The organism is Kitasatospora sp. MMS16-BH015 (assembly GCF_002943525.1).
In the GTDB taxonomy this organism is placed as follows: domain Bacteria; phylum Actinomycetota; class Actinomycetes; order Streptomycetales; family Streptomycetaceae; genus Kitasatospora.
On record NZ_CP025394.1, the window covers coordinates 8,201,236 to 8,258,340 of the forward strand.

The 57,105-nt window shown below is 74.6% G+C and carries 48 protein-coding genes and 3 pseudogenes (2 of these 51 cut by a window edge); 27 read left to right on the forward strand and 24 right to left on the reverse strand.

The window, feature by feature from the left end:
* The 3 genes and pseudogenes from CFP65_RS35265 to CFP65_RS35275 all read right to left on the reverse strand — a co-directional run.
* Positions 1-570 carry the 5' portion of an HhH-GPD-type base excision DNA repair protein gene (locus CFP65_RS35265; RefSeq protein WP_217368216.1) on the reverse strand. 36 nt of this gene lie to the left of the window's left edge, so the window shows 570 of its 606 coding nt (coding positions 1-570); its start codon is at positions 568-570; its stop codon lies beyond the left edge, outside the window.
* 318 nt (positions 571-888) lie between these two features.
* Positions 889-2,177, reverse strand: a pseudogene (locus CFP65_RS35270) (beta-ketoacyl synthase).
* 30 nt (positions 2,178-2,207) lie between these two features.
* Positions 2,208-2,483, reverse strand: a complete 276-nt coding sequence (locus CFP65_RS35275) for an acyl carrier protein (protein ID WP_104819986.1) — start codon at positions 2,481-2,483, stop codon at positions 2,208-2,210.
* A gap of 467 nt (positions 2,484-2,950) precedes the next feature.
* Between CFP65_RS35275 and CFP65_RS35280 the strand changes: the two genes are divergently transcribed.
* The 5 genes from CFP65_RS35280 (at position 2,951) to CFP65_RS35305 (ending at position 9,038) form a co-directional block, all read left to right on the forward strand.
* Positions 2,951-3,823, forward strand: coding sequence for an alpha/beta fold hydrolase (locus CFP65_RS35280; RefSeq protein WP_217368217.1), 873 nt, complete (start codon positions 2,951-2,953; stop codon positions 3,821-3,823).
* Positions 3,820-4,827, forward strand: coding sequence for a 3-oxoacyl-ACP synthase III family protein (locus CFP65_RS35285; protein ID WP_104819988.1), 1,008 nt, complete (start codon positions 3,820-3,822; stop codon positions 4,825-4,827). Before CFP65_RS35280 ends, CFP65_RS35285 begins: the two co-directional genes overlap by 4 nt.
* Positions 4,824-6,476, forward strand: coding sequence for a fatty acid CoA ligase family protein (locus CFP65_RS35290; RefSeq protein WP_158702526.1), 1,653 nt, complete (start codon positions 4,824-4,826; stop codon positions 6,474-6,476). The genes CFP65_RS35285 and CFP65_RS35290 overlap by 4 nt, the downstream gene beginning before the upstream one ends.
* Positions 6,473-7,471: an NAD-dependent epimerase/dehydratase family protein gene (locus tag CFP65_RS35295; RefSeq protein WP_104819990.1), complete on the forward strand. Its 999-nt coding sequence runs from the start codon at positions 6,473-6,475 to the stop codon at positions 7,469-7,471. The genes CFP65_RS35290 and CFP65_RS35295 overlap by 4 nt, the downstream gene beginning before the upstream one ends.
* Positions 7,472-8,654: 1,183 nt before the next feature.
* A complete protein-coding gene (locus CFP65_RS35305; protein WP_104819992.1) occupies positions 8,655-9,038 on the forward strand; it encodes a PRC-barrel domain-containing protein in 384 nt (127 codons plus the stop codon).
* A gap of 124 nt (positions 9,039-9,162) precedes the next feature.
* Here CFP65_RS35305 and CFP65_RS39470 read toward each other — a convergent pair whose 3' ends face one another.
* Complete coding sequence (locus CFP65_RS39470) at positions 9,163-10,485, reverse strand: MFS transporter (RefSeq protein WP_158702527.1); 1,323 nt, start codon at positions 10,483-10,485, stop codon at positions 9,163-9,165.
* A gap of 33 nt (positions 10,486-10,518) precedes the next feature.
* Between CFP65_RS39470 and CFP65_RS35325 the strand changes: the two genes are divergently transcribed.
* Entirely contained in the window at positions 10,519-11,586 is a 1,068-nt protein-coding gene (locus tag CFP65_RS35325) for a LacI family DNA-binding transcriptional regulator (protein WP_217368218.1), read from the forward strand.
* A gap of 295 nt (positions 11,587-11,881) precedes the next feature.
* Here the strand turns inward: CFP65_RS35325 and CFP65_RS35330 are convergent.
* From CFP65_RS35330 to CFP65_RS35345, 5 genes and pseudogenes are all read right to left on the reverse strand, one after another.
* A pseudogene (locus tag CFP65_RS35330) lies at positions 11,882-12,334 on the reverse strand (transposase); the annotation flags it as partial.
* 69 nt (positions 12,335-12,403) lie between these two features.
* Positions 12,404-13,810, reverse strand: a complete 1,407-nt coding sequence (locus tag CFP65_RS35335; protein ID WP_158702528.1) for a threonine/serine exporter family protein — start codon at positions 13,808-13,810, stop codon at positions 12,404-12,406.
* A gap of 149 nt (positions 13,811-13,959) precedes the next feature.
* Positions 13,960-14,250: pseudogene (locus CFP65_RS35340) on the reverse strand (ATP-binding protein); the annotation flags it as partial.
* A gap of 16 nt (positions 14,251-14,266) precedes the next feature.
* Positions 14,267-14,401: a DUF6126 family protein gene (locus CFP65_RS41575; RefSeq protein ID WP_254552733.1), complete on the reverse strand. Its 135-nt coding sequence runs from the start codon at positions 14,399-14,401 to the stop codon at positions 14,267-14,269.
* Positions 14,402-14,430: 29 nt separating this feature from the next.
* Complete coding sequence (locus tag CFP65_RS35345; protein ID WP_104819998.1) at positions 14,431-16,176, reverse strand: SulP family inorganic anion transporter; 1,746 nt, start codon at positions 16,174-16,176, stop codon at positions 14,431-14,433.
* 296 nt (positions 16,177-16,472) lie between these two features.
* Here CFP65_RS35345 and CFP65_RS41930 point away from each other — a divergent pair, with 296 nt between their 5' ends.
* Positions 16,473-16,601, forward strand: a complete 129-nt coding sequence (locus CFP65_RS41930) for a hypothetical protein (RefSeq protein ID WP_256387293.1) — start codon at positions 16,473-16,475, stop codon at positions 16,599-16,601.
* A 12-nt stretch (positions 16,602-16,613) separates the two neighbouring features.
* Complete coding sequence (locus tag CFP65_RS35350; protein WP_217368219.1) at positions 16,614-17,231, forward strand: DUF4239 domain-containing protein; 618 nt, start codon at positions 16,614-16,616, stop codon at positions 17,229-17,231.
* A 62-nt stretch (positions 17,232-17,293) separates the two neighbouring features.
* On the opposite strand, the gene CFP65_RS35355 is transcribed toward CFP65_RS35350, so the two are convergent.
* A complete protein-coding gene (locus tag CFP65_RS35355; protein ID WP_104819999.1) occupies positions 17,294-18,001 on the reverse strand; it encodes an SDR family oxidoreductase in 708 nt (235 codons plus the stop codon).
* Positions 18,002-18,081: 80 nt separating this feature from the next.
* Here CFP65_RS35355 and CFP65_RS35360 point away from each other — a divergent pair, with 80 nt between their 5' ends.
* Positions 18,082-18,441 carry a helix-turn-helix domain-containing protein gene (locus tag CFP65_RS35360; RefSeq protein WP_104820000.1) on the forward strand — a complete coding sequence of 120 codons (360 nt, stop codon included), beginning with the start codon at positions 18,082-18,084 and terminating at the stop codon, positions 18,439-18,441.
* Positions 18,442-18,625: 184 nt separating this feature from the next.
* Positions 18,626-19,519, forward strand: a complete 894-nt coding sequence (locus tag CFP65_RS35365) for a 3-hydroxyacyl-CoA dehydrogenase family protein (RefSeq protein WP_158702529.1) — start codon at positions 18,626-18,628, stop codon at positions 19,517-19,519.
* 54 nt (positions 19,520-19,573) lie between these two features.
* On the opposite strand, the gene CFP65_RS35370 is transcribed toward CFP65_RS35365, so the two are convergent.
* On the reverse strand, positions 19,574-20,425 hold the full coding sequence (locus CFP65_RS35370; protein WP_104820002.1) for a helix-turn-helix transcriptional regulator: 852 nt from the start codon (positions 20,423-20,425) through the stop codon (positions 19,574-19,576).
* A 243-nt stretch (positions 20,426-20,668) separates the two neighbouring features.
* Here CFP65_RS35370 and CFP65_RS35375 point away from each other — a divergent pair, with 243 nt between their 5' ends.
* Positions 20,669-23,638, forward strand: coding sequence for an AAA family ATPase (locus CFP65_RS35375; RefSeq protein WP_158702530.1), 2,970 nt, complete (start codon positions 20,669-20,671; stop codon positions 23,636-23,638).
* Between the two features lie 39 nt (positions 23,639-23,677).
* On the opposite strand, the gene CFP65_RS35380 is transcribed toward CFP65_RS35375, so the two are convergent.
* The 8 genes from CFP65_RS35380 to CFP65_RS35415 all read right to left on the reverse strand — a co-directional run bounded on the left by CFP65_RS35380 (position 23,678) and on the right by CFP65_RS35415 (position 35,068).
* Positions 23,678-25,294, reverse strand: coding sequence for a hypothetical protein (locus CFP65_RS35380; RefSeq protein ID WP_104820004.1), 1,617 nt, complete (start codon positions 25,292-25,294; stop codon positions 23,678-23,680).
* A gap of 76 nt (positions 25,295-25,370) precedes the next feature.
* Complete coding sequence (locus CFP65_RS42275; RefSeq protein WP_104820005.1) at positions 25,371-27,239, reverse strand: hypothetical protein; 1,869 nt, start codon at positions 27,237-27,239, stop codon at positions 25,371-25,373.
* 2 nt (positions 27,240-27,241) lie between these two features.
* On the reverse strand, positions 27,242-29,524 hold the full coding sequence (locus CFP65_RS35390; protein ID WP_104820006.1) for a hypothetical protein: 2,283 nt from the start codon (positions 29,522-29,524) through the stop codon (positions 27,242-27,244).
* Complete coding sequence (locus tag CFP65_RS35395) at positions 29,521-30,615, reverse strand: LLM class flavin-dependent oxidoreductase (RefSeq protein ID WP_104820007.1); 1,095 nt, start codon at positions 30,613-30,615, stop codon at positions 29,521-29,523. The genes CFP65_RS35390 and CFP65_RS35395 overlap by 4 nt, the downstream gene beginning before the upstream one ends.
* Before the next feature lie 10 nt (positions 30,616-30,625).
* Positions 30,626-31,942, reverse strand: a complete 1,317-nt coding sequence (locus tag CFP65_RS35400; protein WP_104820008.1) for a pitrilysin family protein — start codon at positions 31,940-31,942, stop codon at positions 30,626-30,628.
* Positions 31,939-33,270, reverse strand: coding sequence for a pitrilysin family protein (locus CFP65_RS35405; RefSeq protein WP_104820009.1), 1,332 nt, complete (start codon positions 33,268-33,270; stop codon positions 31,939-31,941). Before CFP65_RS35405 ends, CFP65_RS35400 begins: the two co-directional genes overlap by 4 nt.
* Positions 33,267-34,025, reverse strand: a complete 759-nt coding sequence (locus CFP65_RS35410; RefSeq protein WP_104820010.1) for an ABC transporter permease — start codon at positions 34,023-34,025, stop codon at positions 33,267-33,269. The genes CFP65_RS35405 and CFP65_RS35410 overlap by 4 nt, the downstream gene beginning before the upstream one ends.
* Entirely contained in the window at positions 34,022-35,068 is a 1,047-nt protein-coding gene (locus CFP65_RS35415; protein ID WP_104820011.1) for an ATP-binding cassette domain-containing protein, read from the reverse strand. The genes CFP65_RS35410 and CFP65_RS35415 overlap by 4 nt, the downstream gene beginning before the upstream one ends.
* A 398-nt stretch (positions 35,069-35,466) precedes the next feature.
* Between CFP65_RS35415 and CFP65_RS35420 the strand changes: the two genes are divergently transcribed.
* The 11 genes from CFP65_RS35420 to CFP65_RS35470 all read left to right on the forward strand — a co-directional run bounded on the left by CFP65_RS35420 (position 35,467) and on the right by CFP65_RS35470 (position 48,551).
* Positions 35,467-35,664, forward strand: coding sequence for a thiopeptide-type bacteriocin (locus CFP65_RS35420; RefSeq protein ID WP_104820012.1), 198 nt, complete (start codon positions 35,467-35,469; stop codon positions 35,662-35,664).
* Between the two features lie 35 nt (positions 35,665-35,699).
* The gene (locus tag CFP65_RS35425) at positions 35,700-35,897 is read left to right on the forward strand and encodes a thiopeptide-type bacteriocin (RefSeq protein WP_104820012.1); all 198 of its coding nucleotides are present in this window, start codon (positions 35,700-35,702) and stop codon (positions 35,895-35,897) included.
* Between the two features lie 47 nt (positions 35,898-35,944).
* On the forward strand, positions 35,945-36,142 hold the full coding sequence (locus tag CFP65_RS35430; RefSeq protein ID WP_104820013.1) for a thiopeptide-type bacteriocin: 198 nt from the start codon (positions 35,945-35,947) through the stop codon (positions 36,140-36,142).
* 300 nt (positions 36,143-36,442) lie between these two features.
* A complete protein-coding gene (locus CFP65_RS35435; protein WP_158702531.1) occupies positions 36,443-37,351 on the forward strand; it encodes a hypothetical protein in 909 nt (302 codons plus the stop codon).
* Positions 37,352-37,353: 2 nt separating this feature from the next.
* Positions 37,354-39,936, forward strand: coding sequence for a lantibiotic dehydratase (locus CFP65_RS35440; RefSeq protein WP_104820015.1), 2,583 nt, complete (start codon positions 37,354-37,356; stop codon positions 39,934-39,936).
* On the forward strand, positions 39,933-41,993 hold the full coding sequence (locus tag CFP65_RS35445; protein WP_104820016.1) for a hypothetical protein: 2,061 nt from the start codon (positions 39,933-39,935) through the stop codon (positions 41,991-41,993). Before CFP65_RS35440 ends, CFP65_RS35445 begins: the two co-directional genes overlap by 4 nt.
* Entirely contained in the window at positions 41,990-44,266 is a 2,277-nt protein-coding gene (locus tag CFP65_RS35450; RefSeq protein WP_104820017.1) for a YcaO-like family protein, read from the forward strand. The genes CFP65_RS35445 and CFP65_RS35450 overlap by 4 nt, the downstream gene beginning before the upstream one ends.
* Entirely contained in the window at positions 44,263-45,789 is a 1,527-nt protein-coding gene (locus CFP65_RS35455) for a hypothetical protein (protein WP_104820018.1), read from the forward strand. Before CFP65_RS35450 ends, CFP65_RS35455 begins: the two co-directional genes overlap by 4 nt.
* Complete coding sequence (locus CFP65_RS35460) at positions 45,786-46,733, forward strand: thiopeptide-type bacteriocin biosynthesis protein (protein WP_104820019.1); 948 nt, start codon at positions 45,786-45,788, stop codon at positions 46,731-46,733. Before CFP65_RS35455 ends, CFP65_RS35460 begins: the two co-directional genes overlap by 4 nt.
* Positions 46,734-46,833: 100 nt before the next feature.
* The gene (locus CFP65_RS35465; RefSeq protein ID WP_104820020.1) at positions 46,834-47,775 is read left to right on the forward strand and encodes an ABC transporter ATP-binding protein; all 942 of its coding nucleotides are present in this window, start codon (positions 46,834-46,836) and stop codon (positions 47,773-47,775) included.
* Positions 47,772-48,551, forward strand: a complete 780-nt coding sequence (locus CFP65_RS35470; RefSeq protein WP_104820021.1) for an ABC transporter permease — start codon at positions 47,772-47,774, stop codon at positions 48,549-48,551. The genes CFP65_RS35465 and CFP65_RS35470 overlap by 4 nt, the downstream gene beginning before the upstream one ends.
* Before the next feature lie 16 nt (positions 48,552-48,567).
* On the opposite strand, the gene CFP65_RS35475 is transcribed toward CFP65_RS35470, so the two are convergent.
* Together CFP65_RS35475 and CFP65_RS35480 are read right to left on the reverse strand one after the other, a co-directional pair.
* The gene (locus CFP65_RS35475; RefSeq protein WP_104820022.1) at positions 48,568-48,762 is read right to left on the reverse strand and encodes a DUF1918 domain-containing protein; all 195 of its coding nucleotides are present in this window, start codon (positions 48,760-48,762) and stop codon (positions 48,568-48,570) included.
* Between the two features lie 77 nt (positions 48,763-48,839).
* The gene (locus CFP65_RS35480) at positions 48,840-49,511 is read right to left on the reverse strand and encodes a TetR/AcrR family transcriptional regulator (RefSeq protein ID WP_104820023.1); all 672 of its coding nucleotides are present in this window, start codon (positions 49,509-49,511) and stop codon (positions 48,840-48,842) included.
* Positions 49,512-49,747: 236 nt separating this feature from the next.
* On the opposite strand from CFP65_RS35480, the gene CFP65_RS35485 reads away from it, so the two are divergent.
* Positions 49,748-50,113, forward strand: coding sequence for a hypothetical protein (locus CFP65_RS35485; protein WP_104820024.1), 366 nt, complete (start codon positions 49,748-49,750; stop codon positions 50,111-50,113).
* A 17-nt stretch (positions 50,114-50,130) separates the two neighbouring features.
* Here the strand turns inward: CFP65_RS35485 and CFP65_RS35490 are convergent, their stop codons facing one another.
* A complete protein-coding gene (locus CFP65_RS35490) occupies positions 50,131-51,246 on the reverse strand; it encodes an AI-2E family transporter (protein ID WP_104820025.1) in 1,116 nt (371 codons plus the stop codon).
* 239 nt (positions 51,247-51,485) lie between these two features.
* Between CFP65_RS35490 and CFP65_RS35495 the strand changes: the two genes are divergently transcribed.
* Together CFP65_RS35495 and CFP65_RS35500 are read left to right on the forward strand one after the other, a co-directional pair.
* A complete protein-coding gene (locus tag CFP65_RS35495) occupies positions 51,486-51,932 on the forward strand; it encodes an STAS domain-containing protein (RefSeq protein ID WP_104820026.1) in 447 nt (148 codons plus the stop codon).
* Complete coding sequence (locus CFP65_RS35500) at positions 51,929-52,342, forward strand: ATP-binding protein (RefSeq protein WP_104820027.1); 414 nt, start codon at positions 51,929-51,931, stop codon at positions 52,340-52,342. The genes CFP65_RS35495 and CFP65_RS35500 overlap by 4 nt, the downstream gene beginning before the upstream one ends.
* A gap of 11 nt (positions 52,343-52,353) precedes the next feature.
* Here the strand turns inward: CFP65_RS35500 and CFP65_RS39475 are convergent, their stop codons facing one another.
* Positions 52,354-52,509, reverse strand: coding sequence for a hypothetical protein (locus CFP65_RS39475; RefSeq protein ID WP_158702533.1), 156 nt, complete (start codon positions 52,507-52,509; stop codon positions 52,354-52,356).
* 116 nt (positions 52,510-52,625) lie between these two features.
* Here CFP65_RS39475 and CFP65_RS35505 point away from each other — a divergent pair, with 116 nt between their 5' ends.
* Both CFP65_RS35505 and CFP65_RS35510 read left to right on the forward strand, forming a co-directional pair.
* A complete protein-coding gene (locus tag CFP65_RS35505; protein ID WP_158702534.1) occupies positions 52,626-52,988 on the forward strand; it encodes an STAS domain-containing protein in 363 nt (120 codons plus the stop codon).
* Between the two features lie 130 nt (positions 52,989-53,118).
* Positions 53,119-56,664 (forward strand): HAMP domain-containing protein, encoded by a 3,546-nt coding sequence (locus CFP65_RS35510; protein WP_104820029.1) that lies wholly within the window; start codon positions 53,119-53,121, stop codon positions 56,662-56,664.
* Positions 56,665-56,871: 207 nt separating this feature from the next.
* Here CFP65_RS35510 and CFP65_RS35515 read toward each other — a convergent pair whose 3' ends face one another.
* Positions 56,872-57,105: the 3' end of a glycoside hydrolase family 15 protein gene (locus CFP65_RS35515; protein WP_104820030.1), read on the reverse strand. Its footprint extends 1,527 nt past the window's final position; 234 of the gene's 1,761 nt are visible here — the last part of the coding sequence; the start codon falls outside the window, past its right edge; it ends in the stop codon at positions 56,872-56,874.

Consider the following 57,105-nt stretch of genomic DNA (forward strand, 5'->3'; position numbering starts at 1 on the left):
TCGCGCGAGTTGCCGGTGGGCGTCGATGCGCTTCAGCGCGGCGGGGCCGGTGACGTCCGCGAGCGACAGGTGCGTGCCCTCCGTTCCGTAGGCGCCGGCCGCCTCCCGCCAGCCGTCGGGCTCGACGCCGAACCGCTTGCCGAGCACCGCGACGCACATCTGCGACTTCTGGCGGCCGAAGCCGGGCAGGAACATGAGCCGGCGCAGGAGGTCCGCGCCGGTGCCTGCCGTGCGCCACAGCGCTTCGGGTTCGCCGCCGTAGTTGGCCACCAGAGCTTTGCAGAGGTTCTGGACCCGCTTGGCCATGATGGCGCCGTGGCAGTGCACGGCGGGTGCCGCGGTGAACAGGGCCGCGAGTTCGGTGATGTCGTGGTCGGCGATCGTACGGGTGTCCAGCCGTGCCGTGCCCATGCGCCGGGCGATGGAGTGCGGTGCGGCCAGTGCGGCCCCGATCGGCACGTGTTCGTCGAGAAGCACACTGACGAGCACGGCCAGCGTCCCGGTGCGGGGCACCCGGCGGGCCCCGGCCGCTGGCCGGGGGGAGACAGGGGCATTCAGCAACGCCAGCACGGGCCCTCCTCGTCACTACCGGTCGGACAGCGACCAGTGTGACTGGTACCGGACAATCCAGACATCATCGACGCGCCGCCGGAGCACCGAGGCCACTCCGGGTGGGACCGGAGTGGCTACCGGCCGAGGCCACCTCCGGCGACGTGGCGGCGGCCGGGACGGCGAGCGCCTCCAGAGCTGTCCGCAGCGGCCGCATCGCCGGGTCCGGCACCACCGGCGCGTCGGCGGCCGTCTCGGCGGGCCGGCCCGTCTCGGTCGTGGTCGACTTCGCGGATCCGGGTTCTTGTCGCTGCGGGTGAACTGGCCGTAAGAGGTGGGTCAGGTCGCCGAGCCGGGTGGGCCGGGGAGGGTCCGCAGGACCAGGGCCACATTGTGGCCGCCGAAGCCGAAGCTGTTGCAGAGTGCGGCCGTGGGGCGTGGTGGCAGCGGGCGGGGTGAGCCGGTGACGACGTCGAGGCCGATCATCGGGTCGGGGTGGTCGAGGTTGCGGGTCGGCGGCACCAGGCGGTGGTGGAGTGCCAGTGCGGTGACGGCGGTCTCGATCGATCCGGCCGCGCCGAGCGCGTGCCCGAGGCCGGCCTTGGGGGCGAAGACGGGGATCTCGGCGGCGTGAGCCCCGAGGGCCCGGATGAGAGCCTGTGCCTCGGCGCGGTCTCCGAGCGGGGTCGAGGTCGCGTGGGCCTTGACCAGGCCGAGGCCGCTCGGGCGGATGGCGGAGTCGGCGAGGGCGGCGGTGATGGCGGCGGCCGCGCCGGTGGACCGCGGGTCGGGTTGGGCGATGTGGTGGCTGTCGTTGGTGATCCCGGCGCCGGCGAGCTCGCAGTACGCCCGCGCACCGCGCATCGTGGCGTGCTCGGCGGACTCCAGGACGGCCATGGCGGCGCCTTCGGCCATGACGAAGCCATCGCGTTCGAGGTCGAAGGGACGGCAGGCACGGTCCGGCTCGTCGTTGCGGCGGGACAGCGCGCCCATCCGTACGAAGCCGGCGACGATCAGGGGTGGATCGCCGCCTCGGTCCCGCCGGCCAGGACGACGTCCGCCATGCCGGTGCGGATCAGGGTGAGACCGTGGGCCAGCGCCTCCGCGCCGGACGCGCAGGCGCTGGAGAGGACCTGGACGCGCGAGCGGGCCCGGAGGAACAGGCCCACCTGCGCTGCCGCGTGGTTGGGGAGGATCATCGGGATCGATCGGGGCGGGACGCCGTCGTGGCCCTTGTCCAGCAGGGCGTCGTAGTGGGCGGTGAGGCTGAGGACGCTCCCGATCCCGACGCCGAGTACGGCGGCGACGCGTTCGGGCGGAGGGGACGCTCCGGCGCTCCCCGGTGCGGGGAGGCCCGCGTCGCGCCAGGCCTCCTGGGTGGCGATGAGCGCGAGCTGGGACGAGCGGTCGTTGCGCGCGAGCTGGGCGGGAGACAGCCGGGTGGCCGGGTCGGCTGCCACCGGGGCGGCGAGGCGGACGGGGAGCGGCTGTCCGCCCGGGGTGCCGAGGTCGCTGTGGCGGATGCCGGAGCGGCCCTCCAGCAGAGCCGTCCAGGTGGTCGGCAGGTCGCCGCCGAGAGACGTGGTGGCTCCCAGGCCGGTGATGACGACTGTTCGAGGCGAGGTCACGGCGGGTTCCGTGCTCCGTGCCGGCCGGCGTCAGCCGGTGGCGCCGGCGTCAGCACCGTCGCCGGTGGCCGCGGCCAGGTAGTCGATGGCCTGCTGGACGGTGGTCAGGCGTGCCCCGTCCTCCTCGGGGATCTTGATCTTCCAGCGCTCCTCGATGGCGACGAGGATTTCCAGTTTCGCGATCGAGTCGATGTCCAGGTCGTCCTTGAACGTGCAGTCCGGGCGGATGGAGGAGAGGTCCACCTCCTCCACCGTGCGGTCGATCAGGGCGGCCAGTTCCTCGAAGATCTGCTGCTTCGTCTGCATGGGGGCACCTCAGGTCCTGGGAACGGCGAGCGTGCCGGCGGACGCCGGCTGTCCGTGTCGTGCCGTGCCTCCGCACAGCGGGAATCGGCGGCGACCGGAGCATTGCCATCGATTAGTAGCACGCCCGGAAAGCTCCGAACAATGGCCGGTGGAAAACTTTCCGCATTATCATGAAGAATGGTCCGACAATATTCAATATGGACATCCCTTGGGTATGGCCGGGCATTGACACGTACGTGCATTCCGCGTAGAACGGGATGGGGGCGACTCGCTGACCTGCTGATTCCCGGGCTTCCTGACGAGCCACTGCGGCACGTGCCCTCGGAGTGTGTCGGCCGCAAGGGCGGCATGGCTGCCTTTGCCCCTTTTCTCTTCGGCTTTCCGACCGATATCGGAGGTCCGCCATGGGCCGAATGCCAACACCATGCGATTTCCCCTTCGCTTCCCATTGGCACGGCGAGCTGGGAATGCGACAGCATTATCTCGACGAGGGACGGGGAGCCCCGGTCCTGCTGCTGCACGGGAACCCCTCGTGGAGCTACCTCTGGCGCCGCCTGGTGGCGGACCTGCGCGCCGACCACCGCTGCATCGCCCCGGACCACATCGGCATGGGCTGGTCCGACCGGCCGCGGTCGAGCGCCTACCCCTACACCGCCCTGCGGCGGCTGGCCGACCTCGAAGACCTGATGGACCACCTGGTAGGGGACAAGGACGCGCCGAAGGACGGCTGGACCCTCGTGGCCCACGACTGGGGCGGAGCCATCGGCATGGCCTGGGCACGACGCCACCCCGGACGAGTCGCCCGCCTGGTCCTGCTCAACACCGCCGCCTTCCCCTGGCCCCCCGGCTACCGACTGCCCCCGGTGGTCGACCTGATCCGCCGCTCCCCGCTGGTGGCTGCCGCCGCCCACCGCGCCAACGCCTTCGTCCGGGCCTCGGTCCGCCTCGGCACCGTCCAGCCGATGCCCCGGTCCGTCCGCACCGCCTTCACCGCCCCTTACCGGGCGCTGCGCAACCGCGAAGCGATCGTGCGCTTCGTCCAGGACATCCCCCTCTCCCGCCAGGACCCCTCCTGGCCCCTGGTCTCATCCGCCGCCGCCGAGGAGACCGAGCACCTGCGGCACCTGCCGACCTTCATCGGCTGGGGCGACCAGGACCCCGTCTTCACCCCCGCCATCGCCCGCGAGTGGCAGCGCCGCCTGCCGCACGCGCACATCGAGCACTACCCCGACGCCGGCCACTACGTCCTCGAAGACGCCCACGAGCGGCTCGTCCCCGCCATCCGGACGTTCCTCACCGCCAACCCGCCTGCCCCCGGCCCCACCGGAAGGAAACCGTGACAAAGATCCACACCCGCGTCCGGGACGTGGCCGTCCACGTCCCCACCCAGCGCCAGACCACCGCCGAACTCGACACCATGATCCGGGCTGCCGCGGGCGACACCGAAGTCCCCGACACCCTCCTGGAACGGCTCTACGGCCTGGAGGAACGCACCGTCGCCCCACCGGACACCTACCCCTCCCACCTCGCCGCCCAAGCCGCCCGCGATCTCCTCCAACGCACCGGATGCGCCGCGCACAACGTCGACCTGATCATCTACGCCGCCGTGACCGGGGACGTGGAGGAACCCGCCACCGGACACATCGTGGCCGCGGCGCTCGGCGCACGCTGCGCGGTGTTCGACGTGAAGAACGCCTGCAACGCCGTCATCAGCGCAATGCAGATCGCCGAAGCGCTGATCGCCACCGGCACCTACCGGCGGGTGCTGATCGCCACCGGCGAGGTCCTCTCCCGCTTCACCCGCCGGCGCATCCACGACCGGGCCGACCTCCTCCTCGGCCTCGCCACCTTCACCTGCGGCGACATGGGCGCCGCCATGCTCCTGGAAGCCTCCCCACAGCCGGGCATCCTCGGCAGCCGCTTCGCGTGCGCCTCCGAGGGCTGGCCGGCCGCACTCGTCCACAACGCCTACGCCGGCCACCACGACGCACCTGCCCCCGAGGCCCGGGTCGACTCCGAGGCACTGGCGTCCGCGGCCACCGTCCCCATCGCACGGACCCGCGCCCTCTTCGCCGACCTCGCCCTGGACCCGGCGCGCGACCTCGCTCTCGCCTGCGTGCACCAGCCCTCGGTCGCGTTCCTGCGGACCCTGTGCGAGCGCTTCGGCATCCCCGTGGACCGCACCATCAGCACCTTCCCCCACCACGGCAACGTCGGCGCCGCATCCCTGCCCCTCCAACTCGTCCGCGCACGCGACGCCGGACGCCTCGCCCGTGGCGACCGCATCGCCCTGCTCGGCGCGGCCAGCGGCCTGAGCCTGGGCCTGGTGATCCTCCAGTGGTGAACCCCGCCCCCACACTGCCGGACCTCCTGCACCGGCACGCCACCACCACCCCGCACGCCCCCGCCCTCACCCACCTCCGCGCCACCCGCGCCGACACCCTGAACTTCGCCCAGGTCGCGGCCGAGGTCACCGCCACCGCCAACGCCCTGGCCGCCGCCGGGATCACCGTCGGTACCAGAACCGTCCTGATGACCAGGGGCGCGCGTGAGTTCGTCGTCACCTTCTACGCCCTCCTCACCCTCGGCGCCGTCACCGTCCTGATCGACCCCGGACTCGACCGCCGGGCGGTGCGCCGCTGCCTCGACGAGACCGCCCCCCACGCCCTGGTCGGCGAACCCGCGGCACACCTGGCTCAGCGTGTGCTGCGCTGGGCCAGCGCCAGCATCCGGATCAAGGTCAGCACCAGTCAGTCCCGGCTCGGCCCCTGGGAGACCGTCACGAGCCTGCGCGCCGCCGCGCCCCGCCCCGCCCCAGCGGCGTGCGCGGACCAGGCACCGGCGCTGATCGCCTTCACCTCCGGTTCCACCGGCATCCCCAAAGGGGTGGTGTACACCGGCCGGCAGCTGGTCCTGCAGAGCCGCCAGGTCGCCACGGCCTTCGGCATCCGGCAGAGCACCGCGGCGCTCTGCGCCTTCCTCCCCTTCACTCTCTACCTCCCGGCGCTGGGCGCCCACGCCGTCATACCGCCCTTCGACCCCCGCCGCCCGGCCGCCGCCGACCCAGCCCGCCTCCACGCGGCGATCACCCGGACCGGCGCCAGCGTCCTCTTCGGCGCCCCCGCGCTGCTCACCGTTCTCGCCCGGCACTGCACCCGGCGCGGGATCACCCTGCGCACCGTCACCGACGTGGCCAGCTTCGGCGCCCCGCTGCCCAGCGGACTGCTCACTCTCCTCGACCGCTGCCTCCCGGCCGACGCCCGGATCCGCAGCGTCTACGGCGCCACCGAATGCCTACCGGCCGCCATCGCCGAACGATCCGACCTCCGGCGGCGTGCGGCCGGCGACCCGGCCCTGCCCGGCCGCCTCATCGGAACGCCGATCGACCCGGTCCGGGTCCGGATCGTACCTGTCGACCTTCCCCCCACCGCGGAGTGGAACGAGGCGCTCGCGCTGCCGGCGCGCACCGTCGGCGAGATCACCGTCTGCGGCGAGCACGTCAGCCGCACCTACTACGGCCGGCCGGAGGCCATCACCGCCGCCAAGATCCGCCACGACGGATCCACCATCCACCGCACCGGCGACCTGGGCTGGATCGACGAGGACGGCGGGCTCTGGTACTGCGGCCGCAAGGCCCACACCGTCACCACGGCCGCCGGAGCCCTGTACACCGAGCACATCGAACCCCACTGCGACCGCCTGCCCGGCGTCCGCCGCTCCGCCCTCGTCGGCCTCGGCCCGCCCGGCCGCCAGGAAGCCGTCCTGTGCGTGCAACCGGACGACGCCCGTGCCGACCCCGCAGGCCTGCTCGCGGCCGTCCGGACCGGGCTCGACCAGCTGGCCGGCGGCCCGCTCGTCCGCCAAGTCCTCATCCATCCCCGGCTCCCCGTCGACATCCGCCACAACAGCAAGATCGACCGGGACCGGCTCGCCGCCTGGGCTGGCCGCCGACTTCCCGCACGGAACCACCGGCCACCGGGAGGAGAACGATGAAGGTGCTCGTCACCGGCGGCAGCGGCTTCCTGGGCACCGCCATCTGCCACCGGCTCCTCGCCGCCGGCCACCAGGTCCGCAGCCTCTCCCGCCGCCCCTCACCCACCCTCCCCGCCACCGTCGACCAACGCCCCGGTGACATCACCGACCCCGGCGCCCTCGACAGCGCCGTCCAGGGCTGCGACGCGGTCGTCCACACCGCCGCGCTCGCCGCGATCTGGGGCTCCCGCAGCGCATTCCACGACACCAACGTCCGGGGCACCGACCACGTCATCGCCGCCTGCCTGCGCCACCACGTCCCACGGCTCGTGCACACCTCCACCGCCAGTGTGGTCTTCGGCGCCACCGACCTCACCGGCGCGGACGAGAGCACCCCCTACCCCGCCCGCCACCTCGCCGCCTACCCCTGGTCCAAGGCCCTCGCCGAACGCGCCGTCCTGGCCGCCAACTGCCCCGCGTTGGCGACCGTCGCCCTGCGCGTGCACCTCGTCTGGGGCCCCGGCGACCCGCACTTCCTGCCCCGGCTGCTGCACTCCGCCCGGCGAGGCACACTCACCCTCGTCGGCGACGGCACCAGCACGGTCGACACCCTCCACATCGACAACGCGGCCCGCGCCCACCTCGACGCGCTGGACCGCCTCACCCCCGGCTCACCCGCCGCGGGCAACGCCTACTTCATCACCCAGGACGAACCCGTCCCCCTCGCCGACATGGCCCGCGCCCTCCTCGCCACCACCGGAAGGCCCGTCAGGATCCGCCACCTGCCCCTGCGAACGGCCATGCCGATCGCGTCGGCGGCCGAACAGCTCTGGAGGCTCGGCCGACTCCGGGGCGCACCCCCGCTCACCCGCTTCCTCGCCGCCGAACTCGCCGCCAGCCACTGGTTCGACATCACGGCAGCCCGCCGCGACCTCGGCTACCGCCCCGAGGTGACCACCGCCGCCGGCCTCGAACACCTTGCCCGCACCTTCGCCCACGGACCACCGGCGGCGTGAGCCCCGGACACCGCCCTGGGCGGACCATGGGCCTGGCGGCACCGAAGTAAAGATCCACAGCGATGAGGCGGGCTGTCCGCAGTGGACGGCCCCCAACGAGCGGCTCCCACCGGGGCCGCGCACCGTCCGGGACCCCCATGGCCTGGACACCGGCGGTCGGCCTGGCACAAGGCCCAGCTACGTCGTCGGGCTCCTGACGGGCCGCCCGGGTGCGCCTGGGGGCGAATCCACCCCGATGCCCCCGGGTGTCTCCCCGGGACTGTCTCCTGGTGCTGCCCCCAGGGGGATCTCCTCGCCGGAGTTTCGACTTCTCCCCGGGTCAGACCGAGGATCGGGCTGACCGAGCTTTGCCGGCAACCCTTTTCCTTCCCTGACCCGAGCTTGTTTGGTGCTGGTGGTTGGCGGCTGGATGGAGCGGTACGGTCTCGGGTTCGCTCTGGGGCCGACGGGCCCTGAGCCGCTCCAGGTCCGCTCTGCCCCTGTTGCCCTCGCGCGGCGGAGAGGCGGGGGTGGGGGTGGCCGGGCGGTGTCGGTGGTGTGAGGTGCTAGAGAAGCGAGACGATCACCACCACGGGGAAGCACCGTGAACGACCACGAGGGCCCCTGGGGGGCAGCCCGTCCCGGCCCGCTCCCCCCGGGTTCACTCCCGCCGGCCCGCCCGCAACCCCAACGGCTCGACCGCCCCGCTGCCCTCTGGGTTTGCCGTCCCTGCGACGCCACGCTGGCCACTGCCGTCTGACCCGGTGTCGGTGCGGGTCAGTCGCAGTCGTTGCAGATCGGCTGGTTGTACTTGAGGCGGGCGAGCTTTGGACGCGGCCGTCACCACAGCCGGCGCGCGGTTCGAGGTGTTGGAGGCGGTCAACATCGTCGTCCCCGACGGGTTGCTCATCCCGGACCTGGTCGTCGCCGACGCGGCAGCCGCCGCCGAGGCCGGCACCACCCTGAGCGCGCAGACATCTTCGTGGCCTTCTACGTCGACCGTCTCGTCCAGGTGGGCGAGACCACCGCAGTCACCGACCCGTTCCTCCTCGACTTCGACCCGGCGAGGCTGCACCGGTAGTCCACACGAACCTGATGGCCTACGCCGCCGGAACGCCCGTCCCGACCGCTCCCAGCACGACCGTGTGCAAAGACGCTCACGTCGTCCGTGCATAGGACCGCCGAACCGGGTCAGGAGAAAGCCATGTCCGGTTCTACGAAGGGTGATTCCGTGGAGAACATCATGTGGGAGTACCAGGAGAACTCCGGTCATTGGGCCGGTGCGGACCTGACGGGTTACAAGGTCGAAGCCAGCGACGGGCACATCGGCAAGGTCGACAAGCACTCCGAAGACGTGGACGCCCGCTACATCGTGGTGGACACCGGCCCGTGGATCTTCGGCAAGCACGTCCTGCTTCCCGCCGGCACCGTCGCCTCGATCGACACTGCCAACGAGACCATCCACGTCAGCCGCACCAAGGAAGAGATCAAGAACTCCCCGGAGTTCGACAAGGACAAGCACACCGGTGACGCCGACTACCACCAGCGGGTCGGCAGCTACTACAGCGATAGCCGAACCGGCTACTGACCGGCGCCCTCGCCGCGCGCGCCTTCCGACCCGTGAGGGCTGCGAGCCCGGTGGCCATGACTGACCGCTGCGGGCTCTCGATGCCCGCCTTCTCCGAGCCCTCCACCGATGCACCTCTGCCGGCTCAGTCCGGCGGGCGAAGGCTGCTGCCCGTTGAGCTCCCGGGGCCTGCTACCCAGGCGCTGATCGGCGCTGCTGCCAAGGTGAACACCACGCCGAGTGCAGCCACGCCGACCAGTGCGCCGCGAAGGCCGCTGCTGTCAGCCAGCAAGCCCACGTAGGCCGGGCCAAGCACGAAGCCCAGGTAAGCGGTCGTGGCGACCTTGGAGGTGGCCCGGCCGTACTGAGCGGGGTCGGTGCCGCCCAGGCTGCGGCTGAGCAACGTGGGGAACAGCGTCGCGCTACCCAGGGCGGTCAGCACCAGTCCGACCAGGGCCACCGCGATCGAGGGGGCGGTGGCCAGCGCCGTGCTGCCTGCGGTGGCCAGGGTGCCTCCACCGAGCAGCATCGGGGTGGGGTGGCTGCGTGAGAGCGGCGCCAGGCTCAGGCGCGCGAGCGCGGCGGTGGCGGCGAAGGTCGCCGGCGCCGCGGCCGCCGACTGGGGTGAGGCGGTGAAGACGTCGGTGAGCATCACCGCTCCCCAGCTCTGGTCGGCGTTCTCGATGGCGTAGGCGAGGGCAGCGACCAGCCCGACGACCAGCAGCGGCGAGGTTGGGCTGATCCGGCGCGGCGGTCCCGCCGAGACCCGGGCGCCGCGCGGCGCGGCCGCGCGGGAGTCTGCCGGTGCCCTCTGCTCCTCACGGGCGGCTCCGCGAGCATCCATGTGGGCACCAGCCTCCTGCTGGCGAGCTGGAATCTGCAGCGACGTGCCGGTCAGCTGCACTGCCGCTGCCAAGGCGAGCATCACCGCGGCGACCATGGCGAAGGCCGCCAGCAGTGACAGCCCCGCACCCAGCAGCGCTCCGGTGGACAGACTGGCGATGACCACGCCCAGGGAGAACAGCCCGTGGGAACGTGTGAGAAGAGGCTTGGCGGTGGCGTGCTCGGCGCGCCCGGCCAGGGTGTTGATGGCCACGTCCGCAGACCCGGAGGTGGCGCCGACCACGAGCATCCCGATGACCAGCAGCACCGCCCCGTCGGCGCAGGCAGTGATGAGAAGGCCCGCGCCGGCGAGGGCCGCCAGCAGCCATGCCACCACGCGGAGCCCGAAGCGGTCCACCGCGCGGCCGGTGAAGGCCATCGACGGCATCGCCCCCAGTCCGACGAAGAGAAGGGCGACACCCAGCCGGCCCTCGCTGACCCCGGCCTCGGTGCGCAGCGCGGGCAGGGCAGCTCCCCAGGCGCCCCAGAAGATCCCGAACGCAGCGAAAGCGGCGAAGGGCGCGTAGGCGGCGCGGGCCCCGAGGAGGGGAGGACTCGGCGCGGAAGAGACCGTGTCTGGAGTCATGAATCGTAACGTTACACAACGTATGCTGCCGACGTGTCCACACCTGAGCAGCGGCGTCCCACCGTCAAAGATGTCGCCGCTGAGGCGGGGGTTGCGCCAATGACGGTCTCCTATACCTTCAACCACCCCGCGCGGGTAGCCGAGGCCACCCGTGCGCGGGTGCTCGCGGCCGCGGCCCAGCTGGGCTACCGCCCCGACAGCACGGCTCGCGCTCTGCGCTCCGGGCGCACCAAGCAGCTGGGGGTGGTGGTCGGAGAGCACCTGTCCTATGTGTTCGACGACCCGCAGGCGGCGCAGTTCGTGGCCGGGATCGCCGACGTCTGCGTCAGCGAGGACCTGGGAGTGGTGCTGATCCCGACCCGAGGCGATGCCGGCGACGTCGACAGGGTGCTGGCAGCGGCGGTGGACGGCTACGTGCTGTGGACCACCGTCGCCGATGACCCGGTGCTGGCCGCCGTCGCCGGCAGCGGGCGACCCGCTGCCATCCAGGGCGGTCCTGCTCACCCGGGGCTGGTGTGCATCGGGCCTGATGATCGCGCAGCCGCGGCCGCGGTCGCGGCGGCCACGCCGCTGGCCGGGGCGACGCCCGTCATCATCAGCTTCCCCCTCGACCGGCGCCGCACCAGCGGTGTCCTCCGTGGGAGCGACCTGCCCCCTGACCTGATGGACCTGAAGGCGGTCCCCTTCCCCGTCACCGGGGCTCGTCTGGCCGGCTACCGCGATGCGCTGATCGAAGCCGGCCAGGACTGGGACGACGTGCGCATTGCAGTCGTCCAGCGCAACCAGCGCGAACGGGGTGAGGAGGCGGCCGCGGCGCTGCTGGGGACGGTGGAGGGCTCTGACCCTGTGGTGGTGCTGGCGATGAGCGATGAGCTGGCGCTGGGGGCGCGCCTAGCGGTGGCCCGCGCACAGCGGGAGGTGGTGCTCACCGGCTGGGACGGCTCGCGAGAGGCCACCGCCTCAGGAGTCTGGTCGGTGGCGGCACCGTTGCGAGAGCAGGGCCGTGCGTGCGCGCGAGCGGCCCTATCGGGCGAGGCCGACAGACCCCAAGTGCCGTGGGTCGTGGTCGGGCCCGAAAAACGGCCGGACACTGAGCGGTAGGTAGTTGAGGGTGTAGTTGGCGGCCAGTCACTCGGGCGGTGAAGGTGTAGTCGTTGGTGCCGTCCGGCGCAGACGCCCCAAACGGGCTGGTCCGGGCGCGCTGAGCAGCCCGGCCCCTGAGGCCGGTCAGCTCGATGCCGAGCAGCCAGCCGCCGCTGTAGTTGGTCGCGGCCGACAGAGCGGTGAGCAGGCGCAGAATGGCGCCGGAGGCTGTGATCCTTCTCAGTGCCAACCACGGTTCCACTGCTCCCGGGGTTGGTGCGGATCGTCGGGATGGTCTGATGCGCTGGTCAGCGGGGTTCTGGAGTGCGTTGAGCCGGGCGATCGCGTCGGTGATCAGGTGGGTCCAGGGCCATCGGTGATTGAAGAGCAGGTGGCGGGTGCGGGCGGTGGCCGCAAGGCGGGCCGCGGCGGAGAACGGTCGGAGGAGCATCTTCTTGGGCTCCCAGTGGCGGGCTTCGCCGTCGAGGGCGAGCATCGGCAGCCAGGCGAGCAGGTCCAGGGCGAGGGAGACGACCTCCAGCCAGACCTGGTTCTGGGCGGTGTCGTGCAGGGTGAGGTTGCGCAGTCCGGTGGCATGGGCGGCGCGGATGCGGCCCTCGGCGCGGGCCCTGCGGCGGTGGCGAAGTTCGAGGTCGGCGAGCTGGCCGCCGGTGGTGTTGGTGGCGAAGACGGTGAAGCGGTGGCCGTCGATGTCGGTGATCCGCAGCTGGGCGCCGGGGTGCGGGCGTTCCTTGCGGACGATCAGCCCCTCGGCGAGTCCGACCGGGAGCTCTGGCCAGAGGCCGGGCGGCGTCAGAAAGTACGCGCGGATCGGCTACCGACCGTCACTGCGGCGGGCTTGGCGCTGGGCCCGGAGTTGGTGGACAAACGCGGCCGCCTCACCGCTGAGGCTGACCCCGGCCGCGAGGGTGCCCCAGATGCCGATCGTCTGGATGATGTCGCCGACACCACGCGAGGTCTCGCCGACGGCCAGCTCACTCAAGGCGCGGTACAGGGCACTGCCGGGCAGGAACGGAGTGACCGCCGGGATCACCCACGGGAGGGTGGAGGCCCGGGCGCTGACCGCGAGTTGGCCCATCGCCCCGATCGCGGTGGCCACGATCCCGGTGGCCAGGAGGCGTGAGCAGCCGGCTTCGCGTAGCGCGATGTAGGCGATCAGGCCCCCGAGGCTGAGCAGCACCGCCGTGCCCCAGGCACGGGGCGGCACTTTCATCCGGTAGGCGACGGCCCAGGCGAGGAGAACAGTGCCCGCCAGGCGCCAGGAGAGGTAGCTCGGCGGGCTGGCGGGCGGCAGCAGCGGCAGGTGACGGCCGAGCTGCGCCGCGACGGTGAACGCGGCGCCGATGCCGGCGACCAGGGCGAGGAAGATCAGCACGGCGTCAAGGAGCCGCGCGTACGCGGTGAGGTAATGGCCTGTCAGGGAGTCCTGGACCGCCCCGATCACCGTCAAGGCCGGAAGCAGGGCCAGAATCCCACCCACCACGATCGCCGGACTGTCGCGGCCGTGTCCGAACTCGTTCATCACGATGGCTGCCAATGCCGCCGGCAAGGCGGCTGCGACCGAACGGTAGAACGTCAGGACTCCGTAGCCCTCGAGGAGTGAGAAGACGCGGTTGGCCACGGTCGCGGCCAGGAAGGAGGGCAGGACGACCCGCAGCCCGCCGCCGGCCACCAGACTTCCACCGGCCGCCACGGCTCCGCCGTGTGCGGCAGCCGTGCCCCATGAGGTCATCCGGCCTCGCCAAGCCACCCTGCGGCTGTCGAACCGGGGGAGCGCAGCGGGGGTCGGGCGCAGAGCGAGCGCCCGTCGGCGTGCTTCGGCCGCCGGCATCGCACCCTCACTGATCTCCTGGATCAGTTGCTCAGTCTCTCCGAGCGCGGTGAAGTCCGTGAAATGGCGGCGCATCACCCGCTGCTCGACCGTCGGCTTCGTGTCCGTCGGCATCCGCCCCGAGAGGGACAGAACCCAGAGGGTGGCGCTCGGCTCGCACCACAGGAGTCCGTAGGCCTCGGCGGTGACCAGCATCCCGGCGCAGGTCTCCTCGGCTGACGCCCCGTTGGCGAACAGTGACTCGCCGATCAACAAGGCCAGGGCGATCACGAACGCCGCGTCGGGAGCGGTGGGGTCGTCCGGCGGACTCAGCATCGGGTCTGGATCGTCCTCCAGGCCGCGCAGCCGCCCCAGGTTCTGCTGGAGCCATGGCAAGGGCCTGCTCGGCACTGCGGCACCTCCGACTACGGTGATTTCCTCTCCGCCCGGCCAAGGTGTCATGTCTCGCTCCTCCGGGCCCGTCGGCCTGGGCCGTCCGGCGCATCGCATCGGCATAGCCGGCAGCAGCCGCTGCCCGGCTAAGTGAGTGCGAAGGTGTTTCAGTCGTGTCGCCAGGCCGGTGCCGAGTCGCCGGAGGTCTGGACGAGGTGAGCGTGGTGCATGAGCCGATCGGTACCGGCTCCGGCGAGGGCCTTGGGCATGATCGGGTCAAACCCGGACGGGTGGATGTTGCCGGTCACCGCGATCGAGCGGCGCTCGTAGGCGGCGCCGGTGATTCGGGAGAACGCCTCGGCGACGTCCTCGCCGACCGGCAGTAGGTCAACATCACCAGCGACGATGAGGCCGGCCCGGCGGATCCGCGCGACGGTCCTGGCAGTCGACCCGTCGACCTTCGACTTGCGCGGTCTAGTGGCGGTGGCCGCCGACGTACAACAGCAGGATGACGAAGAACGCGAAGAAGTGGGTGCCGGCGATGTAGATCGCGGCCCGGGTCCAGGCCTGTTTGCGCTTGGCCTTCTCGTCCTTGACGGCGTTGCTCACGGTGGGCTCTTCCTTCGGTGGTCGGTGCGTCAGCCGGGTCGGCGGCGGCTGTGGGAGGTGTGGCCGGTCAGCAGCCCCGGGCGGTGCAGGTGGTGGTGGGCGTAGGAGATCGCCTCCGGGGCGCTCGGGAAGACCCGGCCCAGCCCGTGCAGGTGGTCCAGTACGCCGAGGGCGTCCAGGGTGCGGCGGTGTTCCGGCCGGACGCCGGAGACGAGGACCAGGACGCCCCGGTCGGCGAGTCGGTCGATCGCCTCGCCCAGTACCCGCGCCCCGGTGGCGTCCATCGCGCTGACCCGGGACAGCCGCAGGACGACGGCCTGGAACTCGGCGGTGTCGGCGAGCTCGAGCAGGAAGCGGTGCGCCGCGGCGAAGAACAGCGGGCCGTCCACCCGGTAGGCGACGATCGTCCCCCGGCCCTCGGCCGGGAGGTCCACCCCGGCCGGCGGCGGCCCTTCGTGCAGGTCCACCCGGGTCAGGGCCGCCGAACGGGCCACCTGGCGCAGCGCCAGTGCGCCGGCCACCAGGAGGCCGACGAGCACGGCGGTGACCAGGTCGAAGGCCAGGGTCGCGCCGGCGGTGAGCAGCATGATCGCGGCCTCGCCCCGCCCGGAGCGGGCCAGCGCCCGCAGCGAGCCGACCTCGACCATCCGTACGGCGGTGGCGATCAGCACCCCGGCCAGGGCGGCCAGCGGGATGCCCGCCACCAGCGGCGCGGCGGCGAAGACGACCACCGCGAGCAGGGCGGCGTGCACGAGGGCGGCGAGCCGGGAGACCGCGCCGGAGCGGACGTTGACGGCGGTGCGGGCGATCGCGCCGGTGGCCGCGACGCCCCCGAAGAGCGGGGCGACGAGGTTGGCGATGCCCTGGCCGAGGAGCTCGCGGTCGCTGTCGTGGCGCTCGCCGGCGCTCATCGCGTCGGCGGCGGTGGCCGACATCAGCGACTCCAGCGCGGCCAGCGCCGCCACGGCCAGGGCGGCGGTGGCCAGCTGCGGTACGGCACCGGGGTGGAGGAAGGAGAGCGAGGGCGCGGGCAGCCCCGAGGGCAGGTGCCCGATGGTGGCCGCGTCGAGACCGGCGAACCGCACGGCCAGGGTCGCGGCCACGACGGCGACCAGCGAGAACGGCAGGCCCGGCCGCAGCCGCGCACCGAGCAGCATCACCGCCGCCACCCCGGCGGCCAGCCCCAGCGCGGCCGGGTGCGGCGCCCGGGCGAAGCCGGCCGCCGCGTCCCAGGCGGAGACCAGGACGTTCGAGGCCCCCGGGGCCCGTACGCCGAGGGCGGCGGGGAGCTGCTGGAGGCCGATCACCAGCGCGATGCCGACGGTGAAGCCCTCCACCACCGGTACCGGCACGTAGGCCATGAACCGGCCGACCCCGCCGAGCGCGGCGGCCACCAGCAGGACGCCCGCCAGCAGGCCCACCGTCAGCACGCCGCTGGTGCCGTACCGGTGGACGATCGGTACCAGCACCACGGTCATCGCCCCGGTGGGCCCGGAGACCTGCAGCTCGGACCCGCCGAAGAACGCCGCCAGCGCACCGGCCACCACGGCCGTGGCCAGGCCGGCCTCGGCGCCCGCACCGGAGGCCACCCCGAAGCCGAGCGCGAGCGGCAGCGCCACGATCGCCACGGTGAGGCCGGCGACCAGGTCGCGGCGCGGGGAACGTCCCATCCCGGCCAGTGTCCGCCGGGAGGGAAGTACCGCCCGGACCCGGGCGACGGCGCGCCCGAGGACCGCTGACCGGCCGAAGGCCGGGGGACGGCGGAGCGGGTTCATGCGGGCTCCGCCGTCCGGACGGTGCCGCGCAGCTGGGCCCGCAGCAGCTCCATCACGCGGAACGGCCACCTTGGCGCTCCTCCATTTCTGCCCTGCCCGTTGCGTCAGGTCGGCCGCGCCGGCCGACCCCGCTTGCGCGAAGAACTATCTATGAACATGAAGAATTCTTCAAGCCGTGAGTTGTCGATGGGTCGGCCGCGCCACGGGTCGGGCCGGTCGCTCGGGTCGCTGCCTGCGGGGTGATCGCCAAGACTGGTGACGTTCCGTCATCGGTCGAGCGTGCTGGGAGTCTGTCGGTGGACTGGAGTGACCTCGCGATCCTGGCGGGCAGCCTGCTGCTCGTCGCCCTGGCGATGCAGCTGCTGCAGCGGCTCAACCCGCCGAGCCTGCGGGTGCCGCACAACGACGTGGCCGGCTTCATCTGAGCCGCCGTCGGGGTGCTCTACGCCGTGCTGCTGGCCTTCGTGGTGATCGTGGTGTGGGAGAACACCGCGACCGCCAAGAGCACCACCTTCAAGGAGGCCAACGCGCTGGCCGGGGTCTACTGGCTCTCCCGTCAACTGCCGCTGCCCGAGGGCGCCACCCTGGAGGGGCTGACGGTGCAGTACGCGCACGCGGTGACCGACACCGAGTGGCGCGAGATGCGCGACCACCACAGCGACCCGGCCGCCACCGCGCTGATGTACCGGATCCGAGACACCGCACTCGCCTTCAAGCCGGCCGACGACCAGCAGACGGTGCTCTACGACCACCTGGTGACCGGGGTGGAGGACCTGGCCGGCGGCCGCCGGGCCCGGCTGAACGAGATCACCGAGGTGGTGCCTCCGCTGCTCTGGGTGGCGCTGATCGTGGGGGCGGTGATCACGGTGGCCTTCACCTTCCTCTTCGGCCTCTCCAACACCTGGGTGCACCTGGCGATGGTGCTCTCCCTGACGGTGCTGGTCTGCCTCTCCCTGATCGCCATCCGCAACATGAGCTACCCCTTCGACGGCCTTAACCCGGTCAAGCCCACGGCCTTCGACGTGTTCCTCGCCCGGCTGCCGCCGGCCCGCTGAGCCCCGCCTCGGCGGAGGGCGGGCCTCGGCGGGCCGCAGGGCTCAGCCGGCCTCAGCCAGCCTCAGCCGGCCTTGTGGCGGGCGCCGCCCTCCACGTGGACGGTCTCGCCGGAGACGAAGCCGGCCCGGAGCAGCCAGAGCACCGCGTCGACCAGGTCCGCCGACTCGCCGTGCCGGCCGACCAGGGTGCCAGCCGCGCTCTTGGCCAGCAGGGCGGCCTTCTGTTCGCCGAGGCGGTCCCAGGCACCCGAGTCCACCACGCCGGGGGAGACGGCATTGACCCGCACCGGGGCCAGGTCCGCCGCGAGGTGGCGGGCGGCGTACTCCACCGCGCCGTTGGTCACCCCCTTGACCAGCGAGCCCGGCCCCGGGCGCCAGCCGACCACCCCGGAGAACAGCACCATCGAGCCGGTGGGGCGCAGCACGGGCGCGAAGTGCTTGGCGACCAGCATCGGGCCGAGCACCTTCGCGGTGAACGCGGCCACCAGGCTCTCGCGGTCCAGTTCGGTGGCCCGGACGTCGTGCGGCGCCGAGGCGGTGGTGACGATGTGGTCGAGGCCCTCCGCCGCGAGGTGCTGCGCCGCCGCCGCGATGGTCGATTCGTCCTGGAGGTCGATCCGCAAGGCCGTGGCGCCGATCTCGTCCGCCAGCGCCTCGGCCGCGGCCAGGTCGCGGGCGGCGATCACCACCTCGTACCCGTCCTCGCGCGCCCGCCGGGCGACGGCCGCCCCGAGGCCCCGCGCTCCACCGATGACCAGTACCCGCTCCATGGGTTTCCCTCCCGCTCGTTAGGATCTGGCCTCACGGTATGGATTCGATACCGGTATCTTCAACGAAACCGGAGGCGGCGGTGGCCAAGGCCTACAACGTGATGGCGGCGACCTGCCCGAGCCGCACCGTGCTGCACCGCATCGGCGCCCGCTGGACCGTCTTCGTGGTCAACGCCCTGGAGGACGGCCCCCGCCGCTTCACCGAACTCAAGACCCACATCCGGGGCATCACCCCCAAGGCGCTGACCGAGACCCTCCGCTCCCTGGAGGCCGACGGCCTGATCAGCCGTCAGGAGTACCCGGAGAACCCGCCCCGGGTCGAGTATGCCCTCACCCCGCTCGGCGACTCCCTCCTCGTCCCGCTCCGCGCCGTCCGCCAGTGGGCCGAGGCCCACGTCCCCGACATCGAGGCGGCCCGGGCTCGGCAACCGCTGGACTGACCCGCCGGTGGTGCGGGCCCGGCAGGAGGATGTCAGTGGGGGAGGGCGTCGCGGCGGGTGGTGGCAGGGAGTGGACAGGGGCTCCGGGGTGGGGGTGGGCGGGGTGGTCAGGGGGAGTGATCGACTGCAAGGGTCGGCTGCTGTCGGGCCATTCGGCTGCCAACTGTCCAGTGAGGGAAGATTCGTGAGCGATACAGCGCGTACCATCGGGGTCGTCGGTGCCGGTTCGATCGGTGCCACGGTCTGTGCCGATCTCGTCCTGCACGGCTTCCGGGTCGTCCTGGTGGACCGTGATCCGGCGGCGCTGGAGCGGGCCCGGCGGGTGGTGGCGGAGGCGGTGCGGTTCGGGCCGATGCTGCGGCCGGGGCTGCCGAGGGTCGGGGCGGCGGAGGCGCTGGCCGGCGTCACCACGTACACCGCGCTGGAGGCGCTGGGCGGCTGCGAGTTCGTGGTGGAGAACGTCAGCGAGGAGTGGGAGACCAAGCGGGCGGTCTACCGGGAGCTCGACCGGGTGCTGCCGGCCGGGGTCGGGATCGGGGTCAACACCTCCAGCATCGGCATCGGCCGGCTCGCCGCCGAGACCGGCCGGCCCGAGCTGGTGGTGGGCATCCACTTCATGAACCCGGCCTACCTCAAGGAGGCCGTGGAGGTGATGCGCGGGGCGGAGACCTCGGAGGCCTGCATGGCCTACGTGATGGGCCTGTTGGCGGACCTCGGCAAGGAGGGGATCGTGGTGGGGGACTTCCCCGGCTTCGTCAGCAACCGGATCTCGCACCTCTTCTTCAACGAGGCCGCCCGGCTGGTGGAGGAGGAGGGGGTCGAGCCCGCCGTGATCGACCAGATCTTCAAGCGGTGCTTCGGCCACCGGATGGGCCCGCTGGAGACGGCGGACCTGATCGGGCTCGACACCGTGCTGCTCACCCTGGACAGCCTCCACGAGAGCTACCGGGACGACCGGTTCAAGGCCAGCGCCCACCTGCGCGCGCTGGTGGCGGACGGCCGGCTCGGCCGCAAGACCGGGGCCGGCTTCCACGCCTACGGCCTCCCGGCGGGCGGTACGGGCGCCGCCCAGGGATGAGGGCCAGGGATGAGGGCCGGGGGTGAGGATCGGGGGTCGGGGCGGGGGTCGGCCTCAGCCGAGGTCGAGCGGGTCGACCAGGCCGAGGGCGACGGCCTTGACGCCCGCCTGGAAGCGGCTGTTGGCGTCCAGGGCGAGCAGGATCGCCGCCACGTGGCGGCGGCAGGTGCGGAGCGAGACCCCGGTGCGGCGGGCGATCGCCTCGTCCTTGGCGCCGGCGGCCAGGAGTTGCAGGGTCTGGAGCCGCACCGGGTCCTCGGTCAGCGCCTCACGGTCCAAGTCGGGCGCCCCGGCGGTCTCTTGGCCGGGCTCCTGGGCGGCCTCCCCGGTCGGCAGCGGGAGGGCCGCGGACCAGGCCGCCTGGAAGAGCAGGCGGGCGAGCCGGATCGCGGTGGGCTCGCGGAGCACCGCGAGGCCGGCCCCGGCCTGGGGCAGCAGGGCGATCCGGTCGTCGACCAGCAGGAGTTCCTGGGCGAGTTCGGGGCTGGTGCGCAGGTCCGCCTCCTGCGCGCCCGGGCGGGCGGCCAGCAGCCGGGCCGTGCGGGCGGCCTCCTCGGTGCCGTCCAGGACAGCGCGGATCCGTATGCCGCAGGGGAGTTCGGGCAGGTGGCGGCCCAGCTGCGAGGCGAGCGGGGAGGGCTCCGGGGAGGTGGGGCGCAGCCAGCTGACCTCGGCGCCGCCCTCGGTGGCGAGCGCGGTCAGCAAGGCGGCGACGGCCGCCGGGTCGGTGAGCAGCTCGGTGGTCGGTTCGGCTCCGGTGGTGGGCAGTTGACTCTGCATCGTCGACAGGGAGTCCAGCCGGCTCCCCGCGAGGTCGAGCACCGACCGCCAGTAGCTGCTCTCGTCGGCGAGCACGGTGTGGAGGCCGGATCCGGTGGCGGCGGCGGGAGTCAGGTGGTGCAACATTCAGGCTGCTCCTGGGGGAAGGGCAGTGGACGGGGGTCCGTGGTCGTCACCCCTCGGTCGATCGGGTGGCGCATCGATGAATCTATGTGCGGTGGCCTTCACGGGTCATCCGCAGAACTACCTAATGAGCATTTACGTAGTAATGATCAGTCACCTATGGTGATGCCTGATCGGGGGCGGTTCCCGGCGGCCGGTGGAGCAATGCGCCCCGGGCCGGCGCCGGTGTGCGGTGGGGCGGGGCTTGTGGACGTAGGAGAGTGCTGCCCGGAGCAGCCGACCGGCCTGATCGGCCGCGCGGCTGAACTCCGGGCGCTGAGCCGCCGGTTCGGCGGATTGGTGGACGGTGTCGGCGGCGTCATCGAGCTGGCCGGCGAACCCGGCATCGGCAAGACCAGACTGCTGCTGGAACTCTCGGCGGAGGCCCGGGCCAGGGGCGTCCAGGTGCTGGAAGGGCGCGCGACCGAGGCCGAGAGCGGGCTGCGGTTCGGCGCGTACCAGGACGCGCTGGGCGACCGGTTCCGGGCCGAGGCCGCCGGGCGGCTGCTGCCGCCCGACCTGGCCGGCCCGCTGGAGCCGCTGTTCGGGGACGGAGCGGCCGCGGAGGAGGCCGGGGCCGGTACCGAGGGGGTCAGGCTCCATCAGCGGGTGCGCTCGCTGCTGGCCCGGTGGGCGGAGCGGGGCCCGGTGCTGCTGCTGCTCGATGACCTCCAGTGGGCCGATCCGGCCTCGGTCGAGCTCACCGACCACCTGATCCGCCACCGCGTCCCCGGGCCGCTGCTGCTCGTCCTCGCCCACCGCCCTCGCCAGACCGCCCTGCGGCTGCTCGACGCCCTGGCCCGGGCCGGGCAGAGCGGCCCGGCCGAACGGGTGGAGGTCGCGCCGCTCTCCGCACCCGAATCGGTCGCCCTGGCCGGATCAGCCGCGCTCGCCCGGTCGGTGGACCCGGCCGGCGCCCAGCCCGAGGAAGGGGAGCGGGAACGCTGGGAGGAGATCCACCAGGAGAGCGGCGGCAACCCGCTGCTGGTGCTCGCCCTGGTCGATCTGGCCGAGCCGGGCGGGTCGACCGGCGAGCGCGGGCGGTCCACCGGGCGGGCCGCGGCCGTGCTGCTCGGCGAGCTCGCGCTGATGGACGAGGACGACCGGTTGCTGGCCGCCGCGGCCGCCGTGCTGGGTGAGCGGTTCGGGGTCGAGGCGCTGGCCGAGGTGGCCGGCTTCGACGCCGTGCGGGCCCACCGGGCCGCCACCGCGCTGATCCGGCGCGACATCCTGCGGCCGGTGCCGGGGACGGCGCTGCTGACCTTCCGTCATGCCGTGCTGCACCGGCTGGTGCACCAGCACGCCGACCCGCTCTGGCTGGTGGCCGCGCACCGCCGGGCGCTGGCCCGGCTGACCCGGGCGGGTGCCCCCGCCGTGGAGCGGGCCCGGCACGCCGAGCACTGCCTGGGCGAGGCCGACCCGACGGCCGTCCGGGTGCTGGAGGAGGCCGCGGAGGCCGCCCGGCGCACCGACCCGAGCGCGGCGGCCCGCTGGCTCGGCACCGTGCTCGCCGCCCTCCCGGACACCCCCGCCGAACGCGACCACCGGCTCGACCTGGAGATCGCCCTCACCCGCGCCCTGGCCAGCTCCGGACGCCTGGCCGAGAGCCGCGACCTGCTGCACGAGGTGCTGGCCCGGATGCCCGCCGACCCGCCGGCGCGGCGGATCGCGGCCGCCGCCTTCTGTGCCCGGACGGAGCGGATGCTCGGCCACTACTCCGAGGCCGAGGCGCTGCTGCGCACCGAACTCCCGGCGGTGGAGGGCCTGGTGTCGCCCGAGGCGGTGGCGCTGATGACCGAGTACGGCATGGTCGCGCTGCTGGGCAGCGGCTTCGCGGCCGGCGACCGGATCGTCGAGCAGGCCGTGCTGGCGGCCCGGAGCCTCGGCGATCCGGTGGCCGAGGCGGCCGCGCTGGCCGTGCGCGGGCTCGGCGGCGCGTACCTCGGCAAGGTCCAGCGGGCCCGGCGGGAGCTGGCCGCCTGCGCCGCGCTGGCGGACCGGCTGCCCGACACCGCGCTGGCCGAGGAGCCCGAGATGCTGGCCCAGCTGGGCTGGGGCGAGCTCTTCGTCGAGCAGCACAACGACGCGGCCCGCCACCACGACCGCGGCCTGCGGCTGGCCCGCCGGTACGGGCAGCACCACGTGCTGCCGCACCTGCTGCTGGGCATCGGCTTCCGGCAGCTGTGGACCAACGAGCCCGGGCAGGCCGGGGTCACCGCCCTGGAGGCAGAGGAGGTGGCCCGCTCGTCGGGGAACGGCGAGCTGACGGCCATGGCCATGGCGCTCCGGGCGGGTGCGATCGCCTGGACCGGCGAGCCGGGGGCCGCGCTGGCCCTCGCCGAACAGGCCGCCCGCTCGGCTCCGGCCGGCGGCTGGTGGGGCCGGAGCGCCGCCTCCGGCCACGCCCAGGCCCTGCTGGCCACCGGCCACTTCGACCGCTGCACCCGGGTGCTGATCACGGCCGGCGGTGGCCCGGAGCTGCCGCTGGCCCAGGTGACCGGGCGGCCGCTCTGGTACTCGCTGCTGACCGCCGCCGCGAGCGCGGCTGGTGACCTGTCGGCGGCCCGGCAGTGGGCCCAGCAGGCCGGGCAGGCCGCCGACCGGCTGGGGCTGAGCGGTCAGCAGGGCTTCGCCCGCCGGGCGGCCGGCCTGGTGGCCGCGGCGGACGGACAACTCGCCGAGAGCGTGGAGCTGTTGACGGCGGCGGCCGAGTCCTTCCACAGCGCCGGCCAGACCGTGCAGCGCGCGCTCACCCTGGCGCTGGGCGCGCCGGTGCAGGCCGCCGCCGGTGACCGGCAGCGGGCCGAGGCCTGGCTGGCCGAGGCCGAGCAGCTGGCCGCCGAGACCGGTGCCACCCGGGTGGCCACCCAGGCCGCCGCCGCCCGGCGCTGCCTGGCCGAGCGGCCGGGCGCGGCCGACCAGGCCGCCACCGAGGGGCCGTCCGCGCTGGAGCTGCTCACCCGGCGGGAGCGGGAGATCGCCGGCCTCGCCGCCGAGGGCGCCCGCACCCGGGAGATCGCCGACCGGCTCTTCCTCAGCCCGCGCACCGTGGACGCCCATCTCGCCAAGGTCTACCGCAAGTTGGGAGTCACCTCCCGGACGGCGCTCGGTGCGCTGCTCGCGGCCGAGGGCGGCCTGCCTCCGGCCGCACCGGGGGAGGGAACCGGGCGGGGGTGAGGCCGCCCTCGGCCCCCTCGCTCCGCCCGGCCCGGGGGCTCACGGGCGCAGGTCGAGCATCGGCTCGGCGTACCGGGTGCGGCCGCAGACGGTCAGGAAGACCGGGGACTCCTCCTCGGGCAGGGCCAGCAGATCGGCCAGCTGGTGCTCGTCGAAGGACCGGGCCGGGCGGGCGAACAGCCCGTGCGCCGCCGCGCCCAGGGTCAGCCCGTGCGAGACCCAGCCGCACCAGACCTGGAGCAACCCCCAGGCCGCCGGACCGAGTTCGGCCACCAGAGCTGGGAGGTCGACCGAGAAGACCCAGAGCGCCGAGGCGTGCCGCACCCCGCAGTCGTTGGTCGGACTGAGCGGGTAGCCGAAGATCTCCTCGAACCGGCGCGGCAGCTCCGGATCCTCCTCGGCCAGCCGCAGCGCGCCGTCCTCGACCGCGTACCGCCCGGTGGGCAGCCCGGCCAGCCGCTGCGTCACGGCCGTGAGGCGGACCCGGGCACCCACCTCGCGCAGCGCGGCGGTGGGGGCGGGCCCGGCCGCCCAGCCGAGCAGATCGCGCAGGCAGTCCTCGCCGAGCGTGACCGGCCGCGCGGAGAACCCGCTGAGCGGGCTCGGCACCCGGCCGGCCGACCGGTTCCACCAGACCCGGGCCCAGTCCTCGGCGGCCGATCCGCCGGGCGTGCGCGGGAGTCGGGCGGGACCGGAGAACTCCGGGAGGGCCTGCCCGGAGCCGGCGGGGGTGGTGGGGGCGGCCAGGCGGATGGCCGTCACGGCGGCGGTCTCCAGCAGGCTGGGGTGGGTGCTCTCGACCCGGAGCAGGCCGTCCAGCTCCGCGTCCAGCGCCCCGCCGCCGGCCGGTTCGAGCCGGACGGCGGGCGGCAGCGGGCCCACCCCGTGCAGGGTGACCACCACCGGCGCCGACCAGCTGCCCGGGCCGGTGGCGGCCACCAGCCGGGCCGCGTCCGCCACCTCGGGCCCGGAGACCCGCACGGAGGTGCGCAGGTCGAAGAGTTCGGCCGTGGCGAGCAGACTGCGGAGGTTGATCCCGACCTCCAGATCCGCGAGCGCGCAGCGCAGCACGCCGTACGGGGTCGGCAGGTCGGTGTGGCGGCCGGCGAGCACGACCACGAGGTCCTCCGCCTCGGCCGGGCGCAGGGTGGCCGGGTCGGCCCCGGCGGGGTCGAGGTCCACCAGGGCGTGCCGGTACGTGTCGAGGTAGCCCGCCGGGCCGGTCGGGGGCACCGCGAACACGTGCACCGGGAACTTGCTGCGGACGGAGGCCGTCACGCGGTGGTCGTTGGCGGGGTTCGACGGCTCCCGGCGCAGCGGTCCGAAGGTGGCGGCCAGCACCGCGCCCAGCCGCTGCGGCCCGGGCAGTCGGTCGGCCGCGACCCGGCCGGCCGGGTACGGGGTGGCCGCGAGCAGCTCGTGCGCCCCGGCCGGCAGTGGCCGGCCGAAGTCGCCCCGGGCCAGGGGCGGCGGCAGGCAGGCAGTGGTGGCGATCCGCTCGTCCACGTTGATCGGAGCGTGCAGCAGGCCGCGGAGCGGCCCCTGGCGCAGCGCGAAGCGGAGCAGGTCGGCCGGCGGCAGGGCGGTGGCTGGCTGGGCGGTGGCCGGTACGGCGGCGGGCGGCAGCGCGGCGGGGTCGACGGTCGGGGCGGTCATGGTGCTTCCGGGGTGAGGGTGGGGCCGGCGGGTGGGGCGGGTGCGGTGGCTGGGGTGACTGGGGTGGCTGGGGTGGTCACAGGGCCTCCGGGTAGGGGGCGGTGGGGCGGGCGGTCGGCGGGGTGGCCAGCCGGATCAGGCCGCAGGGGAAGGGGAGCGGGCCGAGCACCGGGTCCTCGGTGAGCAGGTGGGCGTGGACGGACCGTCCGCGCAGCACCTCCGGCGCGTGCAAGGCGGCGGCCAGGGCGGCGAGTTCGGCCGGGCGGGCCCACTCGAGGGCCCGGGTGCCGACCGCCGCGGTGGCGAGGGCCGTGCCCTCCTGCTGGCGGCCGGCCAGCGCCCGGGCCAGGGCGGCCTGCCCGGCGGCCTGGACGGAGGGCCCCCACTGGGTGGCGAGGCGCTCGCCGGTGGCGGTGTCGGTGACGGTCGCCAGGGTCCAGGAGGTGCCCGGGAGGGTGTGGCTGTGCAGCCGGGCGGGGTGGCCGAAGTACTGGGTGAGCGCCCGGCGGAGCGACCGGGCCCGGGGCGTGGCCGGCTCCGACGGGGGCAGCTCGGACCACTCCGGCGCGGCGAGGTCGGTGGGCAACTCCTCGGCGAGGATGCGGAGCAGGCCGTCCAGCAGCCAGCGGGGGCGGGTGGTGCCGGCTGCGGCGGTGCCGGGGTGCGGGGCGTCCGGCTCCGCAGCGGCGGCGGCCGTCGCCCGGAGCAGGCGCAGCAGCGCGTCGCGCCGGGCGTCCGCCGGGTCGGTGCCCCAACCGGTGAGTACCGGGCGGCCGGGCAGCGCCACGGCCTCCAAGGCGGCCAGCCGGAACGGGAGTTGGCTCAGTGCCGACTCGTCGAGCCAGCGGGCCAGGCCGTACCACTCCTCGGTCAGCCGCTCCTCGGGGGCCGCTGCCGTGCCTTCGGCGGTGGTGGGGGAGGAAGGGGCCGGGCTGGTGACCGGTGGGGTGGGGGTGTCGGTCGGTCGGGCCGGGCCTGCGGCCGGCTTGGCGGTGCCCTCGGTGGGTCGGGCCGGGCCTGCGGCCGGCTCGGTCGGCCGTTCGGGCGGCTGGGCCGTGTGGCCGGTCGGGGTGGCGGGCCGAGCCGTCGGGTCGATGGGGAGCCAGGTGGGGCCGGGGGCCTGGGTGGGGGCCGGTCGGGTGGTGGTGCGCAGGGTGCGGCCGTGGATGACGGTGAGTCGGCTGGTGTCGAGGCCGGTGGTCGCGAGGAGGTCGAGCAGGGTGCGGGCCGCGAGGGAGCCGGCCAGGGTGGCGGCGTGGAGGGAGGGGGCGTGGCCGGCCGGGTGGACGCCGGCCCAGGCGGCGACCCGGTCGGCGGTGGCGGGGAAGGCGAGGGCCGAGGGGAGGCCGCGCAGGACGGGGCCGACCAGGTGGTGGCCGTCGCCGGCCGCGACCGGCAGGTACGGGAGCTCGGGCGGGAGCAGGGCCGCGAGCTTGGCGAGCTCCTCGGGGGTGTCGGCGGCGATCACCGCTGCGGTGGTGCGGGGTCCCAAGGTGTCGGTGACCGCGGCGAGGCCGAGGCTCCGCAGGCCGCGTACCGCGCTGACGGCGGCCGGCCCCTCGCCCAGCACGGCCACCCGGGCGGCGCGCAGGGCGGCGAAGGCCGCGTACGGCTCGGCGCAGTGCTCCTCCAGATGGGCGAGCGCGTCCGCGTACCGCTCGGCGGTGGCCCGGTCGGGGACGAGGCCACCCGCGCGGTCGAGGTCGAAGAGCAGGCCCTGGGAGAGCAGGGTGGCCAGGGCCTGGCGGAGGGTGGCCAGCTCGGTCGGGTCGTCGATCGGGCCGAGCAGGGAGGCCACCTCGGCGCCGTCGGTGAGGTCGCCGAGGCGGTCGTCCAGCAGGCGTTGGACGGCCGGCGGGACGGGCAGCACGAAGGACCGGCCGGCCCGGCTGCAGTAGAGGCCGCGGGCGGAGGGCACGAAGTGCGCGCCGGGCCGCAGCTTCACCCTCACAGCCGGCCGCCGTTGCGGAACTGCTCGCCGGGGGCCCGGTCGTACTCCAGGAGCCAGTCCAGCGCGTGTTCGCCGTCCCGGACGGCGGCCGGAGTCTCCGCCAGGTGGCTGCCGGCGGGCAGGGAGCGGAGCGTCTCGGCCGAGAGGGCACTGGCCAGGTCGAGGTAGCGGGTGCGGTCGGGGGCGGCAGCCGTACCGAGCACGGCGTCCAGCTCGGCCTCGGGCCGGGCGGGCTCGACCAGCAGGAGTTCCTCGGGCACGCCATGGGCGGCCCGCCAGTCGGCGAGCGCGCAGAGCAGCTCGGGGCCGCTGCCGCCCGGCAGGTCGGCGCCCGGGTACCAGCGGCGGCCCTGGAGCACCACCCGGCCGGCCGTCAGTCGGGGCAGGGCGAGGGTGCCGGAATCCGACCAGGTGCCCGCCCGGTCGGCGGCGGCCTCGGCCAGCGGGTCGTGGCGGAGGCGGCTGGTGCCGTGCAGCCAGAGCGCGATCCGCTGCACCGGTGCGAGCTGCTCCGGCCTGGTGGTGGAGGGGAGTTGGGGCCGGGCCGGAGCGCCGGACGGGTCGAGGAGGCCGAGCGTGTCGGTGGCCGGGTCGTGGGCCAGCGTGAGGCCGAGCCAGCCGACCGGGTCGAGCGCCTTGCGGTGGGCGGCCACCGGACGCGGGGTGAAGCTGCCGTCGCCCGGGTAGTGGCCGAGGACGGTGAGGCGATCGCCCAGCGGCCGGACCAGCACCGTGTACGAGGCGGCCGTGCGGCGGAACCGATCCGGCAACTGCGCTGCCAGGGAGGCCAGTTCGGCCGGGTCGAGCGCCACCTCGGCGGACCCGGCGGTGATCAGCTCGCCGAGGCGGGCCCGGGCGGCGGCGCGCAGGCGCAGCAGTTCGCCGAGCGAGCCGTCGGCCGGGCCGAAGTCCGCGCTGGTGGCGGGGGTGAGGAGCTGGATGCGGCGGGCCACCACGGTGACCAGGTCGGCGGCGCAGTCGGCGAGTCGGACCCGGGCGCCGGCGCCGAAGCGCTCGGTGAAGGCGGTGACCAGCAGGGCCCGGGCGTCGTGCAGGCGGTCCGCGAGGGCGGTGTACTCCAGCACCTGGGCGAGGTCGTCCAGGGCCGGGCGGTGCGGCCCGGCCGCGACGGCGACCTGGGGCAGCACGTGCTCCTCGGTGAGGCGCAGGCTCACGGGGTGGGAGAGGAGGGCGTTGAGGGCCCGCTGGTCCTCGGCGAGCCCGGCGAGGGTCTCGGCCTGCAGCTCGCCGCCGGTGGTGGCGGTGTCGAGCCGGTGCTGGATGGTGGTGAGGAGAGCAGCTGCCTCGGGGTGGGAGGTGGCGAGGTGCGCAGCGGTGGTGGCGGCGGGCTGATCGGTGTCGAGGTCGAAGTCTGCGGCACTGACCAGGAGTTGGAGGCGGAGCGCCTCGGTGATCAGCTCGGTGGCGGCGGCTGGGGGGAGGTCGAGCGCGGCGGAGAGCTCGCGGACCAGCACCTCGCTCGGGAGCGGGCCGGGCTCGACCAGGCCGAGCAGGGCGCGGACCTTGCGGGTGAGCGCGGTGCCGACCAGGCGCAGTTGCTCGCCGTCGCGGCGGTAGAACCGGGCCTGGGAGTGCAGCATCCGCAGCGTCCAGTTGGCCCGGAGGAGGGCCGGGAGCCCGTCGGTCTCGGGGGCGCCGGGGGCGTCGGCGAGGAGCGCGTCCACGGCCATGGCCAGCATCGGGCGGTCGGGGGAGAAGCTGGTTCGGCCGGCCTCGGGGTCGAGCCCGGGGCGGTCGAGCGGCACACCGTCCTCGGCCCACCGGGCGGGGGCGACGGCGGTGTGGGCGGTGGGCGGGCCGAGGCGGAGCATGGCGCGGGTGAGGTGCTCCAGCGCGGCTGCTTCGAGCGTGGCGAGGTCGGTGGCGGATGGGCCGCCTCCCTCGCCGACCTCGGCGAGGGAGGCGGAGTCGGCGGGCGGCTCGGTGGCGGCGAGGTAGCGGCTCACCGGGTCGGTGGCCCCTGCGGTGGCGGGCGAACGGAAGGCGTCGCCGCGCAGGGCGGCGCGGAGGGCCGCGCGCTCCTGCCGGAGGGCCTCGCGGTGGGCGCCGGCCACCTCGCGCTCGGCGGCGGCCCGGTCGGGGGCGGTGGCCAGCGCGGCCAGGGCGGCGCGCAGCGCGACGGGCGCGAGGCGGCGGCCGGGCACGCGGCCGAGCAGGGCGACCGGCGGTCGGGCCGAGCCTCGAGCGTCCGGGCCCGGGCCGGCCGCCTCGGCCGAGGCAGGGGAGGTGGTCACGGCGGTGGTCGCGGCGGTGGTCACGCTGCGCCCCCGGCCGTCTCGCTCGAACCCGCCGGCTCGGCCGGGGCGGTGAAGGCGGGGCGGACCTGCTCGGTGAAGAGCTCCATCGAGCGGAGGGCGTCGGTGCCGCCGAAGCCGCCGAAGTCGACCTGCCAGAGGATGCCGTCGGCGCCGACGCGCTCCTGGAAGCGGCCGATCAGGTCGGTGACGTGTTCGGGGGAGCCGACGAAGGCGGTGCCGGTGGCGCGCAGGTCCTTGGCGGTCATGGTGCGCACGACGCTGCCGAGGCCGGTGTACTGGGCGTAGTCGGTGGAGACGGTCTCGTCCCAGGTGTCCAGGGCGGAGCCCCAGACGCGGAGGTACTCGTCGAGGTGCGGGTCGGCCAGCTCGCGGGCCTTCTGGTCGGTCTCGGCGACCAGCAGCGGCATGCTCGCCATGATCCGGGGCGTGCCGTCGGGGTGGTGGGCGGCGAAGGACTCGCGGTAGCGCGCGGTGAGCGAGGTGTCGAACTCGCGGCCGGTCGGGGTGATCAGCAGGTTGTGGCCGAAGCGGCCGATCCGGTCGAAGCTGTCGGGCGTCTGCACGGCGGCGATCCAGAACGCCGGGCGCGGCGACTGGGTGGGCCGGGGCAGCACGGTGGCGTTGCGGAAGGAGAAGTAGGGGGTCTCCTCGGTGACCGCCTCCTCGGTGAGGAGGCGGTGCACGGCCTCGATGGTGGCCTCGAAGCGCTGACGGCTGCCGTCCATCGGCACCTGGAAGGTCTGGAACTCGTGCGGCAGGTAGGCCCGGGCGAAGCCGACCTCCAGCCGGCCGCCGCTGATCGCGTCGACCATCGCGATGTAGGAGGCCAGCTTCACCGGGTGGTGGAAGACCGGGAGGGTGCAGCCGGTGATCAGGCGGATCGAGCGGGTCTGCGCGGCCACGGCGGCCAGGAAGGTGAGCGGGCTCGGGCAGTAGCCGCCGTAAGGGTGCAGGTAGTGCTCGGTCATCTTGACGTAGTCGAGCCCGGCCTCGTCGGCCTGCCGACAGAGGTCGAAGACCTCCCGGTAGTAGTCGACCGGCGACTTGGTCTCCGGGGAGGAGTCGGGCAGGAATGAGACGCCGAAGCGCATGGGTGGCTCCTTACGGGGTGGGAGTCGGAGCCGTGGACGGCCCGAGCAGGACGGCGGTGTACGCCTCGGGGCGCAGGTGGGCGGCGGCGGCCGCGCGGACCTCCTCGTCGGGGACGGCGCGCAGCGCGGCGGTCAGGCGCTCCGGCCAGTCGGCCGGCAGCCCGGCCAGGACGGGGCCGTACAGGGAGTCGGCCAGGCCCTTCTGGGTGGAGAGGACGAGCGACTGGAGGCCGAGGGCGTAGCCGCGGGCCGAGGCGATCTCCTCGGTGGTGGGCGGTTGCGGGCCGGCCAGGGCGGCGAGTTCGGCGAGGGTGCCGGCCAGGGCGGCCTCGCTGTGCTGCTGGGCGCTGGCGAACTGGACGGTGCCCAGCGCCGAGCCGGTGCGCTGCTCGATCGCGGACTGCCCGGTGTAGATCCACCCCTCGCGCTCGCGCAGCCGCTGCACCAGCCGGGAGGAGAAGTAGCCGCCGAAGACCTGGTCGGCCAGGGCGAGCGCCGGGTACCCCGGGTCGGTCAGCGGCAGCGAGGGCGCGGCCAGCCGGGCCTCGCACTGCCGGGCGCCCGGGGAGGGGACATGCAGGGCCGGCTGCCCCCGGTGGGCCGGGGCCGGCAGCGGGGCCATCGCCACGGCCGCCCGGTCCGATCTCCAGTCGCCCAGCGCGCCGGCCAACTCCTCGACCAGCCGGTGGGGTTGGAGGTCGCCCACCAGCACGAGGGCCGAGCCGCGGGGCACCAGAGCAGTGCGGTGCAGCTCGGCGACGGCGGCCGGGTCGGCGGCCGAGACCTCCGCCGCGCCGGGGGTCTCCCGGGTGGCCGGGTGGTCGCCGAAGCAGTGCCGGAGCAGGGCGGCCCGGGCGGCGCGGGCCGGCATCGACTCGGTGAGGCGGATCCGGTGCAGCAGGCGCTCGCGCTCGGCCTCCAGCACGGCCGTCGGGTAGGCGGCGGCGGTCAGGCAGTCGGCCAGCACGGCCAGTAGCCGGGGGAGGCCCGGGGCGAGCACCTGGCCGGTGATCTTCAGGTGCTCGGGCCCGACCACGGCCTTCAAGGTGCCGCCCACGGCGGCGAGTTCCTCGTCGATCGCGTCCCGGGAGCGGGAGTCGGTGCCCTTGAGCAGGGTGCAGGCGAGCAGCTCGGCCAGGGCCGCGTGGCCGGGCTCGGTGCCGCCGAAGGGCACGCCCAGCCGGAGCTGGACGACCGGGGCGGTGGCCCGGCGGGCCGCCACCACGCGCAGCCCGCCGGGCAGCAGCGCGTCCACGGCCTCCAGCGGCGCGGCGGGCCGGGCGGCGGCGAGCGGGGGCGGTGCGATCAGGGCGTCGCCGGGGTTCATCGCTCGGCCCTCCGCTCGGGGGTCACAGTGTCGACGGGGGCGGCCTTACGCTCCGGGGTCAGGTGGAGCACCGCGGGGTGGGAGCGGGCCAGCTCGCCGGCGGCGCGGCGGACGTCCTCGGGGCCGACGGCGGCGAAGCGGTACGGGCCGTCGAGGACGAGTTCGCCGTCCCCGTGCAGGAGTTCGTAGCCGGCCAGTCGGCGGGCGCGGACGCCCACCGGGTCGATGTCGGTGTACCAGGCGGTCTGGAGGCGGCTGACCACGCGCTGGAGCTCGGCCTCCGCCGGGCCCTCGGCGGCGAGGGTGGCGAGCTCCTCCTCGACGGCCGCCGCGGTGCTGCGCACCGGGATGCCCGGCGGGCAGACGGCCGTGATCAGGAAGGCGTCGGGGTCGCGGGAGTCGAACGGGCCGGAGAGGCCGGCCATCGCCATCACCTGGGAGGCCAGACGGCGTTCGCGCACCAGCGAGCGGTGCAGCCGGCCGGCCTCGCCGTCGCCGAGGACGGCGGCGGCGACCACGGTGGGCAGGTGGTCGGGGGAGTCCGGCGGGGGCATCCGCCGGCCCACGGCCAGGGCGGGCAGCGGGGCGAGCCGGTCGGTGCGCTCGACCGTGCGCGGCGTGGCCAGCGGCGGTTCGGCGATCCGGGCGGCGGGGGCGGTGCGGCGGGTGGGGATTGAGCCGAAGTGCCGCTCGGCCAGGTCGATCACCTGCTCCGGCTCGACCCCGCCGCAGACCGCCAGCACGGCGTTGCCCGGTGCGTAGTGGCGCTCGAAGAAGGACTCGCACTCCTCCACCGTGGCCGCCGCCAGCGAGGCGTGGTCGCCGTAGCCGTCGTGGGTGTTGGCGAAGGAGGAGAAGAGCACCTGGGGCAGCTGGAAGGTCGGGAATCCGCCGTAGGGGCGGTTGCTGACGGTCCGTCGGATCTCCTCGGCGACCACCGAGGCCTGGGTGGCGATGGCCTCCGGGGTGATCCGGGGCGCCCGCATCCGGTCGGCCTCCAGGAAGAGGCCGAGCTCCAGGGCCTCGGCGGGCATCGCCTGGAAGTAGCTGGTGTGGTCGCGGTGGGTGGTGCCGTTGAACACGCCGCCGTTGGCCTGGATCAGCCGGGCGTGCTCCTGGGCCTCGAGGTTGGCGCTGCCCTGGAACATCAGGTGCTCGAAGAGGTGGGCGAAGCCGGAGCGGGATTCGGACCGGTAGCCGACCCCGTACGCGACGGCCAGCCCGACGGCCGGGCTGTCGGCGTCCGGCAGCACCACCAGCCGCAGCCCGTTGGCCAGCCGGTGCCGGCGCAGCACGCCGGGCCGGGCGATCGTGGCGGTGCCCGTCATGAGCCGCTGCGGATCGCGCGGGAGGCGAACCAGGTGGTGAAGGCCGCCAGGCCGATCGCCACGCCGATCCCGACCAGGGCCTGGCTCTGGCCGAACTGTCCGGCGAACAGCGCGCGTTCGGCGGTCACGATGTACGAGAGCGGGTTGGCCTTGGCGAGGCCGGCCAGCCAGCCGGGAGCCAGGGCCAGCGGCAGCAGCACGCCGGAGAGCAGCAGGGTGGGCAGCATCAGGGCGTTGATCAGCTGCCCGTACGCCTCCTCGTTCTTCACCAGCAGGGCCAGCCCGTAGGCCAGCCCGGCCATCGCCAGCCCGACCACGGTGACCAGGGCGAAGGCGGTCAGCACCCCGCCGACCGGAGCGCGCAGCCCGGCCACCAGCGCGCCGAGGGTGAGCAGCACGGCCTGGGCGGTGAGCACCACCGCGTCGCGGAGCATCCGCCCCAGCAGCAGGCCGAGTTCGCTGGCCGCGGAGATCCGCATCCGGTCCAGCACGCCGGCCCGGATCTCGGAGATGATGCCGAAGCCGACGAACACGGCCGAGAACACGCCCTGTTGGACGAGCAGGCCGGGCACGAAGACCCGCCAGGTGTTGCCGCCCTCGAAGCCGGGGGCCTGGGCGATCCGGCTCAGCAGCGGTCCGAACAGCGCCAGGTAGAGCAGGGGTTGGGCCAGGCCGAAGATCACCCAGGAGGGGTTGCGGAGGGTGTAGCGCATCGAGCGCTGGAAGATGATCCAGCTGGTCGTGGCGGTGGTCACTTGGTCACCTCGGTGGGCAGCTTCTCGTCGAAGGAGGCGGACGCGGCGGCCTCGGTCTCGGCCTCGGGCCGGGTGGGCAGGCCCTCCTCGCGCAGCGAGCGGCCGGTGAGGCGGAGGAAGACGTCGTCCAGAGTGGGGCGCTTGACCGAGACCGACTCCAGGGCGACCCCGGCGTGGTCCAGCGCGCGCAGCAGCTCGGGCAGCCGGCGCTGGGCGTCGGCCACGTGGAACTGCACGCCCTCGGAGGTGGTGTCCAGATCGCAGCCGGGGACGACCCGGGCCACCACAGTGGCGGCGTCGCTGATCCGGCTGGTCTCCAGGGTGACCACGTCGCCGCCGATCCGGCCCTTGAGCGCCTCGGCGGTGTCGGCGGCGATCACCTTGCCGCCGTCGATCACGATGATCCGGTCGCAGAGCAGGTCGGCCTCGTCCAGGTAGTGCGTGGTGAGGAAGACGGTGGTGCCGTGCTCGGCGCGCAGGGTGCGCAGGTGGTCCCAGAGATTGGCCCGGCTCTGCGGGTCGAGGCCGGTGCTCGGCTCGTCCAGGAAGAGCACGGCGGGCCGGTGCACCAGCCCGATCGCCACGTCCACCCGGCGGCGCTGGCCGCCGGAGAGCTTGGCGACGGGGCGCTCGGCGAAGCCGCCGAGTTCGAACTGCTCGATCAACTCAGCTGCTCTGACAGCTGCCTGAGTTTTCGTCAGGCCCTGCAGGCGGGCCTGAGTGCGCAGTTCGTCGGCCACCCGGTGCTCGGAGCCGCCGGTGGACTGGCTCACGTACCCGAGCAGCCGGCGGACGGCGGCCCGCTCGCGGACCACGTCGTGCCCGGCCACCGTGGCGGTGCCGGCCGTCGGGGTCTGGAGGGTGGTGAGCATGCGCACGGTGGTGGTCTTGCCGGCGCCGTTCGGGCCGAGGAAGGCGACCATCTCGCCCTCGGCCACCTCCAGGTCCACGCCTTGGACGGCGTCCACCGTCCCGTTCCGGACGGCTTCGACCGTGCCGAACCTGGTCCGGTACGAGTAGCTGAGGCCTTTCGCGCTGATCACAGTTTCCTCCGGTCATGGATCGAACAGAGGCGCCGCGGAGGAGAGTTGACGAACTGCGGACAGAATTCTCGCCGTCATCTCGGACTCGCCGTAATGTCGGCGGCCGGGCGCTGCGTCACTCTGACCGGTGCGCCGAGGCCTCGTCCAGCCTCCGACCAGGTCGGAGGGGCCGACTGACACCAACGTGCCAGTCGAGAACGGATGGGATGGGCTGAAATGTCCGATCTCAGAGCCGAGTAAAGGCCGAGTTGGCGGGTGAGTTTTTTCGTGTCCGCGACAATAATTCCGAGCTCGGCATTTTGATGCCGCCGGATTCCCCTTGCCGGAATATCCGCACTGCCAGTTAGCTCGTCCCCAGTCGCCGGCAGCCCGCCGGTCAGACCCGAGAGGGGACTCCCATGAGCAACGCCGTGGACTTCGCCGCATTCGACGTCAACGAGCTGGCCGTCCTGGACGCCAAGGACGCCGTCGCGCTCCCGGAGATGGGTGCCTCGGTGCTCTTCATCTTCAACTACACCGAGGACGGCGAGGAGATCCTCACCGAGGACACCCTGAACGGCAGCGGCTCGGCCAGCACCTCCTCGTCCTGCTGCTGAACCTCCGTCACACCGAAACCCAAGGAGAACAAGTCATGAGCAACGCTGTGGACTTCGCCGCTTTCGACGTGAACGAGCTGGCCGTCCTGGACGCCAAGGACGCCGTCGCGCTCCCGGAGATGGGTGCCTCGGTGCTCTTCATCTTCAACTACACCGAGGACGGCGAGGAGATCCTCACCGAGGACACCCTGAACGGCAGCGGCTCGGCCAGCACCTCCTCGTCCTGCTGCTGAACCTCCGTCACACCGCACGTCTCACCGAAACCCAAGGAGAACAAGTCATGAGCAACGCTGTGGACTTCGCCGCTTTCGACGTGAACGAGCTGGCGGTCCTGGACGCCAAGGACGCCGTCGCCCTGCCGGAGATGGGTGCCTCGGTGCTCTTCATCTTCGCGTACACCGAGGACGGCGAGGAGGTCCTCACCGAGGACTCGCTCAACGCCTCCGGCTCGGCCAGCACCTCCTCCTCCTGCTGCTGACACCTCGCAGCCCGCTGCGCCTGAGGCGCAGGTGAATTCTCCCGGCTTCTCATAGCCGGGTGCCGGCAGAGCCGGTATCACCGTACTTACGGCCGTCAACGATCGGGCCGGCGGTTTCACGCCGATCGACCGATTCGTGCATCACCTGGAGTCACCATGCGAACCATTGATCCGGGCTTGGCCATACGGGTTTTCGACTATTCGGAAAATCCGCGGGAGCTGCTGCGAGAACTCAGTGAGCCCCTGCTGCACCTGAAATCCTCGCAGCAGCTTCCCGTGGTCCACGTGCGCCGTGGTTGGTTGCACGGTTCACACCTCCTGCTGGTCGCCCGCCCCTACGGCGAACGGGCCGTCGACGCGAGCGGATTCACCGCCGTCGCGGCCGAGCTGGCCGCCGCCCGCGCCGGGCGCACCCCCGACCAGGAGAGCTACCTGCGGCGGGCCGCCGAGCTCGCCCGCTGGGAGAACGTGGAGGACGAGCTGCTGCCCTGCCACCCGCAGGGCCACGTGACCGCCGAGCCGTACCGGCCCCGGCTGGACTCCCCGGCGCTCGCCCAGGCCGTCGACCAGATCATGGGCCGCTTCCTGGAGCCCGTGCTCGGCTCGCTCACCGTGCCCGAGAGCGAACTGCTGCCGCACCTGACCCACGTGATGGCGCTGCTCGCCCGCACCCACCCGCGCGGCATCAGCGCCGGCGCGCTGCCCTACCGTTCGCACTCCGAGGGCGTGGCCTCGGCCACCGGCAACCACGCCGACCTCAAGTCCGCCTTCGCCGCCCGCTACCTCAGCGACCGCGCGGTCTTCCTCGACGCCCTCCAGGCGCCCGTGCAGGACGAGACCCTGCGTGCCTGGGAACGGGCCATGCAGTACGCCTGGGGCGTGGCCGAGGCGCACACCGCCGGCCTGGCCGTCGACGAGCGCGTGCTGCAGACCACCGCCGGCAGTGCCGACTGGGAGCACCCGCTCGGCACCCCGGTGCGCAGCGACTTCATCGGCGAGGTGCTGGACGGCGGCATGCTGCGCAACCCGTCCTACCGCCACATCGCGCACCGCATCGTGCTCAACGTCCTCTACACCAGCCTCACCTGCTTCGGCATCACCCCGATGCAGCGGTACTACCTCTGCTACGGACTCGGCGAGGGCACCGACGAGCTGACCGGCGAGACGTCCATCGAGCGCGTGCGCGCCTTCAGCAGGGAGCTGGCCTGAGCATGTCCTTCCACCTGGCCGATACCCCCATGTACCGGGTGAACCCGATGCCGGGCCTCCGCCTCGGCGGCGACCGGCTGGGCACCGTCCTGCGGGCCCTGTTCACCGCCCAGCGCGAGTGCGCGGCCCTGGCCGACGCCGCCTGCGCCGAGCTCTACGAGCTCACCGGCACCGCCACCGGCCGCGAGCGCCACCGGCTGCTGCGGCTCAAGCGCGCCGTCTTCAACCACCGCGCCCCCGACCCGGCCGACCTGCGGGAGCCCTGGCCGACGCCGCTCCCACCCGCTGTGACCGCCTGGCTGGGCGCCAGCGAGCGGGGCCAACTGGCCCGCACCGCCCTGGAGACCGGCCTGGAGGGCTTCCTCACCGAGGAGCGCACCAAGCTCGCCCAGGCCGTCGGTGCCGAGCAGTTCCAGCTCGCGCTGGCCCTCAACTCGCCCCAGGTGCTGGACGCCGCGCAGCGCTACCGCACCACGCCTGGCCGCCCGACCACCCGTCAGCGCAAGTCCGAGCGCGGGCTCGTGCAGCACCTCGCCCGGGCCCTGCTCCGGGTCAGCCCGCTCTCCCGCCTCACCGCCGTGGGCTTCGCCGACTGGTCCGAGCAGGGCCGCCGGCTCGACGAGGCGGTCTTCGACCGCCGCCGCGCACACGCCCGGCTCACCCCCGACCGGGCGCTGCTCTCCACCCTGGTCAACGGCATCGTGGCCCCGTCCCGGCTCGGCGAGATGCCCGCCGCCGTCCAGCGCAACGGGACGATCCGCCAGGAGGGCGGCCACATCCGCTTCCAGCACGTGGCCGACGGCCGGCGCCGCACCCTCGCCGTGGAGCTCAACGATCAGCTCGCCGGGGTGCTCCGGCTCACCGCCCTCGGCCCGCTGCCGGTGGAGCAGCTCACCGCCGAGCTCGGCCGCCGCTTCGCCGTCGCCGACTCGGACGCCCAGCGGCTGGTCGCCGCCGCCGTGGACGCGCAGATCCTGCTGGCCGCCCCCGTCCTGGACGAGCAGGCCGCCGACCCGCTGCCCGGCGCCGAGAAGGCCCTCGCCGAGCACCACCCGGAGGCCGCCGCCACCGTCGCCGCGGTCGCCGCCGACCTCGACCTGATGGCCCGTGACTCGGTCAGCGGCCGCCGCGCCGCGCTCACCCGGCTCCGCGCCGCCGAGGCCGCGCTCAACGAGCTCAGCACCCGCCCCGCCAAGCTCCAGGTCAACGAGGACTACCTGCTCGAGCCCGGCACCGTCTCGCCCGAGGGCTACCGGCAGGCGCTGGAGGACCTCGGCAAGGTGGCTGCCTTCCAGGGCCTCTTCGACCGCCACCACGAGATCCGCGCGCTGCTCACCCGCGCCTTCACCGACCGCTTCGGCGCGGGCGCCGAGATCGACCTGCTCGACCACGCCGAGGAGCTGGTCGACCTGGTCCGCACCCGCGAACTCGCCCTCACCCGCGCCACCGCCGAGCAGTGGGGCCCGGCCGACGGCTCGCTCCCCGAGCTGCTTCGCCGCCGGGCCGCGGCCATCGCGGCCCTGGCCGCCCGGATCCGCACGGCGGGCGAGGCGACCGAGGTCACGGTGGAGCCCGAGCTGCTCGCCTCCTTCGCCGCCGGGCTGCCCGAGCGCTTCCGGCTCACCGCCGCCTCGTACGGCCTGCTGGTGCAGCCGGTGGACGGCCGCCTGGTGCTCAACGCCTGCTACGCCGGCCACGGCCAGCTGGCCACCCGGTTCCTGGGCGCCCAGGCCGCGTTCGGCAGCGAGGCGGCCTCCCGGATCGCCGAGCGGATCCGGCGGCAGTACGGCGCGGACGGCGTCCGCGTCCTGGAGGACCACGGCCTGCACCGCGCCAACATCAACCACCGGATGCAGCTGCTCGACGAGACGATCACCCCGCAGGACTGGATCGGCGTCCGGCTGGTCCACGACCCCGAGCAGGACCGGCTCGGCCTGGTCGACCGCGAGGGCACCCCGATCCGGGTGATGTCCCTGGGCATGAAGTGGATCGAGCTCCAGCCCGCGCCGCTGACCCTGGCCGTCTGGCTCTACGACACCGGCCGGGTCGCCTTCGACCCGATCGGCCAACTGCACTCCCAGCGGGGTGACTTGGTGGAGGGTGCCACCGTGCGCTACCCCCGGCTGGTCAGCGGGGACGTGGTGCTCCAGCGCCGCCGCTGGTACCCCGGCGAGGACCTGCCGGGCCGGCCGGGCACCGAGGAGGAGGACGAGGCCGCCCAGCTGATCGCCACCACCCGCTGGCGGGCCACCCACGACGTGCCCGAGGAGGTGGTCATGAAGACCCCGCTCGGCATGCCCTCCAGCCAGGTGATCTCCGACGACGGCGTGGCCGGCCAGCTCACCCGGTACCTGCGGGCCCGCAGCAAGGAGAAGCCGCAGTACCTCGACCTGGGCAGCGCGCTGATGGTGCGGGTGCTGCCGAAGTTCCTGGAGCGGCGCGGGGAGGGCTTCTTCGAGGAGGCACTGCCGGGCGTCCGGGGCGGCGTGCCGGCCAGTGAGTGGCTGCTCGAGTACGACCAGGCCGTCTGGGTTGTGGCCGCTGCGGATGCCGAGGTCCTGGCCGGCGCGGGGGTCGGGGCGTGAGGGTCAAACTGCGTCCCGGCACGCACTTCGCCCCCGTCCGGCAGGGCGTGCACGTGGCCCGCGGCGGCGAGACCTTCGTGCTCGCGGGGCCCACCGCGCTCTACACCGTGCTCGACAGCCGGCTGGAGGAGCTCATCCACGGCACCGACCTGGACTCCCTGGTCGCCGCCTTCGGCAACGAATCCGCCCGGCCCGTCCTCGACCGGCTGCTGCGCACCCTGGTCGACCGCGACGTGCTGCTCGACCTCGACACCCTCAGCACCCCGCCCCCGGACCGGGCCACGGCCGAGCGCCTCGACGAGACCCTCGCCTACCTGGAGGCCCACAGCCTCGACCCGTACCGGGACTTCGCCCGCCTGCGCACCGCCCGGATCCGGGTGCTGGGCGGCGGCCCGGCCGCCGACACGGCGGCCCGCTCGCTGCGCCGCCACGGCATCGGCGAGGCCGCCCCGGCGGCGGGCGAGGCCGCGCCGGCGGCGGGGGAGGCCACGCCGGGGGCCGTGGCGGGTGAAGCCGCAGTCGCCTCCGGCGGTGCGGCGGTGCCCGTCTCGGTTGACGGTGGGACGGTACGGGCCTTCGGGGATGCGGTGGAGCCCGTGGTGGGCGGGACCGCACGGATCTTCGGTGGTGCAGTGGAGCCCGTGTCGGGCGGTGGCGGCGAGCGTGGGTGGGTCGTGCTGGTCGACGACTTCGAGCACCCGGCGCCGGACCTCGGGGATCTGCCGCCGGGCACGGGGATCGTCGCGGTGCACGCCGGGGAGCAGGTGGCCCTGGTGGCCGAGCTCGACGGCCCGGCGGAGCTGGCCGCCTTCACGGCGGCGGCCCACCGCGCCGCCGCCTGGGCGGCCGGCGACCCGGAGGCCTGCGCCCCGCGACCGCTCAGCGCCGTCCTGGCCGGCGCCTTGGCGGCCCGGGCCGTGCTCGCCGCCCTGACCGGGCTCGACCGCAATCCGCGCACGGCGACGGTGGTGCACGGGCGCCGGATGGAGACCGCCCGCATCGCGCTGCTGCCCGCCGGGGGCGGGGTGGAGGTGTTCGGGGAGGGTGCGGATACCGAAGGGCTCGCGCCCGTCGATGGGAGTGGCGCGGACGGCGGGGAACCTGCGCTCTCCGGTGCGGGCGGTGCGGGCGGTGCGGGCGGTGCGGGCGGTGCGGGCGGTGCGGGTGGTGCGGGATTCGTGCTCTCCGCTGCGGGCGGAGTGGATCCTGCGGCGCCGTTCGCCGTGCGTGACCGGGGCGGCGACGCTGTGGTCGGCGGGGCCGGTCGGCCCGGTCTGGTGGCCGTTCGGCTGCCGGAGCGGGAGGAACAGCCGGTCGGGGCTGAGGAGTTGCTGACCGCCTGGGCTCCGTTGACCGCCCGCTGGGCCGGGCCGTTGCGGCGTGGGCGTGATCTCGATCTGGACCAGCTGCCGTTCTCGCTGGAGACGGTGGAGCTCCTCGCCGGGCCCGAGACATCGAAGGCCGCCGGGTGGGGGCCGGACCGGCCCGCTGCCGGGGTGAGTGCGGTGCTGGCCGGAGTGCGTCGGATGGCCGGTGGGGCGGCCGGCAGCACCGAGGGGCGGTGGCTGCTCGACGGCGTGCTGCGGCAGCTCGGGGCCGAGCTGATCGCCGACCGGCCGGGCGAACCGCTCGGCTGGGAGGAGCTCGGCACCACCGAGGGCAGGACGCTGTACGGCCTGCTCGAATCCTGGTTCGGCCGCACCGTCGGCCTGACGCACCGTCGACTGCCCGTGCTGGGGTGGTCGTTGGTGGCCGTCGCGGACCAGACGGGGGAGGTGGTGGCGGTCGAGTGGGGCGAGACCGCCACCGCCGCCGCCAAGGCGGCGCTCGGCGCCGCCGTCGCCCAGGCCCAGGCCGACCCGGAGGTGCGGGCGCTGCTGGCCGGCGAGCCGGTCGGCACCAGCGTGCTGCAGGCCTGCCCGGCGGGTTCGGTGGAGCAGGCCCTGGCCCGGCTGGCCGCCGCGCCGGACGCCCGTGCCGTCCGGGCCCACCGGCTGGCCCGGGACCCGGCCGTCGGCCGACTCCCGCTGTACTGCGGGCCGGTGCGGCTCGCATGACCGAGGACACCATCACCGTGAGCGAGACCATCGACCCGAGCTGGATCGCCCCCGGCGTACCGGCCTCCTGGGCCTGGCAGGCCTGGGCCGAGGAGCTGGACGACTGCCTGCTGACGGCCGGCACCGAGTCGGACCCGGACCGCGAGCGCCGCGCCATAGCCGCCGCCCGCGCGGCCGGCCGCGACCTGCTGCCGGTGCGGATCGGCCCCACCGAGGTGCAGATCGGCCCCCGCTGGACCCCGGACGGCGCCCACGCCTGCCCGGGCTGCGCCGCCGCTGCCGACGCCTACCGCCGCTGGGATCCCGAGCAGCGACCCGAACGCGACCGCAGGGAAAGGGAGTTGCTGGAGACGGCAACGGCTGCGCTCGCCGCTGGGGCGGCTGCCCCCGGAGTGGGAGCGAGTGTGCCGGGTGCGGGTGCGGGTGCGGGTGCGGGTGCGGCGGCGTTCGCGGCTTCGCCGACGGCGTCTGCTGGGCCTGCCGCTGGTTCGGCTGCCCCCGGCGTGGGAGCGGGTGTGCCCGGTGCGGGGTCGGCGGCGTTCGCGGCCTCGCCGACGGCGCCCGCCGGGCGTGCCGCTGGGGCGGCTGCCACCTGCGTCGGAGCGGGTGTGCCCGGTGCGGGGTCGGTGGCGTTCGCGGGTGCGCCGGCGGCGTCTGGTGGGCCCGCCGCTGACCCGGTGCCCGCTGTCTCCGCCCCCGCGGCGGCCGGTCGGCCGGTGGCTGTGGCGCCGTGGCTCGGTGACGTGGTCGGGGCGGTGCTGACGTCGGCGGCCGTGCCCGGGCCAGGGGAGCTGGTGGCGGTGTCGCGCAGTGGGGCCGTCACCCGGCACCGGGTGATGCGCACCTTCCGCTGCCGGCTCTGCGGCGAGGCGCCGCCGCTGCTCGCCACCCCTGCCGATGCTCCGCCCGTGCTGCCCCGAGCGGGGAGTCGGCCGACCACGGCGGCTGTGCCGACCCGGCAGAGCGAGGCGCCGTTCGGGCTGGACCCCGACCGGATGCGGGCCGCCTTCGCGGACCCGCGGTACGGGCCGGTGGTGCGGATCACCCGCAATTCGGCCGGGAGCTTCCCGATGAGCGAGGTCGGGATGCTGGCCGGGACGCCGTCCGGTCTCGGGCGGGGCGTGCGGTTCCGGGAGTCCGAGGCCGTCGGGATGTACGAGGCGATGGAGCGGCTCGCGGGCTACCCGCACGCGGCCACCGTGGTGCCCGGGGCCACCCGGCGCGAACTCGGCGGGCTCGCCATGGACCCGGCCGGCCTCGGCGGGTACACCGAGCGCCAACTCGCCGACCCGGCCTGCAAGGTGCGCAAGTACACCGAGGACACCCCGATCGACTGGGTCTGGGCCCGCTCGCTCACCGGCGCCGGGGAGCCGCTTCTGGTGCCAGCCGAGGTCGGGTTCTACCGGTACGGCCACGGGATCCGGGCGGCGGCGGGGGAGACCCGGCGCGGCTGCTTCCTGGACTCCTCCAGCGGCAGCGCGCTCGGCGGCGGCTTCGAGGAGGCCGCCCTGCACTCGCTGCTCGAACTCGCCGAGCGGGACGCCTTCCTCCAGGCCTGGCACCTGGCCCGCCCGCTGCCCGCCGTCGATGCGGCCACCGTGCGCGACCGGGAGTCGCGGCTGCTGCTGCGGATGGCCGAGGAGCACGGCTACGAGGTGCACCTGCTGGCGGCCACAGCCGACATCCCGGTGCCCGTGGTCTGGGCGCTCGCCATCCGCCGCGACGGCGGCCTGCCCGCCAGCTTCAGCACGGCGGGCTGCCACCCGGATCCGGAGCAGGCGGTGCGCTCCGCGCTCTGGGAGCTGATCCAGCTGGTCACCTCCGGGCTCGCCTGGGACCCGGAGCCGCTCCGGCCGCTGATCGAAGACCCCTGGCAGGTCGAGGAGTTGGCGCAGCACTGGCGCCGCTACACCTTCCCCGAGCTGCTGCCCCGGGTCGAGCGGGTGCTCGGCGGGCCGGTGCTGCCGCTGGCCGAGGCCTTCGGCGACTGGCCGCAGCCGCTGCTCCGCGCGGCGGGCAACGATGTGAACGGCGCCCTGGAGTACCTGCTCGACCTCTACCGGACGGCCGGGCTCGGCACCGTGCTGGCCGTGGACCAGTCCACCCCCGACCACACCGCCCTCGGGCTCTCGGTGGTCAAGTGCGTGGTGCCCGGCATCCTGCCGATGTGCTTCGGTCAGGCGCACCAGCGCCTGACCGGCCTCGACCGGCTGCTCTCCCGGCTCGACGCCGACCCGGCCGACCTGCCCCTCGACCCCCACCCCTTCCCATGACCACCACTGCCGCTGCTCCGCAGCTCCCGGTCGACGTCCGCCGGTTCGCCTTCCGCCAGGGCCCGGGCAAGGGCCACCTCGGCGAGCAGAACCTGGTGGACGACGGCGCCCCCACCACCAGCGCCCTGCCGCCCCGGTGGGCCCGCTCCGACAGCGGCCGCCCGCTCCCGCTCGGCACCCACGAACTGCTCGCGGGCCTCCCGTACCCGGCGCCGGGCCGCGCCGCGGCCACCCCCGACCCGCTCGGGCACCTGCTGGTGACCGCCTTCGGCCTCCAGCGCCGCGAACCCTCGCACCGCTACGCCGACCACCGATCGGTCGCCTCCGGCCGGGCGAAGTTCCCGGTGCACGCCTTCCTCGCCCAGGGGCCGTCGGTCCGCTACCTGGACGTGTACCGGCACGCCCTGGTCGACCTCGCGCCGCCCGGCGGTGCGCCCGCCCCGGCAGCGGCGGAGGGCGCCTCGGTGCTGCTCGCCGCCCGCTACAGCGACCTGCCGGCCGCGTACGGCCGGATGCGGTACGCCGTCACCGAGGTCGAACTTGGCGTCAACCTGCGGTCGTTGTGCGTGGCCGCCGACCTGTTCGGGGTGCCCGCCCGGCTCGACCTGGACGGCCGCAGCACCGCCGCGGCCGAGGCCGTGGTGCGCTCGGCGGGCCCCGGCACCTGGTCGGCCCCGCTGGCCGTCCGGCTCGACCTGCCGGACGGGCCCGCCGCGAGTACGGCACTGCCGGGCCCGTCCCTGGACGGCCCCGACCGGCGCGATCCGCTGCTGGAGACCGCGGACGAGTCGGTCCGTGACGCGGTGGCCGTCAGCGCACAGCGCCACGGGCTGCCGCAGACCCTGTCGGTGCCCGCCCACGGCCTGCCGGCCGCCGGGCCGGAGGCGGCTGCGGGCAGCCCGGCCACCGGGCCGGACTGGGCGCGGGTGCTCTGGGACCGGAGCGCCGGCCGGGCGCCGGACCAGCTGTACGGGTTCGCCATGCGGCCCGCAGCCGTCGGGGAGGACACGCTCGCCGATCTGCTGGCCTGGGCCACCCAGCCCCCGCCCGACCGGCTGCTGGCCCGGGTCGCCGCGCGCGTGCGGCTCTCCGTGGCGGTCCAGCGGGTCGGCGGGCTGGCCCCCGGGGTGCACCGGTTCGAGGCGGGCGGGCTGACGCTCCATCGGCGGCAGCCGCGGATCATGGCCGAGCTCCAGCCCGGCTTCGCCCAGCAGCCCTCGCCCAACACCGACTCCGGCATGCGGCACGCCGCCCTTGTCTGGGTGCACTCGGTGGACGTGGACGCGCTGCTGGACGAGTTCGGCCCGGCCGCCCTCGGGCTGCTCCAGCTCCACCTGGGCTGGAGCGTGCACGGGCTCTGCCTGGGCGCGGCGGCCCACCGGCTGGTCGCCCGCCCGGCCCGTTCCTTCGTCGAGTACCACCTCCAGCCCCTGCTCGGCCTAGGCCGCAAGGAGACCCCCGTGTTCATGACGGTCTGCGGGACCTCCCGCTTCACCGAACCGATGCTGGACCTGCGCACATGAGCGCCCCGGAGGCCCACGGCCGCTGGCGCAGCTGGCACCTGCACGCCGATTCGCTGCGCCCCGCGGCCCTGGAGGCGATGCTGCTCGACGCGGTCGTCCCGGTGGTCGAGCAGCCGGCCGTCCGCCAGGGGGCGGAGCCGGAGGGCCCGCCGCGGCCCTGGTTCTTCATCCGGTACTGGCAGGGCGGGCCGCACCTGCGGCTGCGGATCGCCGACCTGGACGGCCCGGCCGCCGAGCAGGTCACCGCCGAGCTGGCCGCCCGGGCGGAGAAGGTCAACGCCGGGCTGCCGCCCGAGGAGCGGATCACCCCGGAGGCGTACCGGCAGGCCGCGCAGCCGCTGGCCCAGTTCGGCGAGGGCGGGCGGGCGCTCGACCTCGGCGAGCTGCTGACGCCCGGCGTGCACCCGGCGGTCTACGAGCCGGAGATCCGCCGCTACGGCGGGCCGGAGGAGATGGCGCTCAACGAGGAGCTGTTCCACGCCTCCAGCGTGGTGACCCTGCGGGCCTGCCGGGCCCGCCCGGGCCACGGCCGGAGCCTCGCGGACGGGCTGGAGGCGATGGCCGCCACGCTCTCGGCCTGGCCCGGCGACCAGGCCGCCCTGCTGCGCGCGGTGCGCGACGGCTGGGCCGGCCGCTCGGCGAGCGGGGCCGGCGTGGAACGCCTCACCCGCAGCGCCGCCGAACAGGCCGAGCGGCTGCGGTCGAGCGCCCCGGCGCTGCGCGCGCTGGCCGAGGGGGCGCCGTCCCGGTGGACCCCCTGGACGGCCCGGCTGGGCTCGGCCGCCCGGCGGTGGGCGCAGCTCCACGGCACGGCGAGGGCCGGGATGGTCTTCGGCTCCCAGCTCCACATGACCCAGAACCGGCTCGGGGTGGGCGCGGGCCGCGAGGGCCTGATGGCCGCAGTCCTGCTCGACCTCCTCGACTACCAGGCGGAGACCTCATGACGATACGTCAACTCCTTTGCTGTGGCCTGATGATGGCGGGCCTCGACCGGGTGGCCCTGGTGCTGCTGGCCCAGGACTCGGGCCACCGGAGCGCCGGCGGATGAGCGGCGGCGAGGTGATCGAGCTGCACGAGGTGCGCAAGCGCTTCGGCGAGGTGACGGCCGTGGACGGCCTGAGCCTGCGGGTGGCACCCGGCGAGGTGGTCGCCTTCCTCGGGCCCAACGGCGCGGGCAAGTCCACCACCATCGACCTGCTGCTCGGCCTGGCCCGCCCCGACTCCGGCACCGTCCGGGTCTGCGGCCGCCCGCCGGTGGACGCCGTCCGGCGCGGCCTGGTGGCCGCCGTACTGCAGAGCGGCGGGCTGCTCCGCGACTTCACGGTGGCCGAGACCGTCCGGTACGTGGCCTCGGTCTACCCGGCGGCCCGGCCGGTCAAGGAGGTGCTGGAGCTGGCGGGGCTGACCCGGATCGCCGGCCGCCGGGTCGGCAAGTGCTCGGGCGGCGAGCAGCAGCGGCTGCGCTTCGCGCTGGCCCTGCTGCCCGAGCCCCGGCTGCTGGTGCTCGACGAGCCCACCACCGGGATGGACGTGGAGGGCCGGCAGGACTTCTGGAAGGCCGTGCGGCGCGACGCCGACCGGGGCCGGACGGTGCTCTTCGCCACCCACTACCTGGACGAGGCCGACGCCTACGCCGACCGGATCGTGGTGGTCCGCGAGGGCGCCGTGGTGGCCGACGGCCCGGCCGCGACGATCAAGAACCTGGCCACCGGCCGCCAGGTCCGCGCGGTCTGGCCGGAGGCCGATCCGGCGGCCGTCCGCGCGCTGCCCGGGGTGGACTCGGCCGAGGCGTACGGCGACTCGGTGCTGCTGCGCACCCGCGACTCCGACCGGGTCGTGCGGCACCTGCTCAACCACACCGAGGCCCGTGACCTGGAGGTCACCGCCACCCTGGAGTCGGCCTTCGTGGCCTTGACCGGCCGGACCAGCGCCCCGCCCGCCGCAGGCGGCACCGTGAGCGGGACCTTTACCGAGGAGCAGCGATGAGCACCGCCACGGCCGATCCCGAGGCCTCCGCCCGCGCGCCGTACGGCGGGCTCAACACCGTGGCCCTGCGGCTGGAGCTGCGGCGGGTGCTGCGCAACCGGCGCACCCTGGTCTTCGCGCTGGGGATGCCCGCGGTGTTCTTCCTCTCCTTCGGTCTGCCCCAGGCGGGCCAGGACGCCGCCGGGACGGCGGTGCGCCCGCTGACCATGGTCAACATGGCCGTGTACGGCGCGATGCTCGCCGCCACCTCCTGCGGGGCGGCCGTCGCGGTCGAGCGGAGCCTCGGCTGGACCAGGCAGCTGCGGATCACCCCGCTGCTGCCGCTGGCCCACCTGGCGATCAAGGTGGCGACCGCGATGCTGCTCGGACTGGTCTCGGTGGTCGTGGAGCTGAGCCTCGGGGCGGCCTCCGGGGTGCGGGCGCCGCTGCGGGTCTGGCTGCTCTCCGGCCTGGTCGCCTGGCTCGGGTCCTCGGTCTTCGCGGCCCTCGGGCTGTTCGCGGGATTCCTGCTGCCCTCCGAGAACGTGATGCAGTTCGTCGGCCCCGCGCTGGCGCTGCTCGCGCTCTGCGGGGGCCTGTTCGTGCCGCTGCCGTTCCTGCCGGAGTCGGTGCGCTCCTTCGCCGAGTTCACCCCCGGCTACGGCGTCGGCCAGCTGGCCCGCCACCCGCTCACCGGCGGCCCCGTGGCCGGCGCGCTGGCCAACTTCACCGTCTGGGGGGCGCTGTTCATCGCGGGCGCGGCCTGGCTCTACCGCCGCGACCCGGCCCGGGCCTGAGTGATCCGACGGCCTGTCAGTGCCGGTCCTGGTGGCGCTCGATGACCGTGTCGGGCCCCGGGTAGATCAGGCCGTCGTGGCCGTCCTCGAAGTGCACCACGTACGGCGGCTCGCCGTCCGTGCCGCGCACCTCGATGATCTCGCCCTTGCGGTCGGTCATGCCCACCGCCCGGCTGTGGATGTGCAACTGGTCGCCTACCGTCGCGCGCATGGCTCCGCTCCTCCGTGGTCGTCCCGCTCTCCACTGTGCGACCGTGGCGGGGCGCCCGCAAAGGGGCCCGGAGTGGATCAGTCGGCCAGGTAGCCGCGGAGCAGGCGCTTGCACTCGGCGATCAGGGCCGGGTCGCCCTCGGGGTCGGCGCGGAAGGCGAGTTTGAGCACGGCGTCGGCGGCCTCCAGGGCCACCCGCAGGGTCAGCGGGACGCCGAGCGAGCCGACCAGCGGGGCGCCGAGCAGCTGAAGGCGGCGGGCGACGGCCTCGTTGTTGTCCAGGTCGGCGTCGAGCAGGTGCTCCGGGTCCAGGGCCGCCGAGGGTTCGGCCTCGGCGGTGGTGGGGAGATGGTCGACCAGGCCGAAGTCGAGGTGGCCGAAGCCGGGCACGGCCCGCTTCATCGCGATGAACTCCTCCACCGCCAGATCCACGAACCCGGCCACGCCGAGGGGGTGTTCGGCGCCGATCCGGCGGGCCAGCCGGTCGAGGTAGCGGTCGAGGTTACGGGCCGCGAGGGCGGCCAGCAGGCTCTCCTTGCCGGAGAAGAACTGGTAGAGGGTGCCGATCGGCACCTGGGCCCGCTGGGCCACCTCCTTGGTGGTGAGCGCGCCCGCCCCCACCTCGTCGAGCAGCCCCGCGCAGGCGTCGAGCAGCCGCTCGTACCGCTCCTGGCTGCGCTGCTGAACGGGTCGCCGCCGGGGTGCACCGATGCCGACGGCCTGTTCCCGGCCGCCCGTCTCCGCCTTCATGCGCCCACTCTGCCGCATCGGACGTTCCGGGCGCGAATCTCCGATATGAGGGGGGCTCATGTCCTGCGGTGATCGCCCCGGCGGACGGCTTGGCCGGATGAGGGCCCGAGCCGGTCCGGCGGGCTCCGACGGAGTCGGAACAGGGCTCATGTTCGGAGCCCCCGCGGTGAATCGGTGGGGCAGATCGGGGTGCGGGAGTGTTAGGACTCAGCCGGGCTGGGCAGCCGTAGGGGCGGATGACGGCGGGCCGGGAGGTGGTGGCCGTGGACGGACCGGGGCTCTCCGCCTGGGAACGCCGGGTGCTGGCCGAGATCGAGGACGACCTGCGGCTTGACACCCGGCTGGACCGCCGGCTCAGCCGGATGGAGCACGCGCACGCCTGGGCCCGGCGGCCGGCCCGGTGGCTGGACGCCGCGCTGCGGGGGCGGGTGCCGAGCGGCGTCCTGACCGTGTTGCTGAGCCTTTCGGCCGGGCTGCTGCTGGTGACCTGCACCGTGCACGGGCCGGTGGTGCTCGGGGTCTTCGCGGTGGTGTGGCTGCCGACGCTGGTGCTGGGCACCGTCCGGTTCGCCTCCTGGCGGCGGCACCGGTCGGGTCGCTGAGCACCCCCGGTCGCCGGTCAGGCGGGCGGGTGGCGGAGCTCCTGGACCACCGCCCAGGCGACCGAGACCACCGGGACGGCCACCAGCGCGCCGAGCACCCCCGCGAGCACCGCCCCGCCGATCACCGCGAGCGCCACCGCCACCGGGTGCAGCCGCACCGACCAGCCCATCACCAGCGGGTGCAGCAGGTGCCCCTCGATCTGCCCGATCACCACGATCAGGGCCAGCACCAGCAGGGCGACCACCGGCCCCCGGGCCGCCAGCGCCACCACGGCCGCGACGGCCAGCGCCACCGGCGAGCCGACCAGCGGCACCAGCGCCGCGACGAACTCCAGCACGGTGAGCGGCAGTGCGAGCGGCACGTCCAGGGCCAGCAGCGCGATGCCGACCATGGCGGCGTTGGACGCCGAGACCAGCAGGATGCCCCGGGTGTACCCGGCGAAGGCGCGCCAGGCCGCGTGCCCCGCCCGCAGCCAGGCCGGGCGGGAGCGGGCCGGCAGCTGCTCGGTGACCCAGTGCCACATCCGGTCACCCGAGTGCAGGAAGAAGACCGAGCAGAACAGCGCCAGCGCGATGGCCGTGACGGCCTCCACGGCGTGGCTCGCACCGCTCAGCGCGGTGGAGATCAGCGCGGAGCGGTGACTGGAGACGAAGGCGTCCAGCTTGGTCCGCAGGTCACTGACCGTGCCGGCGTGCAGGTGGAACGGCGCGCCGGTGAGCCAGCGGTCGATCCGGGCCAGGCCGCTGTGCAGCTCGTCGCCGAGGCGGCCCCACTCGCCGGCCACGGTGGTGCTGACCACTACGAGCACGCCCGCCACCACGGCGAGGGCGGCCAGGTAGGCCAGCAGCACGGCCAGTGCGCGCGGCAGCAGCCGGTCGAGCAGGTCGACCGCCGGGCGCAGCACCGAGGTGGCGACCAGCGCCAGGAAGAGGGCGATGACCGGGAGTTGGAGCAGGGCCAGCACGGAGACGGTGAGGTACGCGGCGAGGCCGAGCAGCAGCAGCCGCCAGGCGTAGCCGGCCGCCGTCCGCAGCCCCGGCGGCACGTGGTCGGGCGTCGGCCGCGGCGTGGTGCGGGGGCGGGGCCTGGCCGGGTGCGGCCGCAGGTGTGGCTTCCGTGGGCTGACGGCCATCGGCGGGCTCCGGGCGTGATCCGTGGGAGGGGCCCTGGGCGGCTACCCGGGCGGTGGGTGGTGAAACGGCGCCGGGCGGGTGTGGGCCGGGGCGGGCTGGGCAGGCGCGGGTCATGACCGGGACGCGGTGTGCGCGGAGTGGGGGCGGGGGGCGGCCTGTCGCGGATGAGGGGCGGCGTGGTGCGCGGCATGATGGTCGGGACGTGAGGCAGCTGTCGAGACCGGACCGGGAGAGTGCGATGGCGGAGCCGTCGGAGGAGGAACGGGCGTCGTCCGAGCTGCCTGCGGGGACGCCCGCCGGGGAGCAGCCCGCCGAGGCCGGCGGAGCCGGGCGGGTGCGGGTGGAGGTGCGGCGGGCGGGGGCGGTGCGGATCATCGCCGTGGCGGGGGAGTTGGACCACGACTCGGTGGACGGGCTGCGGGCGGCCTTGGCGGCGCCGGTGGCGCAGGACGGGGTGGAGCGGGTGGTGGTGGACTTCGGCGGGGTGACCTTCTGCGACTCGACCGGGCTGAACCTGCTGCTGCGGGCCCGCCTGGACGCGGTGGCGGCGGGCCTGCGGCTGGACGTGGCCGGGCTGCGGCCGGCGGTGGCCCGGCTGTTCCAGATCACCGGGGCTGACACGGTGCTGCGGATCCAGCCCGATCTGGCGGCCGCGCTGGCCGATCCGGGCGGGGAGGAGGGATGAGGCGGGTGGAGGGCCGGCGCCTGGAGCTGGGCGGGAGCGAGGGGGCGGTGCAGCGGTGCCGCGACTTCAGCCGGGAGGCCCTGGCCGCCTGGGGCTGGCTGCCCGGACGTGACGAGGAGGGCGTGGCGGTCGCCGAGGACGTCCTGCTGATGGTCTCCGAACTGGTCACCAACGCCTGCCTGCACGCCCCCGGCGGCCCCCGCGAACTCCGTCTCGCCTGGGACGGCGCCCGGCTGCGGATCGAGGTCTCCGACGACAGCCCCGCCCGCCCCGCCGTCCGCCGCAGCGACCCCGCCTACCCGGGCGGCCACGGCCTCCGCGTGGTCGACCGCCTCGCGGAGGCCTGGGGCTCCCTCCCGGAGGGCGGCGGCAAGTACGTCTGGCTGGAAGTGCCCTCGCCGCTGCTCTGACGGGGGTGTCCTCAGAAGGGCTGGGGTTCGGGTTCGGGGATCGGGTCCGGGGACGGGGTGGGCGGGGGCGGTGCGGGGATGGGGTCGGGGTCCTTGCCGGGGCGGGGGCCCGGGTAGGGGTGGGGGAAGGGCTCGGTGTCCGGGTCCGGGGGTATGGGGATGGTCATGGGGATCGCCTCCTTGGGGGTCGGGTACCCGGGAAGGTGGGGGTGAACCGGGGGTTTGGGGGGTGGAGGAACGGACAGCCGCCTGGGGGAGCCCAATGGTGGGAGGAGTGAAGTGGATGGCCCGTCGACTACCGCCGGGGCCGGAGCAGGGGCGGGCCGGTGCGTTCAGCGTGGAGTCCCGGCCCTGGGCGGGCGGGACGGTGCTGACGCTGCGCGGGGAGCTCGACCTGGGGGCGGCGGCCGAGCTGGCCCGGTGGCTGGCGGAGGCCCTGGTGGTGCCGGGCACCACGGTGGTGGTGGACCTGGGCGAGCTGGGGTTCTGCGACTCCTCCGGGCTGAGCGTGCTGCTGCGGGCCCGCACCGTCGCGGTGGCCGAGGGCAGTCACCTGGAGCTGGCCCGGCCCCGGCCCCTGGTGCTGCGCATGCTGGAGCTGACCGGCGCCGCGTACGCCTTCCGGATCCGGGCCGAGCCGCCGTAGCCGGGCGCCACCGCCGCCCCGACCGGGCTGCCGGGGCGGGGTGGCGGTGGGAGAGTGGGGATGGCGGAGGCGGCGCGGCGCCGTACGGACTGTCCGGCGGGCCAGGACGCGGGTCGGGACGGTGGGACGGATGGATGAGCAGCCGGAGCGGGTCGGCGGCCCCGGGGCGGTGGGGGAATCGGCGGAGCAGGCGCTGCGGCAGCTGCTGGCCGGGCTGACGGCCGTCCGGGACGGGGACTTCCGGACCAGGCTGGCCGGTGGGCGGGCCGGGGTGCTGGGGGAGATCGCCACCGTCTTCAACGAGATGACCGAGCAGTTGGGGGCCGTCACCACCGAGGTGACCCGGGTGGCCTGGGAGGTCGGGGCCGAGGGGCGGCTCGGCGGCCAGGCCCGGGTGCCGGGGGCGGTCGGGACCTGGCGGGAGCTCACCGACTCGGTCAACGCGATGGCCGGGAACCTGACCACCCAGGTGCGGGCGATCGCCCAGGTGGCCACGGCGGTGGCCGAGGGGGAGCTCGGGCGGAAGATCCGGGTCGAGGCGCGCGGGGAGATCCTCGAGCTCAAGGAGACCATCAACACCATGGTCGACCAGCTCTCGGCCTTCGCCGAGGAGGTCACCCGGGTGGCGCGCGAGGTGGGCACGGCCGGCAACCTCGGTGGGCAGGCCACCGTACGGGGCGTCTCGGGCACCTGGAAGGACCTCACCGAGAACGTCAACGTGATGGCCTCCAACCTGACCGGCCAGGTGCGCTCGATCTCGGAGGTGGCCACCGCGGTGGCCCGTGGCGACCTCTCCCGGAAGATCACCGTGGAGGCCAAGGGCGAGGTGGCCGCGCTGGCCGCCGCGATCAACACCATGGTGGACACGCTGTCGGCCTTCGCCGACGAGGTCACCCGGGTGGCCCGGGAGGTGGGCACCGACGGCCAGTTGGGCGGCCAGGCCCGGGTGCCCAACGTGGCCGGCACCTGGAAGGACCTCACCGACAGCGTCAACTTCATGGCGCACAACCTGACCAGCCAGGTGCGCAACATCGCCCAGGTCACCACGGCGGTGGCCCGGGGTGACCTGACCCGCAAGATCGACGTGGACGCGCGCGGCGAGATCCTGGAGCTCAAGACCACGGTCAACACCATGGTCGACCAGCTCGGCTCCTTCGCCGCCGAGGTGACCCGGGTGGCCCGGGAGGTGGGCAGCGAGGGGCGGCTCGGCGGGCAGGCCCGGGTGGAGGGCGTCTCCGGCACCTGGAAGCGGCTCACCGAGAACGTCAACGAGCTGGCCGGCAACCTGACCAGGCAGGTCCGCGCGATCGCCGAGGTGACCAGCGCGGTGGCGGCCGGCGACCTGACCCGGTCGATCAGCGTGGACGCCTCCGGCGAGGTGGCCGACCTCAAGGACAACATCAACGCGATGGTGGAGTCGCTGCGCGAGACCACCCTGGCCAACCAGGAGCAGGACTGGCTCAAGACCAGCCTGGCCCGGTACGCGGGCGAGATCCAGGGGCGCCGCGACATCCAGGCGGTGGCCGAGCTGATCACCGAGGAGCTCACCCCGCTGATCGGCGCCCAGTACGGCGCGTTCTTCCTCGCCGAGGAGGGCACGGCCGGCCCCGGGCTGGTGCTGGTCAGCGGCTACGGCCGCCCGGCCGGGGAGCGGCCGCTGCGCCTGGCCCTCGGCGAGGGCCTGGTCGGGCAGGCCGCGCGCAGCCGGCAGGCGGTGGCCGTGGACGACCTGCCCGCCGGTTACGCCACCGTGGCCTCCAGCGCAGGGTCTGCGCAGGCCAGAGCGCTGCTGATCCTGCCGATCGTGCTGGAGGACAGTCTGCTCGGGGTGATGGAGTTCGCCTCCGTCCACCCGTTCAGCCAGGTGCACCGGGACTTCCTGGCCCGCTTCGCCGAGGCCTGCGCCGTCAACCTCGGCACCCTGCTGGCCAACGCCCGCACCGACGAGCTGCTCGGTGAATCGCAGCGGCTGACGGCCGAACTCCAGAGCCGTTCGGCGGAATTGCAGGAAGGCCAGGAGGAACTGCGCCGCTCCAACGCCGAGTTGGAGGAGAAGGCGGCGCTGCTGGCCCAGCGGAACGAGGACATCGAGGCGAAGAACCTGGAGATCGAGCAGGCCCGGCAGGAACTCGAGGAACGGGCAAGGCAGTTGACTCTGGCCTCGACGTACAAGTCGGAGTTCCTGGCCAACATGAGCCACGAGCTGCGCACCCCGCTCAACAGCCTGCTGATCCTGGCCCAGCTGCTCACCCAGAACGCCGAGGGCAACCTCTCGGCCAAGCAGGTGGAGTACGCCGGGGTGATCCACTCGGCCGGCTCCGACCTGCTCCAGCTGATCAACGACATCCTCGACCTCTCCAAGGTCGAGGCGGGCAAGATGGAGTTCCAGCCCGAGACCTTCGCCGTACGCGAGCTGCTCGAGTACGTGGAGTCCACCTTCCGGCCGCTGGCCGACCAGAAGGGGCTCGCCTTCAGCGTGGGCCTCGACGGGGCGGTGCCCGAGCAACTCCTCACCGACCAGGCCAGGTTGCGGCAGGTGCTGCGCAACCTGCTCTCCAACGCGGTCAAGTTCACCGACACCGGGGAGGTGCGGCTGCGGATCGAACGGGTCGAGCGGGCCCAGCTGCCGCCCGAACTCGCCACCGCCCGGGCGGCGGTGGCCTTCCAGGTGGAGGACACCGGGATCGGCATCGACCCGGCCCACCTGGACACCATCTTCGGCGCCTTCCAGCAGGCCGACGGCACCACCAGCCGCCGCTACGGCGGCACCGGCCTCGGCCTCTCGATCAGCCGCGAGCTGGCCCGGCTGCTCGGCGGCACCCTCACCGTCAGCTCGGCCGCCGGGCGCGGCAGCCGGTTCACCCTGCTGCTGCCGGTGGACGCCGAGCGCCCGCCCCGGCCCGCCCCGGCGGTCCGGCCGGCCGAGACCGGGGCACGGGTGCTGGTGGTGGAGCCGGCCGAGTCGGGCCTGCTGGCGGCGGTGGCCCGGGCCGCCGGGGCCGAGGTGCGGATGGCGGCGGACGCCGGCGGAGTGCGGGCGGCGCTGCACGAGGACTCCTACCGGTGCGTGGTGGTCGACCTCGGCGCCGATGCGGCGCTGGTGCCGGCGTTGACGGGCGGCGGTGCGGGCGGCGGGGCGGTGCTGCTGGGCTACCGGGGTGACGGCCCGGCCGCCCTGGCGGCCGGCAAGGGCCTGCTGGAGGGGCTCGAACTGGTCAGCGGGCTGGACGAGTTGCGCCAGCGGATCACCCGGCTGATCGGCGGCCCAGCACAGCCGGCCCCGGCCCCGGACTCGGTGCTGGCCGGGCGGACGGTGCTGATCGTGGACGACGACATCCGCAACGTCTTCGCGCTGGCCGCCGCCCTGGAGGAGCTCGGGGTGACCGTGCTGCACGCCGCCGACGGCGAGGCCGGCCTCGAGCGGCTGCGGGCCCACCCCGAGACCGACCTGGTGCTGATGGACGTGATGATGCCGGGCCTGGACGGCTACCAGGCGATCGCCGAGATCCGCGCCGACCCCCGCTACGCCCGCCTCCCGGTGGTCACCGTCACCGCCAAGGCGATGCCCGGCGACCGCGCCAAGAGCCTCGCGGCGGGCGCCGACGACCACGTGACCAAGCCGGTGGACCTCCCGCAGCTGCTGGAACGGATGCGGAGCCGGCTGACCGAGCGGTGAGCGGTGGGCGGGGGCCGAGGCGGTCGATGACCGGCGAGATCCGCGGGCTCCGCAGCGGCCCGTCACCTCCGTGACACGTTGGCCGTCCCGGCGGTCGTACCGGAACCGGGACGTGCCTCGCGTCTGCCCCGGTGCGGGCGGGTCAATCCCGACCGGGACGGCGTCACGGACCGTGGCCGCGCGGGGGTCGGGAGTGGGCGGCGGAGGTCAGCCTTCCGCTGCGGCCAGGCGGGCGGCGGACTCGAGCATCATGGCGTGGACGAAGGCCTGCGGGAGGTTGCCCCGCTGCTGGCGCTGGGCGATGTCGTACTCCTCCGCGAACAGGCCGGCCGTGCCGCAGAGGCCGCGGGCCGCCTCGAACCAGCGGGCCGCCTCGACGGCGTGGCCCTGCTGGGCCTCGGCGAGGGCCAGCAGGAAGCCGCAGAGCACGAAGGCGCCCTC

Bases quoted from the DNA above. Each gene is read 5' to 3' on its own strand.
- CFP65_RS35450 (WP_104820017.1), top strand. From the start codon at position 41,990: ATGACCGAGGACACCATCACCGTGAGCGAGACCATCGACCCGAGCTGG.
- CFP65_RS35490 (WP_104820025.1), bottom strand. From the start codon at position 51,246: ATGGCCGTCAGCCCACGGAAGCCACACCTGCGGCCGCACCCGGCCAGG.
- CFP65_RS35370 (WP_104820002.1), bottom strand. From the start codon at position 20,425: ATGTTGCACCACCTGACTCCCGCCGCCGCCACCGGATCCGGCCTCCAC.
- CFP65_RS35495 (WP_104820026.1), top strand. From the start codon at position 51,486: ATGGCGGAGCCGTCGGAGGAGGAACGGGCGTCGTCCGAGCTGCCTGCG.
- CFP65_RS35430 (WP_104820013.1), top strand. From the start codon at position 35,945: ATGAGCAACGCTGTGGACTTCGCCGCTTTCGACGTGAACGAGCTGGCG.
- CFP65_RS35500 (WP_104820027.1), top strand. From the start codon at position 51,929: ATGAGGCGGGTGGAGGGCCGGCGCCTGGAGCTGGGCGGGAGCGAGGGG.
- CFP65_RS35455 (WP_104820018.1), top strand. From the start codon at position 44,263: ATGACCACCACTGCCGCTGCTCCGCAGCTCCCGGTCGACGTCCGCCGG.
- CFP65_RS35345 (WP_104819998.1), bottom strand. From the start codon at position 16,176: ATGAACCCGCTCCGCCGTCCCCCGGCCTTCGGCCGGTCAGCGGTCCTC.
- CFP65_RS35295 (WP_104819990.1), top strand. From the start codon at position 6,473: ATGAAGGTGCTCGTCACCGGCGGCAGCGGCTTCCTGGGCACCGCCATC.
- CFP65_RS35395 (WP_104820007.1), bottom strand. From the start codon at position 30,615: ATGCGCTTCGGCGTCTCATTCCTGCCCGACTCCTCCCCGGAGACCAAG.
- CFP65_RS35355 (WP_104819999.1), bottom strand. From the start codon at position 18,001: ATGGAGCGGGTACTGGTCATCGGTGGAGCGCGGGGCCTCGGGGCGGCC.
- CFP65_RS35305 (WP_104819992.1), top strand. From the start codon at position 8,655: ATGTCCGGTTCTACGAAGGGTGATTCCGTGGAGAACATCATGTGGGAG.
- CFP65_RS35485 (WP_104820024.1), top strand. From the start codon at position 49,748: ATGACGGCGGGCCGGGAGGTGGTGGCCGTGGACGGACCGGGGCTCTCC.
- CFP65_RS35275 (WP_104819986.1), bottom strand. From the start codon at position 2,483: ATGCAGACGAAGCAGCAGATCTTCGAGGAACTGGCCGCCCTGATCGAC.
- CFP65_RS39470 (WP_158702527.1), bottom strand. From the start codon at position 10,485: ATGACTCCAGACACGGTCTCTTCCGCGCCGAGTCCTCCCCTCCTCGGG.
- CFP65_RS35505 (WP_158702534.1), top strand. From the start codon at position 52,626: ATGGCCCGTCGACTACCGCCGGGGCCGGAGCAGGGGCGGGCCGGTGCG.
- CFP65_RS35460 (WP_104820019.1), top strand. From the start codon at position 45,786: ATGAGCGCCCCGGAGGCCCACGGCCGCTGGCGCAGCTGGCACCTGCAC.
- CFP65_RS35280 (WP_217368217.1), top strand. From the start codon at position 2,951: ATGCGACAGCATTATCTCGACGAGGGACGGGGAGCCCCGGTCCTGCTG.
- CFP65_RS35475 (WP_104820022.1), bottom strand. From the start codon at position 48,762: ATGCGCGCGACGGTAGGCGACCAGTTGCACATCCACAGCCGGGCGGTG.
- CFP65_RS35420 (WP_104820012.1), top strand. From the start codon at position 35,467: ATGAGCAACGCCGTGGACTTCGCCGCATTCGACGTCAACGAGCTGGCC.
- CFP65_RS35425 (WP_104820012.1), top strand. From the start codon at position 35,700: ATGAGCAACGCTGTGGACTTCGCCGCTTTCGACGTGAACGAGCTGGCC.
- CFP65_RS35405 (WP_104820009.1), bottom strand. From the start codon at position 33,270: ATGACGGGCACCGCCACGATCGCCCGGCCCGGCGTGCTGCGCCGGCAC.
- CFP65_RS35480 (WP_104820023.1), bottom strand. From the start codon at position 49,511: ATGAAGGCGGAGACGGGCGGCCGGGAACAGGCCGTCGGCATCGGTGCA.
- CFP65_RS35465 (WP_104820020.1), top strand. From the start codon at position 46,834: ATGAGCGGCGGCGAGGTGATCGAGCTGCACGAGGTGCGCAAGCGCTTC.
- CFP65_RS35470 (WP_104820021.1), top strand. From the start codon at position 47,772: ATGAGCACCGCCACGGCCGATCCCGAGGCCTCCGCCCGCGCGCCGTAC.
- CFP65_RS35380 (WP_104820004.1), bottom strand. From the start codon at position 25,294: ATGACCGCCCCGACCGTCGACCCCGCCGCGCTGCCGCCCGCCGCCGTA.
- CFP65_RS35400 (WP_104820008.1), bottom strand. From the start codon at position 31,942: ATGAACCCCGGCGACGCCCTGATCGCACCGCCCCCGCTCGCCGCCGCC.
- CFP65_RS35440 (WP_104820015.1), top strand. From the start codon at position 37,354: ATGTCCTTCCACCTGGCCGATACCCCCATGTACCGGGTGAACCCGATG.
- CFP65_RS39475 (WP_158702533.1), bottom strand. From the start codon at position 52,509: ATGACCATCCCCATACCCCCGGACCCGGACACCGAGCCCTTCCCCCAC.
- CFP65_RS35510 (WP_104820029.1), top strand. From the start codon at position 53,119: ATGGATGAGCAGCCGGAGCGGGTCGGCGGCCCCGGGGCGGTGGGGGAA.